The 44,767-nt window shown below is 42.8% G+C and carries 41 protein-coding genes and 1 riboswitch; of the genes, 15 read left to right on the top strand and 26 right to left on the bottom strand.

The genetic code is table 11. The annotated features are described in order from the left end of the window. Positions 1–104 precede the first annotated feature (104 nt). A complete protein-coding gene (locus tag KQI32_RS08785; RefSeq protein WP_216424734.1) occupies positions 105–386 on the bottom strand; it encodes a hypothetical protein in 282 nt (93 codons plus the stop codon). A 265-nt stretch (positions 387–651) separates the two neighbouring features. Here KQI32_RS08785 and KQI32_RS08780 point away from each other — a divergent pair, with 265 nt between their 5' ends. Continuing rightward, entirely contained in the window at positions 652–2,988 is a 2,337-nt protein-coding gene (locus KQI32_RS08780) for a chondroitinase-B domain-containing protein (protein ID WP_216424733.1), read from the top strand. Between the two features lie 89 nt (positions 2,989–3,077). On the opposite strand, the gene hpf is transcribed toward KQI32_RS08780, so the two are convergent. The 19 genes from hpf to lnt form a co-directional block, all read right to left on the bottom strand. Beyond that, positions 3,078–3,602: a ribosome hibernation-promoting factor, HPF/YfiA family gene (gene hpf, locus KQI32_RS08775; protein WP_216424732.1), complete on the bottom strand. Its 525-nt coding sequence runs from the start codon at positions 3,600–3,602 to the stop codon at positions 3,078–3,080. A 21-nt stretch (positions 3,603–3,623) separates the two neighbouring features. Continuing rightward, the gene (locus tag KQI32_RS08770) at positions 3,624–4,463 is read right to left on the bottom strand and encodes a fumarate hydratase (protein ID WP_216424731.1); all 840 of its coding nucleotides are present in this window, start codon (positions 4,461–4,463) and stop codon (positions 3,624–3,626) included. 18 nt (positions 4,464–4,481) lie between these two features. Continuing rightward, on the bottom strand, positions 4,482–4,892 hold the full coding sequence (locus KQI32_RS08765; RefSeq protein ID WP_216424730.1) for a GtrA family protein: 411 nt from the start codon (positions 4,890–4,892) through the stop codon (positions 4,482–4,484). Further along, a complete protein-coding gene (locus KQI32_RS08760; RefSeq protein ID WP_177690563.1) occupies positions 4,873–5,820 on the bottom strand; it encodes a glycosyltransferase family 2 protein in 948 nt (315 codons plus the stop codon). Before KQI32_RS08760 ends, KQI32_RS08765 begins: the two co-directional genes overlap by 20 nt. Before the next feature lie 95 nt (positions 5,821–5,915). Further along, the gene (locus KQI32_RS08755) at positions 5,916–8,984 is read right to left on the bottom strand and encodes a phospholipid carrier-dependent glycosyltransferase (protein ID WP_216424729.1); all 3,069 of its coding nucleotides are present in this window, start codon (positions 8,982–8,984) and stop codon (positions 5,916–5,918) included. Positions 8,985–8,993: 9 nt separating this feature from the next. Then, positions 8,994–10,220 (bottom strand): U32 family peptidase, encoded by a 1,227-nt coding sequence (locus tag KQI32_RS08750; protein ID WP_216424728.1) that lies wholly within the window; start codon positions 10,218–10,220, stop codon positions 8,994–8,996. Beyond that, a complete protein-coding gene (locus KQI32_RS08745; protein ID WP_216424727.1) occupies positions 10,214–10,873 on the bottom strand; it encodes an O-methyltransferase in 660 nt (219 codons plus the stop codon). The genes KQI32_RS08750 and KQI32_RS08745 overlap by 7 nt, the downstream gene beginning before the upstream one ends. A gap of 1 nt (position 10,874) precedes the next feature. Next, positions 10,875–11,879: an endolytic transglycosylase MltG gene (mltG, locus tag KQI32_RS08740; RefSeq protein ID WP_216424726.1), complete on the bottom strand. Its 1,005-nt coding sequence runs from the start codon at positions 11,877–11,879 to the stop codon at positions 10,875–10,877. Then, positions 11,872–12,825, bottom strand: a complete 954-nt coding sequence (locus tag KQI32_RS08735; protein ID WP_216424725.1) for a type II CAAX prenyl endopeptidase Rce1 family protein — start codon at positions 12,823–12,825, stop codon at positions 11,872–11,874. Before KQI32_RS08735 ends, mltG begins: the two co-directional genes overlap by 8 nt. Next, the gene (locus tag KQI32_RS08730; protein WP_216424724.1) at positions 12,822–13,391 is read right to left on the bottom strand and encodes a 5-formyltetrahydrofolate cyclo-ligase; all 570 of its coding nucleotides are present in this window, start codon (positions 13,389–13,391) and stop codon (positions 12,822–12,824) included. Before KQI32_RS08730 ends, KQI32_RS08735 begins: the two co-directional genes overlap by 4 nt. After that, positions 13,384–13,923: a DJ-1 family glyoxalase III gene (locus tag KQI32_RS08725; RefSeq protein ID WP_177690578.1), complete on the bottom strand. Its 540-nt coding sequence runs from the start codon at positions 13,921–13,923 to the stop codon at positions 13,384–13,386. The genes KQI32_RS08730 and KQI32_RS08725 overlap by 8 nt, the downstream gene beginning before the upstream one ends. A gap of 14 nt (positions 13,924–13,937) precedes the next feature. Continuing rightward, entirely contained in the window at positions 13,938–14,780 is an 843-nt protein-coding gene (locus KQI32_RS08720; RefSeq protein WP_177690580.1) for a GNAT family N-acetyltransferase, read from the bottom strand. A 9-nt stretch (positions 14,781–14,789) separates the two neighbouring features. Next, entirely contained in the window at positions 14,790–15,674 is an 885-nt protein-coding gene (locus tag KQI32_RS08715) for a DUF2156 domain-containing protein (protein WP_216424723.1), read from the bottom strand. Positions 15,675–15,679: 5 nt separating this feature from the next. Next, positions 15,680–16,360, bottom strand: a complete 681-nt coding sequence (locus tag KQI32_RS08710; protein WP_216424722.1) for a deoxynucleoside kinase — start codon at positions 16,358–16,360, stop codon at positions 15,680–15,682. Positions 16,361–16,373: 13 nt separating this feature from the next. Further along, the gene (gene thyX / locus KQI32_RS08705) at positions 16,374–17,135 is read right to left on the bottom strand and encodes an FAD-dependent thymidylate synthase (RefSeq protein ID WP_216424721.1); all 762 of its coding nucleotides are present in this window, start codon (positions 17,133–17,135) and stop codon (positions 16,374–16,376) included. Beyond that, positions 17,128–17,868, bottom strand: a complete 741-nt coding sequence (locus tag KQI32_RS08700; RefSeq protein ID WP_216424720.1) for a WecB/TagA/CpsF family glycosyltransferase — start codon at positions 17,866–17,868, stop codon at positions 17,128–17,130. Before KQI32_RS08700 ends, thyX begins: the two co-directional genes overlap by 8 nt. 84 nt (positions 17,869–17,952) lie before the next feature. Beyond that, complete coding sequence (locus tag KQI32_RS08695) at positions 17,953–18,723, bottom strand: YdcF family protein (protein ID WP_216424719.1); 771 nt, start codon at positions 18,721–18,723, stop codon at positions 17,953–17,955. Continuing rightward, positions 18,713–19,300, bottom strand: coding sequence for a class I SAM-dependent methyltransferase (locus tag KQI32_RS08690; RefSeq protein ID WP_216424718.1), 588 nt, complete (start codon positions 19,298–19,300; stop codon positions 18,713–18,715). Before KQI32_RS08690 ends, KQI32_RS08695 begins: the two co-directional genes overlap by 11 nt. After that, positions 19,261–20,829 carry an apolipoprotein N-acyltransferase gene (lnt, locus tag KQI32_RS08685; protein WP_216424717.1) on the bottom strand — a complete coding sequence of 523 codons (1,569 nt, stop codon included), beginning with the start codon at positions 20,827–20,829 and terminating at the stop codon, positions 19,261–19,263. Before lnt ends, KQI32_RS08690 begins: the two co-directional genes overlap by 40 nt. 330 nt (positions 20,830–21,159) lie before the next feature. Here lnt and KQI32_RS08680 point away from each other — a divergent pair, with 330 nt between their 5' ends. From KQI32_RS08680 to KQI32_RS08655, 6 genes are all read left to right on the top strand, one after another. After that, positions 21,160–21,522, top strand: coding sequence for a metalloregulator ArsR/SmtB family transcription factor (locus KQI32_RS08680; RefSeq protein WP_177690596.1), 363 nt, complete (start codon positions 21,160–21,162; stop codon positions 21,520–21,522). Positions 21,523–21,535: 13 nt separating this feature from the next. Beyond that, positions 21,536–23,602: a heavy metal translocating P-type ATPase gene (locus KQI32_RS08675; protein WP_216424716.1), complete on the top strand. Its 2,067-nt coding sequence runs from the start codon at positions 21,536–21,538 to the stop codon at positions 23,600–23,602. An 882-nt stretch (positions 23,603–24,484) separates the two neighbouring features. Further along, entirely contained in the window at positions 24,485–25,567 is a 1,083-nt protein-coding gene (serC, locus tag KQI32_RS08670; RefSeq protein ID WP_216424715.1) for a 3-phosphoserine/phosphohydroxythreonine transaminase, read from the top strand. A gap of 14 nt (positions 25,568–25,581) precedes the next feature. Further along, a complete protein-coding gene (locus KQI32_RS08665; protein WP_216424714.1) occupies positions 25,582–26,745 on the top strand; it encodes a phosphoglycerate dehydrogenase in 1,164 nt (387 codons plus the stop codon). A 17-nt stretch (positions 26,746–26,762) separates the two neighbouring features. Beyond that, positions 26,763–27,296: a CYTH domain-containing protein gene (locus KQI32_RS08660; protein ID WP_216424713.1), complete on the top strand. Its 534-nt coding sequence runs from the start codon at positions 26,763–26,765 to the stop codon at positions 27,294–27,296. Positions 27,297–27,563: 267 nt separating this feature from the next. Further along, complete coding sequence (locus tag KQI32_RS08655; protein ID WP_177690604.1) at positions 27,564–28,487, top strand: alpha/beta hydrolase; 924 nt, start codon at positions 27,564–27,566, stop codon at positions 28,485–28,487. A gap of 211 nt (positions 28,488–28,698) precedes the next feature. Here KQI32_RS08655 and KQI32_RS08650 read toward each other — a convergent pair whose 3' ends face one another. After that, complete coding sequence (locus KQI32_RS08650) at positions 28,699–30,195, bottom strand: family 10 glycosylhydrolase (RefSeq protein ID WP_216424712.1); 1,497 nt, start codon at positions 30,193–30,195, stop codon at positions 28,699–28,701. Between the two features lie 262 nt (positions 30,196–30,457). Then, positions 30,458–31,171, bottom strand: coding sequence for an NAD-dependent protein deacylase (locus KQI32_RS08645; RefSeq protein WP_216424711.1), 714 nt, complete (start codon positions 31,169–31,171; stop codon positions 30,458–30,460). A 289-nt stretch (positions 31,172–31,460) separates the two neighbouring features. Here KQI32_RS08645 and KQI32_RS08640 point away from each other — a divergent pair, with 289 nt between their 5' ends. Continuing rightward, on the top strand, positions 31,461–32,045 hold the full coding sequence (locus tag KQI32_RS08640) for a hydrolase (protein WP_177690610.1): 585 nt from the start codon (positions 31,461–31,463) through the stop codon (positions 32,043–32,045). 143 nt (positions 32,046–32,188) lie between these two features. Here the strand turns inward: KQI32_RS08640 and KQI32_RS08635 are convergent, their stop codons facing one another. The 4 genes from KQI32_RS08635 to asd form a co-directional block, all read right to left on the bottom strand. Next, the gene (locus KQI32_RS08635) at positions 32,189–32,644 is read right to left on the bottom strand and encodes an ACT domain-containing protein (RefSeq protein ID WP_177690612.1); all 456 of its coding nucleotides are present in this window, start codon (positions 32,642–32,644) and stop codon (positions 32,189–32,191) included. 33 nt (positions 32,645–32,677) lie between these two features. After that, positions 32,678–33,436: a 4-hydroxy-tetrahydrodipicolinate reductase gene (dapB, locus tag KQI32_RS08630; protein ID WP_177690614.1), complete on the bottom strand. Its 759-nt coding sequence runs from the start codon at positions 33,434–33,436 to the stop codon at positions 32,678–32,680. Between the two features lie 17 nt (positions 33,437–33,453). Then, positions 33,454–34,341, bottom strand: a complete 888-nt coding sequence (dapA, locus tag KQI32_RS08625; RefSeq protein ID WP_216424710.1) for a 4-hydroxy-tetrahydrodipicolinate synthase — start codon at positions 34,339–34,341, stop codon at positions 33,454–33,456. A gap of 179 nt (positions 34,342–34,520) precedes the next feature. Further along, entirely contained in the window at positions 34,521–35,600 is a 1,080-nt protein-coding gene (asd, locus tag KQI32_RS08620; RefSeq protein WP_177690618.1) for an aspartate-semialdehyde dehydrogenase, read from the bottom strand. A gap of 206 nt (positions 35,601–35,806) precedes the next feature. Continuing rightward, positions 35,807–35,994: riboswitch (Lysine riboswitch) on the bottom strand. A gap of 190 nt (positions 35,995–36,184) precedes the next feature. Here asd and KQI32_RS08615 point away from each other — a divergent pair. From KQI32_RS08615 to topA, 7 genes are all read left to right on the top strand, one after another. Further along, positions 36,185–36,913, top strand: coding sequence for a YebC/PmpR family DNA-binding transcriptional regulator (locus tag KQI32_RS08615; protein WP_177690620.1), 729 nt, complete (start codon positions 36,185–36,187; stop codon positions 36,911–36,913). A gap of 344 nt (positions 36,914–37,257) precedes the next feature. Further along, positions 37,258–38,517 carry an EF-P 5-aminopentanol modification-associated protein YfmF gene (gene yfmF, locus KQI32_RS08610; RefSeq protein ID WP_216424709.1) on the top strand — a complete coding sequence of 420 codons (1,260 nt, stop codon included), beginning with the start codon at positions 37,258–37,260 and terminating at the stop codon, positions 38,515–38,517. Between the two features lie 3 nt (positions 38,518–38,520). Further along, positions 38,521–39,807, top strand: a complete 1,287-nt coding sequence (yfmH, locus tag KQI32_RS08605) for an EF-P 5-aminopentanol modification-associated protein YfmH (protein ID WP_216424708.1) — start codon at positions 38,521–38,523, stop codon at positions 39,805–39,807. Between the two features lie 53 nt (positions 39,808–39,860). Continuing rightward, entirely contained in the window at positions 39,861–40,670 is an 810-nt protein-coding gene (lgt, locus tag KQI32_RS08600; protein ID WP_216424707.1) for a prolipoprotein diacylglyceryl transferase, read from the top strand. 116 nt (positions 40,671–40,786) lie between these two features. After that, positions 40,787–40,948, top strand: coding sequence for a hypothetical protein (locus KQI32_RS08595; RefSeq protein WP_177690627.1), 162 nt, complete (start codon positions 40,787–40,789; stop codon positions 40,946–40,948). 198 nt (positions 40,949–41,146) lie between these two features. Next, on the top strand, positions 41,147–42,274 hold the full coding sequence (gene dprA / locus KQI32_RS08590) for a DNA-processing protein DprA (RefSeq protein WP_177690630.1): 1,128 nt from the start codon (positions 41,147–41,149) through the stop codon (positions 42,272–42,274). A 10-nt stretch (positions 42,275–42,284) separates the two neighbouring features. Next, positions 42,285–44,477, top strand: a complete 2,193-nt coding sequence (gene topA, locus KQI32_RS08585) for a type I DNA topoisomerase (protein WP_216424706.1) — start codon at positions 42,285–42,287, stop codon at positions 44,475–44,477. The last annotated feature ends 290 nt before the right edge of the window (positions 44,478–44,767 follow it).

The raw sequence follows: 44,767 nt of genomic DNA, 5'->3' as shown, positions 1-44,767 counted from the left end.
TCCACAGTGCTTGTCTTTATTATATCGCAGGTAGCTACTCCTGCAAATATAATCAAAAACTTTAAGAAAGGAGATATAATTAAAACCACCCCTTTCGAGATGGTTTAATTATACGTGATAATATGCGTCTGTCCTTCCTCATTGAGCAGCGTCAGATAGTAATCCCAGCTTTTGATTGCTTTTTGGAGAACGGTTTTGTCATGATAATAGGGATTGAGGGGATTGTTTTTCGTATACAGGGCGGCATAGTAAACGCCGGTGCACTGTCCGTAAATGACAAATGTGCCGTCACCGAACAGTGATTTTCCATTTTCTTTTTGCTGGGCGGATACCTTGCCATAAATTTTTACCATCGTTTGGAGCATCGTTTCCTTGATTGTTTTCATTGTGCGTAACCTCTCGTTTTTCTTTTATTATTTCTTTTATTATATAATAGGAGATGCTGTTTGCAATATAATTTTTACATTTGGTCAAAATTGTATAAATTGTGGTCGCAATTGGCAGATAGATATCAAAAATAGACAATAAATTGGGAACGATTGATTCCATCACATCAATTTTGTGCAAATTATTTTCAAAATTGTCTAAATACAGACTGTATGAAAAAAGTTATAATAAAAGGGAAAGAAAGAAGAAAGGAAGACAGGAAAAATGAAAAAATATCTGGCGATGCTGTTGAGTATGGTTCTTTTTCTTAGTGTGGTACCGGTAAACGGATTGGCTGTAGAAATGGACGGCGGGTTAATCGCTGAAATTTCAGCGGAAGATGAAGCGGCTTTTTCACTGAGCAGAAAAACGGGCGAAGTGATGGTGAATAATGGACTGATTGAAGCCGTATCCTCAGAGAATATCGGTTTTGTAATCAATTTTAATGAGCCGGTTGTGGTAGAGGATCTGAATATGCTCCTGCGCTATTCGTTTAAAGTGGAAAGCAAGGGAACCTTGAAATATGTTTCCATGCGTGTTTATGGTGAGAATTCCTCTCTGTGTCAGACCGGTTATATGGGCAAGGAGCCGGAAAGCGGAAAATGGTATGACGGCGAAGCGGTTTTGGAGGATATTCAGTACCGTCTTGGGTCAGCACCGCTGATGCCGGGTGACAAGATCAAACGGATCCGGATAGATGCTATCAATGAAACCGGTGAGGAGGCAAAGGTTTTCATAAAATCTTTCTCTTTCTATCATCCGCAGCAAGAATCCATACTGTCCGAAGGACAGAAAGAGATGGATAGGGCGGAAGCGGCGGTGCAGTCGGCGAAACCGGGAGATGTAATTACCTTGAAAAACGGAACATATCGTAACGTTAGCATGATATTCCGCGGAAAAGGGACAGCGGATAAACCGATTACGTTAAAAGCCCAAACGCCGGGTGGCGTCAAAATCACCGGATCTTCCCGAATGATTATAGGCGGAGAATATGTCACGGTGGATGGCTTGTTGTTTGAGGGCGGCGATAAGAACAAGGCAATTATTTTTGCGCCCCTTTCTATCGGCTGCCGGCTGACAAACACCGCAATGGTAAATTGGAATAAACCCAATAAGGAAGATGTCACCAAATGGATTCAGATCTATGGAACCTATAACCGTGTGGATCACTGCTTTTTCAGAGGGAAAAATACACAGGGTCAGCTTTTGGAAGTGATGCGCTCTCTTAATGAAGAACAGCATAACCTGATTGATAACAATTATTTCGGCTATTACGAACAGGGAATAAAAAACGGATGCGAAACGGTTCGCCTTTGTAACACTACGGATACCTCGGCAAACTGTTTTTCGGTTGTGCAGAATAATTTCTTTGATAACTGCTCCGGAGAAAATGAGATCATCTCAAACAAATCCAATGACAATCGTTTTATCAATAATACCTTTTTTGACTCAAAGGGAGGCTTAAGCCTGAGAATCGGCAAGCGCTGCTTGGTGGAAGGAAACATTTTTGCCGGCGGAAAGAATGATTACAGCGGTGTCACTGGGGTGGGAATTATGGACGAGGATCATACTGTAAAAAATAATTATTTCTATAATATTACCCCGTCCTCCTATGCGATTGCTCTTACCAACGGCACGGATCCCAATCCGGCGGCCTATGAGCTTGTGAAGAATGCAAAGGTGGAACATAATACTCTTATCAACTGCGGCACCGGTATATCAGTCGGTACCTTCAGCTACCGAACAGACGCGGAATTTCCGCGGATTTATCCGCCGGAAGGAAACGTGACCGACAATTATCTGTTTAACAATTATGAAACCTACCAGGCTTTTTCTCTGGATGATCCAAAAACAACAAAAGTCACCTACAGCAACAATATTGTCACAGGAAACACGGCATATCAAACTGCCGGGATTCTTCAAAGGGAAATGGAACTGGAAAAGAAGGAAAACGGACTGTATTTTCCGAAAGAAAACATTGGCGCTGATTATGAGGTGGTATCCAAGGCTTACACCTCTCCAATGCAATTTCTTCCAGAATGGATCCAATCAAAGATCCTGTCAGGCGATCCGGATTATGCGGTGAATGAGCTTTCCATGGAGATCGAAAAAAAGGATGAAATTGTTCTTCTGGAACTGAATAACAATAAAGCTTATAATTATCTATGCGGCACCGAAGTGATTGATGAAAACTGTGAAATAACGCCGATTGAACAGGATGGCAGAACCTTAGTGCCGCTTCGTTTTATTAGCGAAACCTTTGGCTTCGAAGTCGTTTGGTTTGAAACAGAGCAAAAGGTAAAACTGAAAAAGGATCAGGGTGTCAATTACGTGGAGTTCTTCATCGGCAGTGATAAAATGACAAAAAATGGCGTTGAAAGCCAGCTGGACGTTCCCGCAATGCTTCTTTATGACAGAACCTATATCCCGCTTCGGGCTGCTGTTGAAGCGATCTCGAAAACCGTTCACTGGGATGACCGGGGATATATTCTAATCACGGCAAATGAGAAATTGCAGGTGGACAAAGCATATTTTGATAAGACGATTGCGCTGCTGCAATAAAAGAAAACGAATCGACGCGAATATTTTGTGTTAATAGGGAAAAAAGAAGAACGGCACAGAACATTTTTGTTCTGTGCCGTAATTTTGTACTATCTTGTTTCAATTAAACCGTATCCGCTGTTCTTTCTTTTATAAACAATATTGACATCATTTGTTTCCGCGTTGGTAAAAACAAAGAACTGATGGCCCAAGAGATTCATTTGTAAAATGGCTTCCTCCACAAACATGGGTTTTACAGAAACGGTTTTGCTGCGGATGATCTGAAAAGCGGATTCCTCCTCTTCCTCATCCGCATCATCTTCTTCAAAATACAGTCCGGAATTTTTAAATTTATTTTCCAGCCTGGTTTTATATTTACGGATCTGTTTTTTCAAATTATCAATACACTCGTCAAAGGAAGCATACATATTTTCAGTCGCTTCCTCCACCCGGAAAATCGTGTCACCTGCATACACCGTAATTTCACAGATGTTGCTGCCTTTTAAGTCGGTTAAAACAACATCGGCATTTGCCCCGTTGTCAAAGATCTTATCAAACTTAGACAGTTTCGCTTCGATCTTTTCCTTCATTCTGTCTGTTGCCTTAAATTTTCTCTCAATGATACGTGTGTTCATACAGTCCACTCCTTTAGTTTATTATATTATTCTTTCAATATGTCTTGTGACATGGCAGCTGATGTTAACTGCAACAGGCAGACCCGCTATATGAGTCGGGTAGTTCAGGATGTTCACTCCAAGGGCAGTTGTGTTGCCGCCAAAACCCTGGGGACCGATACCGAGTTGGTTGATCCGTTCCAGAATTTCACATTGCATATTGTAATAATATTCATTTTCAGGCTTGTGGTCAAGCGGAAGCAGCAGGGCTTGCTTGGCCAGCTTCGCACAGAGTTCAAAATCTCCGCCAATCCCCACGCCGACCACAATTGGCGGGCATGGATTGGAACCGGCATTTTTTGCGGTATCTATCACAAAATCAATAACGCCTTCTTTGCCGTCAGCGGGTTTCAGCATTTTAAGAGCGCTCATATTCTCGCTTCCAAAGCCTTTCGGTGCCACCGTTAGCTTTATCTTATCTCCCTGCGTTATCTGATAGTGGATGACTGCGGGTGTATTATCGTTGGTATTGATACGGTTTAAAGGATCACTGACTACCGATTTTCTGAGATAGCCTTTCGTATATCCTTGACGCACACCTTCATGAATCGCTTCTTCCAGATTTCCGAGAATATGTACCTCCTGACCGATCTCTGCAAATATAACAGCCATCCCGGTATCCTGGCAGATAGGCATTTCGGCGGTTTCGGCATACTGCGCGTTTTCCGCCAGCTTTTGCAAAGTATCCTGTCCCAACGGATTGATTTCCGTCTGAGCAGTCTGCTTCAAACGGTTCATCACATCACAGGGCAGATGAATATTTGCCCGGATACACATTTCCTTGATTGCTGCTGTGATTTCGTCACTGTTTATTGTACGCAAGAATGACACTCCTTAAACTTATTTATGATAAAAAACAAAGGCTTTTGAACCGATAAAATTCAAAATCATAGTAATAGCAATAACAATCAAATTTGCAAGATTGTTGGATAAAAGGGGATAGTCGGTTAAAAAATCCACTCTCGCAAGAAAGGGTGTGAACCCTTTCATCAGTCCAACGCTGACAGCCAGCGTTGCCAAATTCAGCAGAAGAAAGGCAATAAATTGTTTTCTTCCGTTTCCCTTCACCTGGAAGGTCCAGTTTTTGTTGAAAAAGAAACTGTTGACCATCCCCGCGGTATAGGAGAATGCCTTTGATGCAGTTGGCGGACAGCCGAAAAACAAAAACAGGTTAAACACAAGAAAATCAATTGCGGTGTTCAGAATTCCAACCAATCCGAATTTGATAAATTTACTCCACTCCTTCATCATCCAAATTTACCTTCTTATCAATAATGTAAAGAGGACGGTTTCTGACCTCATCGTAAATTCTTCCGATATATTCGCCGATTACACCCAAGAGAATCAGGATAATTCCATTAAATATCAACAGAACTGCAACAATGGATGTCCAGCCGGGCACCAGTCCCGCCGGATAAAACAGCTTCTGAATCAATACAAAAATCAGATAGAGAAAGCTGAGACCGGATATCAGAAATCCGAGGAAACTTGCAATTTTCAGCGGAATATAACTGAAAGAAAGAATTCCATCCATGGCAAACCGCATCATTTTTTTCAGCGGATACTTGGTTTCACCTGCCAGACGCTCCTCCCGCACATATTCCACATAAGTCTGCCGAAAGCCGATCCAACTGACCAGCCCGCGGATAAAACGATTTTTCTCCTGTAAGCGTCTGAAAACATCACAGACCTTTCGATCAATCAGCCGAAAATCCCCTGTATCAACCGGAATGTCAACGCTGGTCAAATGCTTTAACGTGCGGTAAAACAACTTTGCAGTTGCTTTTTTAAAGAGGGTTTCTCCCTTGCGTTTCAGACGCTTTCCGTAGACAACTTCATAGCCTTCCTGCCATTTTTTGATCATTTCTGGGATCAGTTCCGGAGGATCCTGAAGATCTGCATCAATGACAACAACCGCATCACCCGAGGCATAATCCATTCCGGCTGAGATAGCACATTGGTGTCCAAAATTCCGGGAAAAGCTAAGCAGCTTTACCGTTCTGTCTTTTTTTGCATAGCCGGCAATTTTATGCTCGGTATCATCCCGGCTGCCGTCATTGACAAAAATCAGTTCGTATTCCATTTCGATTCCGTCCATGACGGATTTCATTCGCTTATAAGTAACATCAATCACTTCAGTTTCGTTAAAAACCGGAATGATCACCGATATCTTTGGCATGTCCAGAACCTCTTTCTTTGTAGTTTTATTATACAACTTTCCGTCATAAAATTCGATAGTTTTTTGAAAAAAGTCACAAAAAATTCATCTGTCTGTTAAAAGATCCAAGTTGGTAAAATTTTCAGAGCATTGATATACCCTGTACTACATTCCAGACCGGATAGAACCGGATAGTAGACAAAAAACAGCAAAACAGCGGTTGCGGTGAAAGCGCATATGGCAATCACACTTCCTTTGGCGTTTTTATATCTCTTCAGATAGATGTCAAAGACATAGCAGATTCCCATTATCAAAAAGGGAACCGCGGGGAAGTAGTGGTAAATAAAAGTTGTTCTTGCCTCTGCCACTGGAATCCAGGGAAGAATTTGCACGATATATGCGATAAAGAGAAACAGCCCAATCCCGTTTTTCTTGTTTATCGTATCCTTCAGCATATACAGAACTGCGGCGAATCCTCCAATCCAAACAAGAGGATTGCCAAAAGCCGCAATGGTGCCTTTGATGCCCTCCGCATAGGGATTCAGGCTCTGGTAATACCAAATTGGTTTGAGATCCAGAATCCATTCATACCACTTGGAAGCAAAAGGATGGGTATCATTTAGTTTGGAATGATAATTGAACATATGGGTGTTAATCCGCATGAAACTGTCCAGATTAATGGGATCCTTCATACATATAAAATAAGGGATATAAACAATAAAGTAAACCGCTGCAGGGATCAGTACAAAGAAGCCGACGCCGCAGCTGAGCAGAACAGCAAGAATTTTCCCGAAATTTTTGTTTTCTGCCTTTGCCTGTTTCCAAATATTATAAATAGAAATGGCATAAATAAGGGCAAGGCCGACTCCCGCGTATGCGCCTGTCCATTTTGAGGAGATTCCAAGGGCGAACATCAATCCGCTCAGAAACAGGTATAATACATATTTTTTTAGATTGACCGCTTCCTTCGACTGTTCATAGAACCGGTACATAAAGTAATACATCAACAGAATGAAGAATACGATAAATACGTCGATTGTCGCAATTCTTGTCTGTGTAAAGTGCATAAAATCCACTGCGAACAGCAGGGTTCCCACGGTAGAAAGAAACGTGCTTCGAAACATCCGTTTGATGAAGAGATAGAGGATGGGAAGCATCAAAACGCCGAGAAGAGTCCCCATACAGCGGTATCCAAAGGGAGTCATTCCGAAAAGCTTTACCCCCAGCGCCATGATAAGCTTTCCAAGCTGGGGATGGGTGTTCTCATAGATGGTCAAGTCATGATTAAATTCATACGCAGTACGCGCATGGTATATTTCATCAAAATAGGTGCCGTTCTGACAAGTGGGATAGGAGGGAACCAGATTCTGCTCATCACTGAGTTCCGTAACGCTTCTGCCGTTTACCGTAACGGATAAGGGCATCACGGGCTTTCTTGTCCCGGCATCCAGAAAACCGGTTTCCAAAAGCTCAATGAAAGCATTGTCCGTTTTCTCGACTGTCAGCCGTATTTTCTGATAGTCCTGTTCCAGTTCAAATCGTTTCCAGGAAAAAACACTTCTCTTTTCAAAGTCGCTTATTTTTTCATAGTTCACTCCGTCTGTGGAACCATGAATGACAATATCTCCAAGATCCATTCCCTCAAATACCATCATTGCATCATAATTCCCCGGCGAAAGGGTGAAAGTGACGATATCTCCCTGCTTAAGGGCGATGCTTGTCTGAGGAGAAGCGGTATCTCCGAGATTGACAAATGCCAAAACACCGTATATCAGAGTGATGACAGCCATGATGATGTAATCGATTTTTTGAATTTTCTTGGTTTTCTTTTCCTTTAAAAAAGGAGTCGTCTTTTTCATAGAATCCCTCTTTCTAAGCGGATAAATCCGGAAGTATGTCAAATAGGACAAAACCAAAAAGGCGATGTGTACAGCTGAGAGAATCATGCCCCAGCCGCTGTCTTTCGGAATATGATTTACCTGATCAATGTAGGCCAGCACCAAATTCAGAAAATAGGTAACCGAGATTCCGCTGAATAAAATAAAAAGTTCTTTTCTTTTGTGAACCGCGTAAGCAAAGGCAAAAAGCAGAACACAGAAAAAGAAATAGCGCTCATGCATTTTAGCCGTCAGTGTGTAAACCGAGAGCAGGAATATTCCGGAGGTTAGAAAGACGGCTTTTTTTTCTTTGGTTCTTATGAAAAGCCACACGGAAACGATCACAATTGCCGTAAGCAGCAGAGTGCTCCATGTTCCATAGGTTAAAAACAGAAAAGGCGTGTTCAGTTCCGCCCAGTTGCCGCCGGAAAGAAAGTTTAAATTCAGAGCATTCACCGACGCATACGCGTAGGAGGAGAGGGTGCTGTAGTATTTTTCGATCAGTCCCGGCAAACAGTTAAAACCAAAGAAGGGGACGGATAAGATGTAAAAAATGGAACCGCTGAAAAGAAGCGTAATCAGATAATTCCAGAAAACAGTAGATACTTTGGAAAGCTTCTTTTTGCAGAATCCGAACATTACCTTGTCATGGTATGCGAAAAGAATCATGACAAGCGGGGTGAACAGAAAAGCCTGTGGTTTTACCAGTGCTGCCAGCGTAAAGAACAGGGCCGACCATTCCAGCTTTCCCTTTGTTCCGTATAAAAAACAGAGAAGAAGGAGAACACATAAAACCGAGTCCACCTGTCCCCAGACCGCGGAAGTCATGATGAGAGCCGGGGAAAATGCAAGCAGCAGGGCAAGAAGTATACCGCTTGCTTTTTCCCGTTTTGCAAAGCGGCATGCCATGACAATTAATCCAATATCACACAAAACAGCAGGCAGCTTCAACAGAAAATTTGCACCGGCCGACTGATAAGACAGATCAAAGATTCTTGTCAGAAATCCCAGTATGTATAAAATGTACAGATATCCCGGGGGATAATCACAAAAGCTGATGGAATCATAAAATTCCCGAAATCCGTTTTCAAATATATGATAGGACCAGCTGGCAAAACAGGACATATCCGTTCCATAACCCTTGCTGGAAAATCCAAACACAAAGCGAATGCAAAGGCCTGCACCTATGATAATAGCCATATAAGACATTTTATTCGCAGCGGAAAGCTTTCTTTCTTTGCGGTAGGTATACCAGCAAAAGAAAAGAAAGAAAAAGGATAGGATCAAACTGAGATAAAAATAGGACATGACAGCCTCCTAAACAAGCGGTTTCTTTTTTCGGATAAAGGAACCTGGATAAATTTTCTTATCACAGGGGATTTTTACTTTCATCTGAGGATGGGGAGCAACCTCAATGGTTTCGTTCCATTCGTTTTTCATATCGGTTATTTTCATGCAGTAGAACGGCTCGCCGGGCATCAGAATCTCGACTTCATCGCCCAGAAAGAAACGGTTCCGCTGTTCCAGCGTCAGTTCTTTCTTTTCATCGTCGTACGCTATCGACGTTCCAATTAATTCATAATCGCGTATATAGGAACTGGTTGCATAGACCTGTGCAGTATCCTTCGGTTTGTCAAAATAAAAGCCGGAGGTATACTGGCGATGGCTGATTTTCCTCAGCTCTTCTATGTGCCGGGGATCAAACGGTTTTCCCTCGAAATATTCGTCGATGGCGTCCCGGTATGCCTTCACAACCGTTGCCACATAATATTCGCTTTTTACGCGCCCTTCAATTTTAAAGGAGGTGACTCCTGCTTTGACCAGCTCGCCGATGTATTCAATCATGCACAGATCCTTGGAGTTGAAGAGAAAGGTGCCTCGGTCATCCTCATAGACCGGCATGTATTCGCCGGGACGTTTTTCCTCTACCAGACTGTATTTCCAGCGGCAGGGCTGCGCGCAGTCTCCCTTGTTGGAATCCCTTCCCGCCATATAGTTGGAAAGCAGACAGCGTCCGGAGTAAGAAACGCACATTGCGCCGTGCACAAAAGCCTCTATCTCCACATCCGGCACTTTTTGGGTTATCTCGTGAATTTCACGGAAAGAAAGTTCTCTTGCCAGAACAATCCGCTTGGCGCCCAGCTCTTTAAAAAAAGAAACGGAAGCGTAGTTCGTATTGCTTGCCTGCGTCGAGATATGGACAGGGAGAGAAGACGCTTTTTTGCGGACAATATCAAAGATTCCCATGTCCGCAACGATCACTGCGTCAATGCCGCAGTCTTGCAGCTCTTTTAAATAGCTCTCCAGCTCTTTTAAGTCGTCATTGTGTGCAATGATATTAAGAGCTGCATAACACTTTTTCCCCTTGGCGTGGGCATAGCGAATCCCTTCCTCCATTTCTTCTCTGGAAAAATTGTCGGAAGCGGTGCGAAGAGAGAACGCTTTTCCGCCGATGTAGACGGCATCCGCACCATAGTCAATTGCCGTTTTCAGTTTTGTCAGATCACCGGCAGGGGCCAGCAATTCCGGTTTTTTACTCAACATGTTGCACTCCTTTTGATTGATACGATAAGTCCATCGCCGATGGGGACGATGGAGGAAGTAAGATTGGTATGGCGCATCAGATAAGCGATAAAACGCTGCAGTTTATGGACAAGCGCCCTTTTTTTGCGGGGAATCAGTGCTTCGTTTGCCACCATTCCTTTATATAGGATATTGTCACAGATCAACAGGCCGCCCTGTTTCAGGAGGGGAAAGCACAGCCTGAAAAATTCAGGATATTTTCCCTTTGCAGCGTCAATAAAGACGGCATCGTAGCTCTCCTGTTTGAGAACCTTCAGAACCGTCAGTGCATCTCCGTGATAAACGGTTATCTTTTCACTTTTTTCGGCCTTTTGAATGTTTTTCAGCGCAAGTCCGGCCGCTTTGTCATCGATTTCAATGGTGTCGACCAATGCGCCGGTGGCTTCCTCAAAGACAAGGGAAGAATAGCCGATCGCCGTGCCGATTTCCAGAATTCTTTTCGGCTGCTTTAATTTTAATAGCATTTCAAGAAAACGCCGCGTCTCCCTGTTGATAATGGGGATGAAATTTTCTTTTGCATAGATCTCCAATTCAGCGAGAAAGGGGGTGGTATCCGGCGTATTCTGATTGATAAATTCTGTGATATATTGATAATTGATATTCTCTTCCAGCATACTATTTCAGCCCGTACTGTTCCATTAATTTTTGATGCTCCGCATAGGTTGTGGAAAAGTGCAGCTTTCCGTCGCTGTCATTGAGAAAATAGAGATAATCGGTTTGCTTCGGATTTAAAGCGGCGTCGATTGCTGCTTTTCCCGGGGAACAGATCGGACCGGCAGGCAGACCGGGATAGCGGTAAGTGTTGTAGGGGGAGTCGATCTTTGTGTCCTTCTCGCTGAGCACACTTTTTCGCTCTTTTAAGATATATTGCACGGTTGCGCAGGACTGCAGATATTTCAGACTGTCGGTGCGTTTTAATCGATTGTGAAACACACTGGAAACCAGATAAAAATCGTCTGTTGTCCTTGCTTCCCGCTCAATGACGGAAGCAAGGGTAATCACTTCATAATCCGTCATAGAGAGCTGATTGGCTTTTTCTGTCATACTCTTGCTGTAAATCTGTTCAAATCGCTTCAGCATTTTTTCAAGAATTGTGGTCTCATTATCCAGCGTTTTGGAAAAGGTATAGGTATCGGGAAACAGAAAACCCTCCAGCCGATTGTCTCCGAACGGAATCCCCTTCAAAAATTCGTAGTCGAAAGAATGATTCTTTACAGTGTCATAGAATTTGTTTTTATCAATCAGTCCTTCTTTTTCCAGTTTGTCCGCAATTTCACGCAGTTCAAACCCTTCCGGAATCGTGACGGCAACTTCATCAGAATCCGGTTTTGAGATCAATCCAAAAATCTCTTTGTAATCCGCTCCTTTGGGGATCGAAATGATTCCGGGGCGGATGGTTTCGATACTGCCGTGGAATTTGCTGTAAAGCTTAAATAAGAATTTGTTTGTGATAACCTTCTGCTCCTTTAAATCGCTGATGATGGTATTCAGATTATCACCTTGAGCCACTGTAATCTGCACATCGCTTTTTGCACTGAATACGGTGTTGATTTCCAGAATGGAATAACCCAGCACTAAGACTGCGACAAAGACGATTCCGATTATGATTTTTTTAAGCATAAAAGATACTCCCTCCAACAATAATAAACAGTGCAATCAGCAGGTAAAAGGAAGGCTTTGCAAAAAGCGCCTGCAGTGCAAGTTTAAAATTGTTCTCCTTAATATCGTGTTCAATAATACGGATGCTGTTCCGTCCGTCATTGATTTCCGTCACTTTTTCTTTGTAATCCACATAGTATTGAAGTTCCCTTTTCTCACTCCATTTTACAAACAGGGAAGTCAAAGGAAAGATTGCGATCAAAGATGCAAGCATAATGAAGAGGATAAAATCGTTATAAAAGTCATTAAAGACATCAAACTGGGTCGCATAGGTTAATACGGTCGCTGTTGTGTTGACGAAAAAATGGGCGATCATGGGATAGATAAGCCGATTTGTTTTTGCAGCCATCACACCAAACACAATCCCCATAACAAAAGGACCCACAAAATTTGTCACATCCATATGGAGCATGGCAAACATCAGCGCGGAAAAAACAACCGAACATTTTGTGCCGTATTCACGAAATGCATTAAAAATAACACCGCGAAAGAGAATCTCTTCACAGACACCTGGGATTAGCCCCATCACCACTATGCCGAGAAGAAGCCCTCCCGGTGTTGTAATTTCCGGGACTCTGTTTGAAATAGGTCCGATCCATTTGGTGACAGCGCTTATCACAGGCAGATTCAACGCCATTCCGGCGAACTGGCACACAACTCCCAAAAGCACCGTCAGCAGAAGCAGGCGATCCGGCCTGACATCCTTGTATACGTTACAGAAATAGGGTTTATCCTCATTCTTCATATAGAGAAATGTGGGAAGCGCGATGCTGAGAAGGGTAGAGAAGGCCAGGTAAAAAAACAAAAAGCCATTCACCTCAAAAAGGGTTGGAAACAGTAAATCCAGCAGGAAACGGATTGCCAGCTGTAAAAAACTGATCAGTACAAGCAGTGCCGTGATACTCATGATACGTGATGTTCCCCGCTTTCTGTCAGAATGATATCCACTTTTTGATCATGGCCTTCCGACGGAATTTCGTCAATCAGGCTCTGCTCGTAAGCAAAACCAATGGTTACTGCGTTCAGTGATTGAGACAGATATTTATCATAATAACCGCCTCCGTAGCCGACGCGATATCCTTTGCGGTTAAATGCTACCCCGGGAACCACGATTAAATCAATTTTTTCCGGAGGATAAGGTTTTTTTGAGGCAAAATTGGGCTCCAGAATCCCGCAGCATCTTTGACAAAGCTGGGTATTGAAATCCGTAATCTGAACGGCGTCCATTCTCTTTTCCACCTGATCGGTGAGGGGAACCAGCACAGTTTTTCCATCAGAGATAGCTCTTGTGATGATTTCGTTTGTATCTACCTCTGAGCTGTAGGATATGTAGATAAATATATTTTTACATGCCTGATAGACGGAAGAGCAAAGAAATGCTTTCGTGATTGCAGCATTGGCATTCTTCCGATAATTTTCTTCCAGACGGTTTCTTTTTTGAAGCATATGTTTGCGCAGTTCTTTTTTATCCATGACAGATGCTCCTTTTGATATGCTCTGCCAAATCCGGCGATTTTAATCGTGCAACAATGGCGATCCCGAAGTCAATAGCGGCTCCCATAGCTTTCGCAGTGACAAACTGCCCTGATTCCACACATTTTTCCTTCAAGACATCGGCTCCTTCCAGAAAGTCTTCAAATCCGGGGAAGCAAACAGCCTTTTCTCCCTTCAAAAGTCCGCGTTTTCCAAGAATACTCGGTGCGGCGCAGATAGCGGCAATCAAAAGATTGTTTTGACAGCAGTATTCGATCAAGGCGGAAAGCCGTTCGTCCTTTTCCAGATTCAGCGTTCCGGGCATTCCGCCGGGCAGGATGATACCTTCCAAATGCTCGGTGGTGATTTCATCCATTGAAATATCCGCTTTGACAGAAATCCCATGAGAGCCTTTTACCAGCGGTTTATCTATGCTGACGGTTTGAACGGCTATCTCGGCGCGGCGGATCACATCAAGACAGGCAATCGCCTCCGTTTCCTCAAAGCCGTCAGCCAAAAACAGATATAGCATAAATGAATTCCTCCTCAATTTAACATCAGATTCACATAATTTTTTTCTGTATTGAAAATTTTTTTAAAATGATTGTCCAGAATCAGAAGGGAAGCGTAAGGGGTGGCTTTTTCACCGCAGGCCGGAACAGTCAAAAACGCTTTTTTGCAGTTGTTTTCCGCCATATAAAACTGTATCGCCTTTTCGAGTGTATCCTCCGATTCAAAAAAAGATTCCATGACATACAAGATTTGTTTTTCTATATAAAAAATCAGATAACCTTCCTCAAATAGGTGAAATTGACATCCCTCGGGCTGATAGAAGGCAAAAAGTTCTTCAAAATCCTTTTCCTTCTTTTCACAGTAAAACTGGTTGTCCTGGTTGAGCTTAGCATAAAATTCAGAGAACTTTTTTGCGGAAAAAGGAAATTCTTTTTGTTTTTCCGTAGGTGTGTTGTTCCTTTCCATCTCACGTTTTTTTAGATAAAAATAGGGCTGAAAGCCGCCGTTTTTTTGATAGAATGCAAACAGGGATTCCGACGCTGGTATCAGAAAAGCGGCTTTATAACCCCTTTGCCGGATTGCATCAATTGCTTTGAATAGGATTTCTCGGGAGTACCCCTGCCCTCGGTATTCCGGTCTGGTCGCTACACCGCAGATGTAAGCCGCGGGAACAGAGCATTCACAAAAATAAAAATCGGCAGGGAAGAAGTACAGCATGGAGGCGATACATCCATCTATTTTCACCAGAAAGGTGTTTTCTGGTACATATTTTTTTTGGAAAAATAGATCGATGTAGAAATCGGTATCCTGAAAAATATTCTTCCATAAAGCTTTTAATTCGGCGGTATCATCCAAATTCGGATGTATAATCTGCATAATTACCTCCTAAAGCGGTTTTGCGTGAAACATTTCCAAAAGAAATTCCGGACGGTAACTCAGCTTCGCCTTTCGCAATCCTTCAATCCCCATATCCTCTTCCCGATTGATATATTTGGTGTCCGCCCATTCATTTTTTACAAATTCGTTGTTAATTATGGTGTAGGCGCCCTGATAATCGGTATTCGCCTTCTCAATATGGATCAACGCGGTTTCCTCGTTTAGACGCTCCCCAAGACTGAAAGCGACAATGGTGCCGTCCACACGGATTGCTCCGCCTTTCAGATTCAATTCCTCCATATGATTTAACGCTTCAATACAGCCTTTGACTTCATTGCGCAGAACAGCGTCTTTTTCACAATTCTTTTGTTTGCACCAGTCCTTGGCAATATCGACACATTCCATTGCCGCCTCATGGTCAAGATGAATGTATTCCCACTGATAAAGGGATTTAAATTTATTGATATGATTCCGTTTTCCATGAAGCTTTTTTCCGGCAAGGGTGGCGAGCGCTTCGGTAGAATAATAGTAGTTGTCGGAATTCCGGTCATAGGAAAAATCAAATTTTTCAGGATAGAGCTCTTCCAGCAATTCTTTTTGCTCTTTTGTCAGGCAGGAGAGGCGAAATTTCTTTCCATATTCCTGAAAAAGGTGTTCCGTCACAGCTTGCATTCCCGCTTTCTCCGTTTGGGGGAGCAAGAAATAGGTATGGTTTCCGGGGGTAAGCTCTCCGGTGATGACAATGTGCCCGTCTACAAGCCCATAGCGGATATCCTCAAAATTCCGCCAGATAAACAGATTGGCAAAGCTTTTGTAGGATGCATACTGCGGATTCGATTTATAATAATTTAGGAAAAGTTCCCTGTCATCCAATGTTATTTTTTTGAATTCCAAAATGATTACACCTCTTTTAATTTACGGTTCACATGCGTCAGAATTTCCTGTTGGATTTCTTCGATTGTCCGCATTTGGTTATCCTCTGTGACGCAGTCTATTTCAATAAACGGATAACGCTGGATCACAAAAAGCGCATTTTGATATGTTTTTTCCAGATAGCGGCTGTCCTTTTCATGGATATCCTTTTCTTCCTGCTTGGTAAATTTGTTGGAACGGCTTTCCATCAGTTTCCGGCTGACTCCGGGAGGAACGTTTAGAAAAAAGGCCAGATCCGGTTGAGGGAGTCCATACAGACGGTATTCAAAATCGGCAAGCCAGTTTAAAAAGACTTCCTTTTCCTCTGGTTTCTCCAGTTTGGAAGCCTGATGCAGCATGTTTGCCGTCACATAACGATCCGCCAAAATGATACAGCCATCCCGGTAATCTTTCTCCCAGTCCTTTTTGAAGCTGGCATAGCGATCCGCCGCAAAAAAGGTGGAAGCGATATAAGGACTCACATCATCTGCGCTTTTGCCGAAGTCACCGTTTAAATACATCTTGACCAAAGCGGAAGAATCACTTTTGTAGTCGGGAAACGAAACTTTTCTAACATTATCATGCACCGTTTTCAAATTTTTATATAATAGATTGGTCTGTGTTTCCTTTCCGCTGGCATCCAGACCTTCAATCACAATCAGCATCATTTCACCTGTTCCATCATAAATTCCGGAAATAATCCATCATTTCCTGTTTTTTTCCGCAGCTCATTTTTCCCTCGGGACAAGGAGCGTTGACACAGCCAGGACCAGCATAGCGGAAGATAGTAGGGGCCGCCTGCTTGACAAGCGCCAGCATTTTGGTAGCCAGCTCACGAATCTCCCACTGTGCACGGCTGCAGCAGCGCAGACGGAAGAAATTCAGAAGGCTGCGCGCGTTCATGGTTACCACCATGGAGGTATCGCAGGCATTGGGCAGAACAAACCGCGCATCCTCAATTGCCATTTTTTCCGCCTTTGATTTTGCGGTTTTCTCGGGAATTCCCTGTGCGGTCAGTTCTTTCAAATGTTTTTCAAACAGAATTTCGGAAAGCTGATCATAAGCTTTCTGATCCGCTTCCATTGTTTTTAAGAATAATGCTTTCGTCTCTTCGTTTTTTTCGATTTCCGGAGGCACCACAAAGCTGAAACTGCCTTCCTTCACATAGCGCTGAGATTTGACCGAAAAGGAGGCAATGCGATGGCGGGTGATTTGGGCAAGCAGAGTTCTGGAAACTCCTTCGATGCCGAACGTGAAGCAAATATGCTCAATGGGACTTTCATGTCCCAGATCCACTAGCATATTTAAGAACTTGTCCACCTTTTCGGGTGTCAGGTTTGCGCCGATTTGCTCAATGGAGGCGTTGGAGTAGCAGAGCTTTGCGGCGGAAGCCACAAGTTTTTCCGGTTCCGGCGTGTGGGACAGCAATGTCACTTTAATCATTTTGATTCCCTCCGTTTTTTCTGGATTGCAATACAGCGAAAGCAAACTTGGGCAGCGCCATCATACGTCCTATCCGGGTGGGATTTGTCGCAATCCGGTAGAACCATTCCAGATGGGTTTTGATGAAAAAGTCCGGGGCGCGTTTTGCCTCGCCGGCAAAAACATTGATGCTTCCACCCAACCCCATCAGAATTTTAGCATGAAATTGATTCCGATATTTCGCAATGAATTTTTCCTGTTTTGGTGCACCGAGACAGACGAATACCACATCGGGTTCTGTTCGGTTAATCTCTTCAATCACTGCAGTCTCATCTTCGAAAAAGCCGTTGCGCGTTCCGACAATCTGCAGATTGGGATACTGTTTCAGAAGGTTATCTCGTGCCTTTTGCGCAACTCCCTCCACACTGCCGAATAAAAATAGCTTGAGCCCTTCCTGCTCCATCACGGGGAGAAAGGCGGAGGCCAGGTCGTATCCGGCGACTCTTTCCTTGATGGGATCCTTTAAAATTTTTCCTGCGTATACAACACCGATGCCATCCGCGGTATTTAAATCGGATGCGTTCAGAATCCCACGGAATTCCGGATCGTTTTTTGCAACATAGAGAATTTCGGAATTAGGGGTGAAAACGGTATGTACCTTGTCCTCCTTTGCCATAGAAGCAAGTTTGCTTACCGCTTCATCCATTGTGAGATTATCGATTCTGACTCCTAAAATTTTCACGTTGTCATTCATTTGCTTTTCCTCCGACGTTATTGCCTTTTATTAAATAGTATATCACAACTGACAGCTCTTTTTCTACCTCTTTCGCTGTTTTTTTCAAATTCCTTCCGCAAACAGATAAAATACGCCTAAAACCTCCCGCATCCAATAGCATGGAACAATTCCCCATGGACCGTCGGAAGAAAGGTGAGCAGCGGTTTTGGAAAAGTCTCTCTTGAGATATACTGCTGCACGGTACTGGTGATAGTTGTCGCTGACAATAACAAAATGGGTGGAAAGCTGATTTTGTTGTGCAACCGACATGGCAAAATTTAAATTTTCCCTTGTCCCTGTCGATCGATCTTCCAGATAAATGCGGGATGGTTCGATTCCTTTTTCCATCAGATAGCGTTTCATGATTTCCGCCTCTGAATACTGTTTTCCCTTTCCGATTCCTCCGGTTACAATACAGTTTGCCTCTGGGCAGCTGCTTAAATATTCCGTCGCTTTATCCAATCGTTTTTGCAGAGACAGGGAAGGTCGGTCACCAATAATCTGGCATCCCAAAACGACAACCGTGTCCCTTGCATTTTCTGAAGAAGGCTGTTTTCCGTAAGCGTACTGAAATAAAATGCCGTTTGCAAAACAGAAAGCGCCAAAAGCCAGAAAGAATAGAATTACAGCAGACACACCTATTTTTCTGTGTTTTTTCAAAAAAAGTGAGATTTGCGCATAAAACCGAAGAAGGAGAAGAAAAGCAATTCCCACTGCATACAGAAACAAAACACCGATATTCCAGATGCCGTAAATGCAGGATGGAACCAAGGCGAAAGACAGACAGAAAAGGCAGAGGAATACTAGGATGCCATGAACTATTTTATGCTTCAACGTCAGAACCCTCCTTTTTCTTCGTGATAAACAAAACAGACGGCGCCGTCTGAGACTGATTTATCATCTCCGTGTGAACGCAGTGAAAACAGCCGGCGTTCAAACCGGAAGCCCAGGGCAGCAGCTGAGATTTTTCCTCCGCCCCTGCCGGATGACCGGGATAGAATACAATGGCAAGGACACCGTCCTTGTTCAGGAGTTTCAAACAGGAGAGAATTGCTTTTTTTGTTTCATCCGTGCAGGTTGTCACACTATGATCGCCGCCTGGAAGATAGCCTAGATTGAAGACGGCTGCCTGTATCTTTTCCTTTATAAATTCCGATATCGCGGAATGGGATACATGCAGGAGAACAGCGTTGTTCCATCCGTTTTTCTGTAACAGGGAAGCCGTGTTTTTAAGAGCTTTTTCCTGAATGTCAAACCCATACACTTTTCCTGTTTCGCCAACCAGTTGACACAACTTTAATGTATCGTTTCCGTTTCCGATCGTGGCATCCACGACACAGTCGCCGGGACGGATATAATGCGCTAATACGCTCAATGCAAACGACGCCGTTTTGACGAGAATATTTTCCATTTTTTCTCCTTTCTGATAAGCAATAGATAAAAAATTCCTGCATAAAGCAGCAGATCGCCTGTTTTTGTATAAAAGGTTTCCCCGGAACAGAGGGATACCTCAGAAACCGTATAGCCTGTGGTGAGCGGATCCAGCGGTTCTGTGACTTCTCCTGCAGGGCTGATAAAGCAGGAGATTCCCGTGTTGGCGGTTCTGGTGATCCAACGACGGTTTTCCACAGCCCGCAATACCGCATGAGCATTGTGCTGGTATACCCCCGCAGAATCTTTAAACCAGGAATCGTTTGTGACAACATTTAAGAGCTGGGCGCCATTTTTCACACTTTCCCGGGCGATATGCGGAAATATAGAATCGAAGCAGACAAGGGATCCAAAGGTTCCGAGCGAAGTAAGGGGGGGTGTGACGCTTTCTCTGCCGGGTTCCAAATCGCTGCCGGCCGCATTGATATCCTTTAACACAGGAAAAAGTTTTCCCAGAACATTACGGAAAGGAAGAAATTCGCCGAAAGGAACCAGCTTTCTTTTTGCATACATGGGAAAGCTTACCATGCCATCGCTTTGAATATAGTAAACACCGTTATAGTCCTTTTTTTCTTGACTGTCATAGTAAAATCCCCCCACGATCAGAGGCGTTTGAAAATCGGCTGCAGTGTTTTGCAGTTTTTCCAGATAGGAGGTATCGTTTAAATCAAGAGGCAGAACGGTTTCCGGCCAAATGACAAGATCCGGCTGTTCCGCCTCCAATACCTGTTTTGTCAATGCTTCGTAGGTTTGGAAAATGGCGGATGCAGTATTGTCAGCCCATTTTTGATTGGAGGATATATTTCCTTGAATCAATGCAATTCTCAGCGTACCGGCCGGTTCGGAAGCCTTGTTGATTTGTATGATACCATAGCAATTATTTAACAGGCACAGCGCAAGAGCCCCAGCCAGTATTTTTTTCTTTCCTTTCCGGAGATTCGTCAGAAAGAAGGCGGCGGAAGCGCTGCAAAAGACGAGAAGGAAAGAGAGGAAAAAAGCGCTGAACAGGGAAGCGGATTGAATGAACGGAAGATTCTGATACTGTGTTAAAGAAAGGCGGCAGAAGGGAAAGCCCAGGATGCCAAGTCCCTGTGCCCACTCCATGAGAATCCAGAGAAAGGAAAGCGTAAAGATGTCACGCCAATCTCCCAAAGACAGCCTGCGGAACAGGAGAAAAAAGAAACCGTGGAACAATCCTTCAAACAGGCTGATCAAAATCCAGCCGGTGAATACAATAAGAAAGCTCACAGGCTTGGAAAAGTCTAAAAAATCAAGAGGATGCAGTTGTAAAAGCCAGTGAAGGACGGCAAGATAAAGCAGAGTACCAAACAGCCATCCATAAAAAAACAGCGTTTTATTTTTCTTTTTGCTCCAAAAGAGCAGCAGAAAAACCGGTACAAGGGAGATATAAGCAAGCCAGGAAAGAGCAGGGAAAAGGAAAGAAAGTGCTGTTAAGACAGCCGAAGCTGTAATCAGCGATATTTCCTTCCAGTTCTGCTTTGCTTTCACGATATATGTCTCCTTTTATTTCGTATTGAGTCTATATTCTTCCGTATTCGCACTCCAGATATATTTCTTTTTTACATTGGGGGCAAAAATATTATGAAATCGGCGCAAGGTATAAATGAGAATTCGTGGTTACAATAATTACATTTTATCATTTGTATATTCATGTTTAAATTATTTCCTCACTGTCTATCTTTAATCATATCACACTCGACAATAAAAAAAAAGCAAAAAAATATATGAATATTTGTTCAAGTGTTGACAATTAAAAAGAGCCGTGGTAAACTATAAACAAATGAACGGTTGTTCATATATTAAAATAGGAGGGATACGATGAAAAAAGAAATTGAGAAATGTACAAATACCGTCATTCACCAGGAAGTAATTGATGAAGTGAGTAAAAAAATGCCGGAGGAAGAAGATTTATATGATTTGGCAGAGCTGTTTAAAGTCTTCGGGGATAGTACGCGGATGCGGATTATTGCGGCACTGCTGGAAGAGCAAATGTGTGTCTGTGATATTTCCTGCCTGCTTAACATGACGCAGTCTGCGATATCCCATCAGCTCCGAATTTTAAAAAATACCAATCTAGTGAAAGCCACTAAGGTTGGAAAGGTAGTATACTATTCCTTAAAGGATTCCCATGTGGGACAGATTTTCCATATCGGTCTGGAGCATATCAAAGAAAAACAGTGAGGAGGCTTGACCTATGAAAAAGAAGTATTATATCAGAAATCTGGACTGCGGCCATTGTGCCGGGAAGATTGAAGAGCGGCTGAACCAGATGGAGGAGTTAAGCAGCGTAAAACTCGATTTTATTCAAAAGACGCTTACGGTGGAGACCGAGAAAAGCGAAAAATATATATTGCCCCGCATAAACAGGGAGGCAAAGAAGTTGGAAGCGGATGTGGAAATTTACGCACGGGAGAAACCGGAGGAAGAGAAATCCGGATGGCTTGCATATCTGCCGTTTGGATTAGGGATTCTTCTTTTTGCAGCCACCTTCTTTCTGCCGGAGGATATCCAGTTGGCCGGCTTTCTTGTCAGTTTTTTGATGATTGGATATAAAGTGCTTTTGAAATCTTTAAAAAACATTCGCCGCGGACAGATTTTTGACGAAAATTTTCTGATGAGTATCGCTACGGTTGGCGCATTCGTGATCGGAGAATACGCCGAAGGCGTCGCAGTCATGATTTTTTATAACATAGGTGAATTTTTTCAGGATTTGGCGGTGGAACGTTCCAGAAAATCCATCACGGATTTGATGGATATCAAGCCGGATTATGCAAATCTGATAACAGAGGGCGGAGAAAAAAAGACGGATCCTGGGCAGGTGCACATCGGCGACAGGATACTCGTAAAACCCGGAGAAAAGATTCCGCTGGACGGTATTGTGCTGGAGGGACAGTCAACACTGGATAAAAAGGCACTGACCGGGGAGAGCGTGCCGGAGGAAACGGCAAAAGGAAGCGAAGTATTGTCCGGTTCGATCAATCTAAACGGACTTTTGAAAATAGAAGTCACCAAGGAATTCAAGGATTCCACTGTATCCAAAATTTTAAATTTGGTGGAGAACGCATCAGGAAACAAGTCCAGAACAGAACACTTTATCACGAAGTTTGCAAAGGTTTATACACCTTTCGTGATTCTCGCTGCAGCCTTGCTATCGTTGGTACCCCCACTGTTCAGCGGTTTTGGAAATTTTGATTCCTGGCTGTACCGCGGGCTTACCTTTCTAGTTATCTCGTGCCCTTGTGCCCTTGTCATTTCCATTCCGCTTGGTTTTTTTGGAGGGATCGGCGGGGCATCGCGTAACGGTATTTTGATCAAAGGAAGCAATTATCTGGAAGGCTTGAATGATGTGAACACCATTGTATTCGATAAGACGGGTACTCTGACAAAGGGTAGCTTTGAAGTGAGACAGATTCAAAGTGAAAGTGGTTTCAGCGAGAAAGAAGTACTCCGCTATGCGGCATACTGTGAAAGTTTTTCCAATCATCCGATTGCACTTTCCATTCAGAAGGCATACGGTGCGGAGGTGGATAAAGATACAGTCAACTCTTATGAAGAAATAGCAGGACACGGAACGCGTATTGAATGGAACGGAGAAAAAGTCCTGGCGGGAAATCGTAAATTGATGGAAAAAGAAAAGATCTGTTTCCCACAGACAGACACTGCGGATACCGTAGTCTATGTTGCTGTAGACGGTAAGTTGGCGGGAAGGCTCTTGATTGCAGATAAAATAAAAGCGGATACCAAACAGGCAATTGAAAAACTGAAGAAGAGCGGAATTCGAAAAACCGTTATGTTAACCGGTGACAGCCGGAAAGTAGCCGAGACAGTGGGAAGAGAAGTGGGAATCGATGAGATCAAAAGCGAACTTCTCCCTCAGGATAAAGTACGGTTTCTTCAGGAAATTATGCAGAAAAATACTACTGGAAAAACCGCTTTTGTGGGGGATGGTATCAACGATGCGCCGGTGCTGAAGATAGCCGATATCGGGTTTGCTATGGGCGGCGTAGGAAGCGACGCGGCGATCGAAGCGAGCGATATCGTTCTGATGACGGATGAACTTTCTAAAATAGCGGTTGCAAAGCGCATTGCAGCAAAAACCAGAAAGGTAGTCACTCAAAATATCTCCTTTGCCCTTGGAATTAAGGCACTTATCCTGATTCTTACCGTTTTTGGATTGGGAAACATGTGGGAGGCTGTCTTCGCAGATGTGGGGGTGTCCCTGCTGGCCGTCTTGAATGCGCTGAGATGTTTGCGGGTTTGAATTAAATAAAAACAGATAGCCATTTGAATAAGTATAGGCATCCCCGGCTTTATTGATTGGATGAAGCCGGGGTTTTTATGTTCCGAAACTCATTATTCAGTAAAGTGAAATATCGTTCTTATAACTGCGGGCAAGATGTCCCACGCCTCTTAAGGCGGCGGGGTCCATATCCGCAATCAGCGGGAGTGCAATCTCTCGCTGATCGCGGCACGGCTATGCAGTGCCCTTGTCCTCGTTGAATGACGGGGCAAGCCCTTATTGAAGGTGAATAACAATCTATGCAAAGAAAATATCGGTTCAACGGGATGAGAGAATTCCTTTGAAGGAGAATTTATGAGTGTTGTCAGTGACAGATAAACCATATTGCAGGGCAGCAGACGGCTCCAGCCGCATATTTTTTGATGTTTATTTTGTGAATTTTTTACCACAACGCACAGGCGTAAGAGATGGAATACAAACATTGAAGTATTTCGAAGCGTTTAAGTTTTAAGAAGAAAAAAGATTTGAAATTATCCCCAGACAGGGGAAAAGGAAGCCATGTTGGCTTCCTTTTTTGTGGGATTTATTTGTATGCACCGGAGCTCCCGCTCCGGAAAGGGGGGATAAGAAATAAAAGGGGTTATTTCTTATAAAAGGGTTTTATTAAGGGATTTTTATAAAAGCTCTTGTAAGAACCTTTACACTTCGTATTATAGTGTTCATATATGAGGAATTCATGAATGGATTATGAATATTTTATTAACATAAACAAGAATCTCGTCGAAATCCCGGAATGCTGGGAAAAGCTGATTTTTCCGAATCAATCATTGACGAAAGGGGAAATGTGTAGTATAATTAATAGTAAATTTTTCTTTCAAAAATAATATAAAGGGGATTTGTTCTATGCAAAGAGTATTTAATTTTTCAGCAGGACCGTCCATGCTTCCCGAGGAAGTTCTGAAAACTGCGGCGGGTGAAATGACCTGTTATGGTCAAACCGGCATGTCCGTTATGGAAATGAGTCACCGCTCCAAAGATTATCAGGCTATCATTGACCGGGCGTCCGAGCTTTTTTATGAGTTGATGGATATCCCCAGTAACTATAAAGTGCTTTTTTTACAGGGTGGCGCTTCCACGCAGTTTGCGATGATTCCGCTGAATCTATATTCTGAAAAGAAAAAAGCAGACTTTGTAATCACCGGGCAGTGGGCAAAAAAAGCATATCAGGAAGCAAAACGCTATGGAAACGCAAGAATTGTTGCCTCCAGTGATGACAAGACGTTTTCCTATATCCCGAAGCTTACAAAGGATATGTTTGATCCGGATGCGGACTATGTACATATCACATTGAATAACACGATTTACGGTACAAAGTATAACCAATTGCCGGATGTCGGTGATGTCCCGCTGGTTGCAGATATCTCCTCCTGTATTCTCTCTGAGAAGCTGGATGTCAGCAAATTTGGACTACTCTATGCCGGAGCACAGAAAAATATTGGCCCTGCCGGATTAACGGTCGTAATAATCCGTGAGGATTTGATCGGCAAAGCATTGGATATCACTCCTACCATGCTGAACTATCAGACACATGCAGACAACGGCTCTATGTACAACACCCCTCCGACCTACTCTATCTATATCTGTAAGCTGGTTCTGGAATGGCTCAAAGGCATCGGCGGTGTGGAAGCAATTGAAAAAATCAACCGGGAAAAAGCAGCGGTACTGTATGATTATCTGGACGCTTCCGCTATGTTCAAAGGAACCGTTGTAAAAGAAGACCGCTCCTTGATGAATGTACCTTTCATTACGGGGAATGATGACTTAAATGCGAAATTTATCAAAGAGGCAACCGAAAACGGCTTTGTCAACTTGAAAGGACACCGGACAGTGGGCGGTATGCGCGCCAGCATTTATAATGCAATGCCTGCAGAAGGCGTAGAAGCTTTGGTTGCATTTATGAAAAAATTTGAAAATGAAAATAAATAGGAAGGTGATTTACCTTGTATAATATTTTGACATTAAACAAAATCTCTCATGTTGGATTATCAAAATTAGATCAGACAAAATATGCGATTTCTGACAACACGGAAACGCCGGATGGTATTTTATTAAGAAGCTTTAACATGCATGACTACGATATGCCCGAATCTCTCTTGGCAATCGGCCGTGCAGGCGCAGGTGTAAACAATATTCCTCTCGATAAATGTACGGAAAAGGGAATCGTGGTTTTCAATACACCTGGAGCGAATGCAAATGCGGTGAAAGAATTGGTCATTGCGGCTCTTTTGCTTTCCTCCCGTAATATTGTCGGCGGAATCGACTGGGCTAAGGAATTGGTTTCTTCTGATACGGTCGAAAAAGATGTTGAGAAGGGGAAAAGCGCTTTTGTCGGTCCTGAAATCGCGGGAAAAACTTTGGGGGTTGTCGGCTTAGGGGCAATTGGTGTTCTGGTCGCAAATGCAGCGGAGGCGCTTGGTATGAATGTGATTGGGTATGATCCATATATTTCAATTGACGCTGCATGGGGGCTTTCCACAAATGTCAAACGTGCGATCAACCGCAATGAGATCTTTGAAAACTGTGATTATATTACATTGCATGTTCCGCTGACAAAAGAAACAGAAAAGATGGTTAGCTCCGTCGCTTTGGAAACCATGAAAGACGGCGTACGGATTATCAACTGTTCGCGGGCGGATCTGGTGGATGCGGATGCAATGAAATCCGCGCTTGACAGTGAAAAGGTTGCCTGCTACGTCACAGATTTTCCGAATAAAGCGCTTTTGAATTATAAGAATGTGATTTCTATTCCGCATTTAGGAGCTTCTACACCGGAATCGGAAGAGAACTGTGCTGTGATGGCGGTTCGTGAAATCAAAGAGTACATTGAACGCGGCAATATCACCAATTCCGTCAATTTCCCATCCGTTCAGCTTCCAAAGACCTCTCAATCCAGAATCACGATCATGCATAAAAATATTCCTAATATGTTAAGCCAGATTTCCAATGAATTTGCAAAGAATGATTTGAATATTGACAACATGATGAATAAGAGCAAAAATGATGTGGCTTACACCATTGTGGATGTCGATTCAGAAGTAAATGGCAATGTCATTGAATCCCTGTCAAAAATAGATGGAATCATCCGGGTGCGGCTGATTCAATAATGATAGAAGATCATTCTATGAAAAGACACTTTCGGGTGTCTTTTTTCATCTCATTCAGGCAATACTATGAAAAAGAAAGCGGTGAAAAAATGGCTCTTGAAATTGAAAGGAAGTTTATCGTAAATACGTTTGATGAATCTCTGGCAACCGGGGAAATTCATATTATCCAGGGCTATATTAAAACGGCCTTTAAAGGGGTTGTGAGAGTGCGAACCTGGAATGAAAAAGCCTATCTGACAATCAAATACCGCTTAAACAGGCTGACGCGGGAAGAATTTGAATATGAGATTCCTTTTAAGGACGCGTTAAAGCTTTTAAAAAACGCCTGTTACTGCACATTGGATAAAACAAGATTTCTTTATCCTTACCAGAATAAAATTTGGGAGATCGATCGGTTTAACGACAGGGATTTGATTTTAGCGGAGGTTGAAATGGTCAGTGAGGAGGAGAAAGTTGCGATTCCGTCTTTCATCGAGAGGGAAGTGACAGACGACCCTCGCTATTCCAATAACGCCCTTTGCAGTAACGGAGGAGTACCGGAAATACGATAAACGGAAATTCCAAAAAGGTAAATTTCCGTATAAGAGGAATTTAATTGACATTTTTTAGAGAGAGTGCTATACTACCCTTATACCCTGATATTGAAATAGTCACAGTTTCAATGGAAGGATTTTTGTTTCTCAATCAATTATTTTCGGGAAGGAGCTGCTTATAAAAGGCGGCTCCTTTCATTTTGCTGTTCTGCAGAAAGATGTTGTGAAGCAAGCAGAAGTATGGTATACTGATTTTAATTTCAGAAAGAAAAGAGGCGGTGGTATATGGCATTGAACAAGGCGATGCTGACAGTTTTAAAAGCCGTATCCTATGCGGATATCAATGTAAAGAAAAATTACAAGTTGGAACGGCAGTTGGTCAATCTTACCCACCGCCGTTATATTAAACAGTTGGCTTATCAATTCTGGGATCACAAAGTAAAGGTTGACGATCATGAAGTGCCGGTGCGTCTTTATCCGGCCCCCCAATCGGTGAATGATTCTCTTCTTATCTTTTATCATGGTGGAGGATGGGTGACGGGTAATATTGATAGCTATGATAAAGTTTGCGCAAACCTTGCGAAAGCTACCAATAGTACCGTGATATCTGTGGATTATAGACTTGCGCCGGAATACAAATTTCCCTGTGCATTGGAGGACTGCTATGCGATTGCCAGAGATGTTTTTTTAGATGACGCATTGTTTGATATACCAAAAGAAAGAATTGCTTTGATCGGCGACAGCGCAGGGGGAAATCTCGCTGCAGCCGTCAGCCTGATGGCTCGGGATAGGGGGGAGTTTCTGCCCCAAAAGCAAATTTTGCTTTATCCTTCCACCTACAATGACCATACAGAGCATTCTCCCTATGAATCTATACGGACAAACGGAAAAGACTATTTTTTGACGTCCAAGCGCATACGAGATTATATGGAGCTGTATATCAGTAAGCCCGAGGATTTTTATAATCCTTATTTTGCTCCCCTTTTATCCAAGGATCTCTCAAATCAGCCTAATACTTTGATTATAACAGCGGAATATGACCCGCTTCGCGATGAAGGCGAGGACTATGGGGAGAGGCTGAAGGAATTCGGGAATCGAGTAAAAAACATAAGAATGAAGGATTCTCTCCACGGATTTATCACATTGCCTCCGGTTTTCCAGCAGGTGAGAACCGCTTATGAGCAGATTGCAGATTTTTTGAAAAAATAGGCTTGGCGATGAGAGAAAAGCAGATTTTTCAGATCCGGTTACCAAAAGAGATGCCAGCCTTACCCCGCCAATTACAAATCAATTGATTGGGGAAGGCTGGCATTTTCTCAGTTATACCATAGAAAATTGCACGGAATCGTGCACAATTGTATGTTTCAAAAACAGCATGTGGAGCAAACTTGTTGCTTTTCGGAAAGAAAATCTTTTTTTGTTATTGAAAAATATGAACGGCATTATTTTCTCCATCCCACTCTACCCGCGCCTGCAAAGCTTCAGACACAGCCCGAACAGGAACCAAAGTTCGGTCATTTTTCAGAATAGCGGGCACGTCCAAAAAGATTTCTTTCCCATTGACCGTCATAACAGAACTTCCGATTGTCAAGATGATGGTCTGGTTCCTCTTTACGGCAGTAACCTTCTGCCGTGCATCATCCCATTCAATTTCAGCGCCTAGAGCCTCAAATATCCCGCGGACGGGTACTAAAACGCGATCATTTTGTTTGACAGGCATCACGTCGTATCTTTGTTTCATGTTGTTAATATAAATTTGAATGCCGTTTAATTCACTCTTAAAATTCTGTAATTCAATATTCATAATATCAGCGGCTTCCGCGGAGGGATAAAATAAGGAATTGAAGCTGAAAAGCATAAAGCCCTTATAGCGGGAAACGCTGCGTGCATCGCTTAACTGACGGGCCAGCAGATTACTGTTTTGCTGCCATTCCAACTTTCCAGTACCAGCATAATGATCCGATAAGCCTACTTTATAAGCGGCAAGACCAACATATAAATCCACGTGAGAAGTGATTTCGTTCCATTCTTTCAAAACCTTGTCATATGGGACGTAAGGGTTTTCATATCCAAAATAAATTTGAGGACAGAGATAATCCACATATCCTTTTTGCGTGCCCCATTTTCTTACATCTGCATAGATAGAATCATAGTTGTCTTTTATAATTCCGGAGGGACTGATTCCAAATAAAAGATTGGAATTAAAGGACTTAATCGCCTGATAAACCCCCTGAATAAGTTGGTTTACATTTTCCATACGCCATTCTGCCAGACTGAGCCCAGCCTGCGCTTTCTGATAAGTAATGCTGTCAAAACCGGGATCTGTAGTGGGATAGAAATAATCGTCAAAGTGAATTCCGTCCACGGGATAGCTTTCAATGATTTCTTTTACACCGTCGATAACTAACTGCTGGACTTGCGGAACTGCCGGATTCAAGTACCAGTTTCCGCCGGATGTCAGAATATAATCCTCTTTTTCCTGGGCCCATTGGTGAATAATGGAACCTTCCGGCACATTAGCGGGGGAACCGATACGGTAAGGATTGATCCAGGCGTGTAGCTTCAAGTCTTTTGCATGGGCTTGCTTTAAGAGAATAGCCAGGGGATCGTAACCAGGATTTTTGCCTGGTGTCCCTGAGATATACTTTGACCATGGAAAGTATTTTGAGGGGTACATGGCGTCGGCAAAGGGACGAACATGAATGATAACGGTATTTAATCCCAGGGATTTTACCTTGTCAAACATCCTGTCAACCGATGAAGTGAAGTCCATCTCATTTTTTCCGGAAAGTAAGCTTTGATATTCGATATAGGAGATCCATACCGCTTTCATTTCCGCTTCCGCGGGATAAGCGCCGGATCCGGCCGTAAAAAGAATAGAGAGAAGCAAAAGAACGCTAAGAAGTTTTCGTGTCACTTGTTTTCTCCTTTCGATCGTTTTGTATAAGCGTAGAACGCAGTACCCGAACCCGCCGCAACCAACCAAAAACGGGTTCGTATTCTATGTTCCATGCATAAGCATTAGGGAGTTGAACGCCATATGGTTTTCACAGGCCAGTTTTCCGCAATCCTGCGTCAAAATTCTCGCGCATACGTCAGTATTCCCTGCGCATTTTCCTTTGTGCAGGGAATATGGGGTTCGACTCTCTAATGCTTAAATCATATCATAAGATTTCAATTTATTCGATGGTAATATTTCCAAGAATTTTGCCGATACTGTCCTGTATCATTAAATCCGCTCGTCTGTCGTAAGGGGTAGCGGTTTTATTAATCAGGACAAGACGGTTGCCGCTGTAATAATCAATCAGGCTTGCCGCTGGATAGACATTTAGGGAAGTACCGCCTACGATGAGCATGTCCGCTTTTTTGACGGCTTTCACCGAATCCATCAGCGTTTTGGAATCCAAACTTTCCTCATAGAGAACAACATCTGGCTTTATCATCCCACCGCAGCTGCAAAAGGGGATATCAGGTGTTTCTATCACAGCTTCAACCGGATATAATCTATGGCATTTCATGCAATAATTCCGAAGCACGGAACCGTGAAGTTCCAATACTTTTTGTGAGCCGGAAGCCTGATGAAGACCATCAATATTTTGTGTGATAACACAGTCCAGTTTTCCCTTCCGTTCCATCTCGGCCAGCTTTAAGTGCGCAGCATTGGGTTTGGCGGAAAGATAAATCATCTTGTTTTTATAAAAACGATAAAATTCCTTCGGATTTTTTATAAAAAAATTATGGCTGATGATGGTTTCAGGCGGATAGTCGTATTTCTGATGATATAGACCGTCTGTGCCGCGAAAATCAGGAATTCCGCTTTCAGTGGAAACGCCGGCACCGCCGAAAAAAACGATCCGGTTGCTTTGATTGATCATTTCCTGTAAGGTATCCATAAAGTCATCTCCTTCTGTTTCAAAAACGAGAGAGTTCCGCTCTCTAATAAATAAGCAAGCACCTTGACGGAACCATAACGGTAAATGGTTCAAGAAACAGGTTACATATTGTGCTCCAATGTTTATGATAATCTTGATTTTGATTGCTGTCAATCTATTTGCAATCTTTTTTCAGAGTGTATAACCGTACGTCTATGTTCCAGGCTCTGTGATTTTGAAATGTTTTTGCCTTGCAAAAGCGTTTTCATCTTGTTATAATAAAAGCATATCGGAAGGAGAGAATGAGCCAATGGAACATATCAAAGAAACCTTTATCGAGATTTATAAAAAACATATCACAAGGGAAGGCTCGGATAAGCTTCTGGAATATCTCTGTTCTCCTGCAAGTGATTTCTTTACCGCACCTGCCAGCACCCGATTTCATGGTTCCTATGAAGGGGGACTTGCAGAGCACAGCCTAAATGTATACCGCTGCCTGAAAGACTATTTAAGCCGGGATAAAATCAAGCTGGAATGCGGACTTACATTTGACGATGAAACCGTTGCAATTGTTTCACTTCTGCATGATATCTGCAAAATCAATTGCTATAAAAAGGGGTTCCGCAATGTGAAGGATGAGAATGGCAAGTGGCAGCAAATGCCGACTTATGACTATGCCGATCAGCTTCCTTATGGCCATGGGGAAAAGTCAGTCTATATTATCACCGGTTTTATGCGGCTTTCCCGGGAGGAGGCTTTTGCCATCCGATACCATATGGGGCATGCCGGAACAGAGGACGCACGGAATGTCAGTGCGGCTTTCGAGATGTTTCCCCTTGCATTTGCAGTGCATTTGGCGGATATGGAGGCAACCTATCTGATGGAGAGCAGGTAGCATTTTGAAGAGCCATCCCATGAAAATCAGATTCTTTGAATAACTTTCATTACAGCCACTCTATGAAATGAAAATGCCCCATAGCTTTTGCAGGCTATGGGGCTGATTTTCGATAAGGGGCAAATCTCCGATTGAAACTTTCGTTAAAATTCGGATTCTAATTTTTCCAATACAGCATTCACTTTGCTTTCATCCACTAAAAAGGAAATCTCGGTTTCTGAAGTGGTGATAGAGATGAGATCCGTGTCAAGCTCATTGAGAGCTAAAAATACTTTCGCGGCGATACCGCTGGCGGTTTTCATCTCTTCGCCCTGAATAACTACTTTGGAGAGATTACTGACAATATCCGTTTTCAATTCAGGTGCCTTTTCCTTCAGAAGACTGAGAATTTCGATGATATGGGAAACGGCGCTCTCCTCAATGGAAAAGGAGATGCTCACTGTTTCCATATAAGGGGCTGTCTGGCTTATCATATCTACGTTGATCTTTTTTTGGGAAACCAATGCAAACACTTCTGAGATGACTTTGATTTGATTCGGAATTTTGTGAAGGGTAACCAGAGTCACGTTATCTTGATACGACAGGGAATAGCTACTCATAAAAACCTCCGTTCTGCCGGAAATCTCCGGCGGTTACAGGGAAGCCAGCAGAGAATTCATATCATACATGCCAGGCTCTTTTCCCGCCAGAAATTTTGCGGCCTTGATGGAGCCCTGAGCAAAAATTTCCTTGCTGGTTGCCGTGTGGGATATGGTGACAATTTCATCTGTGCCGGCAAAGATAACCTCGTGATCGCCAACAATGGTTCCGCCCCGTACAGCGTGAATCCCAATTTCCTTTTTATCTCTTTTTTTTCGTACACTGTGCCGATCATAAACATATTGATAGGGCTGACTCAGCGCTTCGTTAATGCCATCTGCGATGGCTAAGGCAGTACCGCTGGGGGCGTCAATTTTCTGATTATGATGCTTTTCGATGATTTCAATATCAAAAGAATCCTCCAACAATTTTGTCGCACGCTTTACCAGATCGATCAGCAGGTTAATCCCCAGAGACATATTAGCGGAGAAAAAGATTGGAACCTGTCTGGAAACCTCATGCAGTTGTTCGATCTGTTCGGCGGAAAGACCGGTAGTCGCAACAACAGCGGGAATTTTCCGGTCCAAAGCGAAGTGGAGAAGACCATCAAGAGCTGCCGGATGGGAAAAGTCAATGATAACGTCGGCCGTTCCGGCATATTCAGCCGGATTTTTAAAGATCTCATAGTCGAAAGTTTGGACGGTGTTGAGATCAAAGCCAGCTACTATTTTTACATTTTCATCTGCTTCCGCCAAACGGGATATCACATGCCCCATTTTGCCATTGCATCCGCTTAAAATTATATTTATCATTTGTCAAACATCCTTCTTTAGACTACTTTAATACCGCAGTTGATCATTGCTGTGCGCAGTTTATCGAGATTGCGCTCATCCATTTTTCCAAGCGGAAGCCTCAGGTCTCCGGCGGCAAATCCCATCAAGTTCAAAGCGGTCTTGACGGGCACCGGGTTTACTTCGATAAACAGCTTCTGAATCAGATCCATGAGTTTTATCTGAAGGGATGCGCTCTCTTTTATTTTGCCATCAAAAAACAGCTGACAAATGTCATGGGTTTCTTTTGGCATCACGTTAGACAATACAGAGATTACACCCTTTCCGCCCAGTGAGAGAATCGGAACAATCATATCATCGTTGCCGGAATAGATGTCAATATTCGGGCAACGGTATGCGATATCAGCTACATGGGAAATATTTCCGCTCGCTTCTTTGATTCCGACAATATTGTCAGCTTTCGAAACCTCCTTCAATACTTCCGTGGTAATATTCACACCGGTTCTGGAAGGAACATTATACAGAATAATCGGAATATCTACCGCGTCTGCATAGGCGTTAAAATGCTGAATCAGTCCATTCGTATTTGCTTTATTGTAATAGGGGGTGACAATCAGCAGACCATCTGCTCCCAGTTTTTGAGATTCTCGGCTAAGTTCCAGACCGTGAGCGGTATCGTTGCTTCCCGCACCGGCAATCACCGGCACTCTTTTATTTGCTTTTTTTACAGCGTATTCAATAACGTCCAGATGCTCTCTGTCCGGCATGGTGGAAGCTTCCCCTGTTGTGCCGCAGATGATGATGGCATCCGTGGAATGTTCAATCTGAAAATCGATCAGCCTACCCAATTCTTCATAGTTGATTTTTCCGTTTGCGAAAGGAGTTACAATGGCGACACCTGCACCGGTAAAAATTGTTTTTTTCATAATACACACCTCGTTATACAAGATAAAACGCTTTTGCGCATCGTGTGCGTCAAAAGCCGCATACAAGCGTTTCAACCTTGCAAAGCGGGGAATTTGCGCCCCGTCCGCTTCTGAGTCCGAGCCCGCTGCTTACAGAAGCAGTGGGCATATGAGCAAGGTTATAACGCGCTATAAATTGATTAGTCCAGATATCCTTTCGCAGCCAGCAGTTCCGCCATTAAAACAGCGCCGCCTGCTGCTCCTCGAAGTGTATTGTGGGAAAGACAAACAAATTTGTAATCATATTGAGAATCTTCCCTTAATCTTCCGATGGAAACCGCCATACCGTTTTCCAGATTCCGATCCAATTTTGTCTGGGGACGGTTGTCTTCTTCAAAATAGTTTAAGAATTGCTTTGGCGCGGATGGCAGTTTTAAATCCTGCGGTTCTCCTTTAAATTCTTTCCAGCATTTTTTAATTTCTTCGACGGTTGGTTTGTTTTCAAAAGACATAAAGACAGCGGCCAGATGTCCGTCACTGACTGGGACGCGAATACATTGGGTTGTAATGGCTGGAGCGGAGGACGGAACAATTTTCCCATCCTTTAACTCACCCCAGATTTTTAAAGGTTCCTGTTCACTTTTTTCCTCTTCACCGCCGATGAAGGGAATGACGTTGTCAATAATATCAGGGAACGTCTCGAATGTTTTTCCCGCGCCGGAGATTGCCTGATAGGTGCACGCAAGAGCATTCTTCACACCATATTTCATCAGAGGGTGAAGCGCTGGGACATAACTCTGCAGAGAACAGTTAGACTTTACTGCGATAAAGCCTCTTTTGGTGCCGAGGCGTTTTCTTTGTGCTTCAATGACCTGTGCGTGGTCAGCGTTGATTTCCGGGATAATCATAGGAACATCCTCGGTACCTCGGTGCGCGGAATTGTTGGAAATGACAGGGCATTCCGCTTTCGCATAAGTTTCTTCCAATGCGCGGATCTCATCCTTTTTCATATCTACGGCACAGAAGATAAAGTCCACGCTGGATGCAATTTTTTTCACGTCTGCGGTTGCATCCAAAACAGTTATCTTTTTTATGTCTTCGGGTATAGGTGTTTTCATAGCCCATCTGTTACCCACAGCTTCTTCATAGGTTTTACCGGCGCTTCTTGCAGAGGCTGCAAGAGCCTTCACATGGAACCAAGGGTGATTTTCAAGCAAGGTGATAAATCTTTGACCCACCATGCCGGTTGCGCCTACAACGGCGACGTTGAACGTTTTCATAATAAATCCTCCAAACAATAAAGAATGAAATAACCTCGCTTCGCAAGGCTGAAACGCTTTTTAAGGTGGCTTTTGCCGCACACTGTTCGCAAAAGCGTTTCATCTTGTTATAAAATGATATCAAGATATGTCAAGATTCGTCTTGACATGAAAAAATCGGCTTTGAAAGCCGATTTCGAAGACAAGTAATGAAAGGGTTACTTTATCTTTGAAATAGCTCTCCACTAGCTCTCCATCAGAACTGATGACAATTATAAAGCTCTTAACTTTATAACCAGGACAGCGGTCTTCACAAACCTGCCTCCTTCGGCGTGAATCCCCTTTCGGTATAATTCCCGGAACTGTGAAATTCTCCTTATACTTACTCTTGAACCACGCGGCCTCTATCTCAAATATACATTTTATTTTTTATTATAATACCATTTTTTTCGGTCAATGTCAAATAAAAACTTGAAAAAGTACGCCGGTTTGTGATAGAATATCAAACGTATGAAAAAGAATAGCGAAAGCATTCGTGAATTGGATCATGACCGTTCCATTTGCTGACGCTGAGAATAGATTGCAAAAGATGGAGGTTATCAACAATGTCAGGACATTCCAAATGGGCGAATATCAAACGAAAAAAGGAAAAGACAGACGGGCAGAAAGCGAAGATTTATACAAAGCTCGGAAGAGAGCTGGCTGTTGCTGTAAAAGAGGGCGGGCCGGATCCGGCAATCAATGGAAAACTGCGTGATGTGATTGCGAAAGCGAAATCCAACAACATGCCGAATGATAATATTAACCGCTGTATCAAAAAAGCTGCAGGCGAAGGAGAGGCGGACAACTATGAAGAGATTACCTATGAAGGTTATGGTCCCAATGGTGTTGCGGTTATTGTAGAAACTTTGACAGACAATCGGAACAGGACAGCGGCGGATCTTCGACACTATTTTGATAAATTCGGAGGAAATCTGGGCTCCACCGGCTGTGTTACTTTTATGTTTGATAAATACGGTGTTTTAATTGTAGAGGATGACGGAAGTCTGGAAGAAGACAATGTTATGATGGATGCTTTGGATTCCGGTGCCGCGGATTTCAGCGCGGAGGATGGGATTTTCGAGATTTTGACAGCACCTGAAGATTTTTCAAAAGTCAGGGAAGCGCTGGAAGCGAAAAACTATCATTTTATCAAAGCGGAGATTTCCATGATTCCTCAAACCTATACGAAATTAACAGATGAAGACCATCTTAAAAAAATGGGGCTTCTGATTGATGCGCTGGAGGACAATGACGACGTTCAGAATATCTGGCACAATTGGGATGAAGAATAAAATAAAAACTGCGCCGCTCTTATACTTCTTATAGGATGCGGCGCTGTTTTTATTACATGAGAATCTGCAGGGAATTGTACACGGTTGCATGTTTCAAAAAACATCGTGTGGAGTGTGATTGCATTTCTTAGAATAAAAATGATTGTAACCGTAAACATCTTTCAGGCTATCTCCCCGCAAAAGACGAAAATTTAACAAATATACGCATAGTTAGACTTGATTTATAAATGTTCAAACAAGTTTTTATCAGACATTTCCAAAAATATCTGATAATTTATTGATAAAAAGTGAAATATATAATATGATATAATAAATGAAATCATTTAAGAAAAGTAGGTGTCAATATGCAAGATAGAAAGATAAAGGATGGAATTAGTCTGCACAGTCTACAAACAAACAAGTTTAAGACATTTACCCTGAGTTTTTATATTCACCGGCCTTTGAAAGAGGAAGAGGTGACACTGAACGCGTTGCTTCCTTTTATCATGAAGCGGGGAAGCGGGCTGTATCCCAACCTTGCCGCAATCAGCAAAAAGCTGGAAGAGCTTTACGGTGGATTTTTCGACTGCGGTATCCGCAAAAAGGGAGAAGACCAGGTTATTTGCTTCAATTTTGAGTTTGTCTCTCCGAAATATGTGAAAAACGATCCGCAGTATTTAAATGAAATTTACCGTTTTGTTTTTGATATTGTATTAAACCCACTAATCTATGACGGGGGATTCAAAGAAGAATATGTTATCCGTGAGAAAGAAAATTTAAAAGATCATATTGAAGGCTTGATCAATGACAAAAAAGAATATGCTTCCCTGCGCTGCCTTTCTCAAATGTGTACAGGAGAAAATTATGCATTGTATGAGTATGGAAGAATAGAGGATATGGAGCGCATTGACGGAAAAGTGCTTTACAATCATTATCAGGATATTTTGCGCTCCAGTGTCATTGATGTGTTCGCGGTAGGGGAGGTTGATTTGAAGCCTCTGGAACAAAAGCTTTCCGGAGTGGAGAGAAGCTTGGTTTCCTATGAGTATCCCAAAACATCTGTGCTAAAGAAATCATCTGATATCCAAGTGGCGGAAGACAAATTTGAAGTGGCACAAGGAAAACTGGCAATGGGATTCCGCACAAACACCGGATTCTGTGACGAGGATGCCTTTGCTTTAACCCTGTTTAACAGTATTTTTGGCTCCGGCGCTCACTCCAAGCTGTTTAACAATGTTCGGGAAAAATTAAGTCTCTGCTATTACGCATATTCCAGGCTGGAAAAGCAAAAAGGGATTATGCTGGTCAGCTCGGGGGTTGAGTTTGAAAATTTCAAAAAGGCACATGACGAAATTCTTGCTCAGCTTCAGGATATCCGAGAAGGAAAAGTGAGTGATGCGGAATTGAATGCTTCCAAAAAAGCGATCGTCAATATTTTGATGTCCTTAAATGACAGTGCGTTTTCTATGGAGGATTTCTATTTAAGCGGGTTGATTGCGGGCAAGGTGACTGACATAGAGGAATATATCCGGAAAATAGAAGAGACGACTCTGGAGGAAGTTGTTAAGGTGGCTGGTAAAATACAGCTGGATACGGTTTATTATCTGACAGGCAAGGAGGCGTAACGGATGAAATTTGAGAAAATTGCTAATCCAGTCATAGAAGAGACTTTTTATAAAGGTGTCCATGAAAGCGGACTGCCGGTATATGTTTTAAAAAAAGAAAACTATTCCAAATATTATTCGATCCTGTCAACCCGCTATGGTTCGGTTGACAGTGCGTTTCAATTCCCGGGGGACAGAGAATATACGATAGTACCGGATGGAATCGCACATTTTTTGGAGCACAAGCTGTTTGAACAGGAGGATGGCACGAATGCTTTTGACAAGTATGCTGCTTTGGGAGCCAGTGCCAATGCATTTACTTCTTTCAACAATACAGCATACTTATTTTCCTGTACCTCGCATTTTAACGAAAACTTTGATCATTTGCTGAATTTTGTTTCCCACCCGTATTTTACCCGCGAAAATGTCGAAAAGGAACAGGGAATTATTGCGCAGGAAATAAGGATGTATGATGACGATGCAAACTGGCGCGTCTTTTTCAATCTGATAGACTGTTTGTATATCAATCATCCGGTAAAAAAGGATATTGCGGGAACGGTGGAGAGTATCTCGAAAATCACGAAGGATATTTTATTTGACACATATCATACCTTCTACCATCCGGAAAATATGGTGCTGTATATTGCAGGTGATGTTAACCTGGAAGAGATTTCAGACATCATTGACCGTAATATCGTTAAGAGAGAAGTACCGTTTAATGCGGAAGTAAAACCGATTGAGGAACCGGGCGGAATTAACCGGAAAGAAAAAGTACAGAAGCTTTCTGTATCCACTCCTATTTTTAACTGCGGCTATAAGGATAAAAACGTGAATCTGAGGGGAAAAGATTTATTGAAGCGCAATCTGATGACCTCTATTCTGCTGAAGATGTTTGCCTCCGAAAGCTCTGAACTTTATGAGAAGCTTTATTCACAAGGGCTTATCAATGATTCCTTTGGTACTGATATGACTTGTTTTTATGATTATTCTTTTGTTCAGTTTGAAGGGGAATCCAAAGAGCCGAAGAGAGTTGCGGCCATGATTTTAGAGCAGGCGGCAAAACTCAAGGAATATGGTCTGAACCAGGATGATTTCGAACGGACGAAAAAGCTGATGTATGGGAAGTATGTAAAAAGTTTCAACAGTATAGAGGCGATCGGTAATTCTTTTTGCTCCGACTATTTCCTGGGCATTGAACCTTTTGCATTTTTTGAAGTATATGAAGACATTCATTTTTCTGAAGTACAGAATCGGTTTCATGAACTTTTCGACGAGAACATGTTTGCCGTTTCCATTATTGAACCAGTATAACATTGTAAAATAAGAAGTATTTGTGATTTGGTCATTACAAAAGAGGTGTTTTGATGAGCAATTCAGTTGGATTTCCCGGACTGGGGCTTTCCTTTACACTAAACCGGGTAGCATTTTCTATCTTCGGACAGAATATCTATTGGTATGCATTGATTATCTGTTTCGGCATTCTTCTGGCTTTTTTATATGCGGTTTGGGAAGGAAAACGGGAAAATATAAAATCGGATATTTTCTTTGATATTTTAATCATTTGTCTTCCGTCTGCTATTATAGGTGCAAGACTGTACTATGTATTTTCCAAATGGGATTATTACAGTCAGAATTTATTGCAGATATTTAATATTCGCGGCGGTGGTTTAGCAATCTATGGCGGAATTATCGCTGCGGTTATCGCTGCGGTTATCTATTGTAGGGTAAAAAAAGTAAATATGATGCAGCTATTTGATATTTGTTCCATTGGTTTGCTGATTGGTCAGGGAGTGGGCCGGTGGGGAAATTTTGTCAATGTGGAAGCCTACGGTTATGAAACCTCTGTACCATGGGGAATGCAGATATATTCGGATTTTTATGGAAAAGTGACAACCGTTCATCCAACTTTTTTCTATGAATCGGTATGGAATTTGGTCGGAGCTGTCTTGCTGGCAGTTCTGATTCGCCATAAAAAACAGGATGGTCAGATTTTCTGGCTCTATTTTATTTGGTATGGAATCGGACGTTTCGTTATAGAGGGATTGCGGACAGACAGCTTGATGTTTTATCATTTGCGAATCTCACAGATAGTAGCAGTGCTATCCGTTATTCTTGGAATAATTATGAGTATTTATCTGTTTTTAAGAGAAAATAAGCCGAAAAACGAGAAATAGGCTTGTCGAAAGGTGTCTGTTTGCTTCGCATTACGTCTAGTTTCCGTGAAAGCATTTACAAAGAATGTTAAATAATGTACGATTAAGTTGAAAATAACGTAGAGGGGTGCAAAGCTATGACAAAGAGAGAAGAGATTCGGAAACGAATCGACGTATTGAAACTCGTTTTAAATGCATTGATTGAGGAGGAAGCGGAATACAAAAAAATTTACTTTGTGAGTCTGATGATTGACAAACTGAGTAACAAACTGTATTTCCCTGCAGAAAAAAACGCATAATGCGTATGAAAGAAAAAGTGTTTCGCTTATAACGGCGGGCACTTTTCTTTTGTGCTTTTTTGGCTCATTTATCGTCTGATAAGTGAAGTACCGGATCATGCAAAAATTGAAAAATTTGAAAAAAAACTTTACAGGAACGAAAAAATGTAGTAGTTTAAATAGGTAGATTCATTTTATAGGAATGGGATGAAGCGGAAGATGGCAGATCAGAAATATTGGATTTGGTTTTCTCAGCTTTTTACTTTTCAGGATCTTCTGGCACGAAAAATCCTTGAGATTTATAAGACGCCAGAAGCTATCTATCACATTGCTCCGGAAGATCTAAAGCTGTTTCCGGAGGATTTTAAGAAAAAAATACAAAATAAGGATCTTGCCCAAGCGGAACAAATTATTGCGGAGTGTCATAAAAAACATATAAATATCGTAACCTATGAAGATGAAGAATATCCGCAGAGACTGAAAAATATTCCTGATTTTCCCTATGTAATCTATCATTTCGGAAAGTGGTATGATTTTGATCATCTGCCGGCTCTCGCGGTTGTTGGAACAAGAAAATGTACCCCATACGGCAAGGCGGTTGCGGAAGGTTTCTCGAAAGAACTTTCCAGACGCGGAATGCTGATTGTAAGCGGTTTGGCCCTCGGTGTTGACGCCCATGCCCATTTAGGTGCGCTGAAAGCGGGCGGCGAAACAGTGGCAGTATTGGGAAGCGGAGTTGACGTGATATATCCAAAAACCAATAAGGATATTTTTGATTTGGTATATGCACACGGAGCGGTTATTTCCGAGTACCCTCCCGGCACTTCAGTAAAAAAGTACTATTTTCCGGCGAGAAACCGTCTGATTAGCGCTCTGAGTCTTGGTGTTTTGGTGGTGGAGGCAGGGAGAGGTAGCGGTTCTTTGATCACTGCCAATTGTGCGTTGGAGCAGGGAAAAGATGTTTTCGCTGTTCCGGATAGTATTCTGTCACAAAACAGCGAGGGCTCCCTCGGGTTAATTCAGCAAGGGGCGAAATGTGTGGCGCGGGTGGAAGATATTCTTGTCGAGTATGAGGGGCAATATGCTTTTCGCAAAACCGAAAAGAAGCCGGAAAATGAAACAAATGAAATGAAACGAGACGAATATATCGCTTCCTTTCAAAATTTAAACGAGACGGAAAAGCTGATACTTGAAACGCTGTCCTCAAAGCCGCTTCTGGCGGATGATGTTGTAAGCTTAACAGGTCTTACTGCGGCACAGGTGATCTCGACGATGACAATGCTGGAGATCAAAGGAGCCGTTCAAGCATTGGCGGGAAGAAGATACAGACTTAATTTAAATGAATGAGGTGTAGTAATTGGCAAAAAATTTGGTTATTGTGGAGTCGCCGGCAAAAGCCAAGACAATCATGAAATATCTTGGAAAGGATTATAAAGTGCTGGCTTCCATGGGGCATTTGCGGGATCTGCCGGAAAAAAATATCGGTGTGGATATTGAAAATCACTTTACGCCAAAGTATCAGCCGATCAAAGGAAAAAAAGAATTGATCAAAGAGCTTTCAGACACAGCGAAAAAATCGGAAAAAGTTTATCTGGCAACTGACCCTGACCGAGAAGGCGAGGCAATCTCCTGGCATATTGCCCAGATGCTTAAAATAGATGAGGCATCCGACTGCCGGATTACGTTTAATGAGATTACAAAATCGGCGGTTACCAATGCGATAGAACATCCGCGCTCCATTGATATGGATTTAGTGGACGCCCAGCAGGCAAGAAGAATTCTCGACCGTATTGTGGGTTATAAACTGAGCCCTTTGCTGTGGAAAAAAGTGAAAAAAGGGCTGAGTGCCGGACGCGTACAGTCGGTTGCAACCAGAATCGTGTGCGACCGGGAGTTGGAAATACAGAATTTTAAATCAGAGGAATTTTGGACGGTCACTGCAGATTTAAATAAAGAAGCGGAACGCTTTCTTGCAAAGCTGGCCTTGAAAAATGGGAAAAAATTTGATCTCCACAACGAGGAGGAAACTTCCGCCGCGGTAGAGCAGATTAAAAATCAGGACTTTGCTGTAGAAAAGGTGAAAAAAAGCAAGAAGACCAGAAGGCCTTATCCGCCCTTTATCACCTCTACACTGCAGCAGGAGGCATCCAGGAAACTTGGCTTTACAGCGAAGAGAACAATGATGGCTGCGCAGCAGCTGTATGAGGGAATTGATCTGAAAGAACGGGGATTAGTCGGGCTAATTACCTATATGAGAACCGATAGTCTGCGGGTTGCACAGGAGGCGATGGAAGAGGCAAAAAAATACATCGTCAGCCGTTTTTCCGGGGAATACGCGCCAAAAAGCTATAACGTATATAAATCCAAAAAGGGAAATGTGCAGGATGCACATGAAGCGATCCGTCCTTCCATCGTGGATTTGGCACCGGATGACATCAAAGCGTATCTTTCCAACGATCAATACAAGCTGTATAAATTGATATGGGAACGTTTTATTGCAAGCCAGATGAGCAGCGCCATGCTCAATGTGGTATCGGTAGATATCAAAGCAGGGGACTATACGTTTAAAACAGGTGGATCGACGGTTCTGTTCGATGGCTTTATGAAGTTGTATGTGGAAAGCACGGATGAGGAAAAAGAAGAGGATAACCAGAAGATGCCGGCTCTCAATGAGGGCGATAAATTAACCCTCAATAAACTGGATCCAAAGCAGAATTTCACGAAGCCGCCGGCGAGATATACGGAGGCAAGCCTCATCAAAGCGATGGAGGAGAATGGAATTGGGCGTCCAAGTACCTATGCGCCTACTATTACCACCATTTTGAACCGGGAGTATGTGGAGAAGGAAGGCAAAACATTAAAGCCTACAGAACTGGGAATGATTATCACGGATTTGATGAAAAATCATTTTAAAGATATCGTAGATGTTAAATTCACAGCAAATATGGAAGAAGAGCTGGATAAGATTGAGGAGGGAAACATCGATTGGGTTTCTGTTCTCGATGATTTTTACGGAGGATTTGAGAAGGTATTAAAAGCTGCTGAGTCGATTGAAAAGGTAAAGTTGAAGGAAGAGGTAACTGATGTCATCTGTGAGAAATGCGGAAGGAATATGGTTATCAAAAGCGGCAGATACGGAAAATTTCTTGCATGTCCCGGGTTTCCTGAATGTAAAAACGCCAAGCCGATTACGGTGGAAGTGTCCGGTGTTTTATGTCCGCTCTGCGGCGGAAAGGTATTGCAGAAAAAAAGCAAGCGCGGCAAAGTTTACTATGGCTGTGAACATAACCCTACCTGTGGATTTATGACCTGGGATGAACCCACCAATGAAAAATGTGAACTTTGCGGCAGTGTTATGGCGAAAAAGCGATATGGTAAAGGCTCCAAGCTATACTGTATTAACCAGGAATGTCCCAATACCTTAAAAACCAGAAAAAAAGCGGATGGGGAAGAGGAAAAGACAGCGGCAAAGAAAACGACAGCAAAAAAAGCAGCTCCGAAAAAGACAACAGCGAAAAAATCTCCGGCAAAGAAGAAAACAGTCGAATAAGACATTCGTTATTTCAAAATGAAAAGCAATACCAAGAAGATTTACAACGAATCCTCTTGGTATTTTTGTATCATAGAACAGCATTGGCTGGAAACTCGGAATACAACTTTACTTTTATGTCCGCGTAAATGATTTTAAGATAGCTTTTGCCTTGCAAAAGCGCAGCCTGTCGAAAAACGCATGGATTCCATCAAGCGAATCCACGCGTTTTTGTGTCTATTGGGAATAAAAACATGAGTATCCGATGCAGCGTGCCATGGTTCCCATCCCGCCACTTCCACATGGCCAGC

It is taken from the genome of Acetivibrio sp. MSJd-27, from assembly GCF_018918095.1.
GTDB lineage: Bacteria > Bacillota > Clostridia > UMGS1840 > HGM11507 > HGM11507.
Note: the sequence above shows the minus strand (reverse complement) of the source record. Positions and strands in the feature narration are given on the sequence as shown.

Excerpts from the sequence above, each read along its gene's own strand:
- KQI32_RS08785 (WP_216424734.1), bottom strand. The coding sequence starts at position 386 with ATGAAAACAATCAAGGAAACGATGCTCCAAACGATGGTAAAAATTTAT.
- KQI32_RS08780 (WP_216424733.1), top strand. The coding sequence starts at position 652 with ATGAAAAAATATCTGGCGATGCTGTTGAGTATGGTTCTTTTTCTTAGT.
- hpf (WP_216424732.1), bottom strand. The coding sequence starts at position 3,602 with ATGAACACACGTATCATTGAGAGAAAATTTAAGGCAACAGACAGAATG.
- KQI32_RS08765 (WP_216424730.1), bottom strand. The coding sequence starts at position 4,892 with ATGATGAAGGAGTGGAGTAAATTTATCAAATTCGGATTGGTTGGAATT.
- KQI32_RS08760 (WP_177690563.1), bottom strand. The coding sequence starts at position 5,820 with ATGCCAAAGATATCGGTGATCATTCCGGTTTTTAACGAAACTGAAGTG.
- KQI32_RS08755 (WP_216424729.1), bottom strand. The coding sequence starts at position 8,984 with ATGTCCTATTTTTATCTCAGTTTGATCCTATCCTTTTTCTTTCTTTTC.
- KQI32_RS08750 (WP_216424728.1), bottom strand. The coding sequence starts at position 10,220 with ATGTTGAGTAAAAAACCGGAATTGCTGGCCCCTGCCGGTGATCTGACA.
- KQI32_RS08745 (WP_216424727.1), bottom strand. The coding sequence starts at position 10,873 with ATGCTGGAAGAGAATATCAATTATCAATATATCACAGAATTTATCAAT.
- mltG (WP_216424726.1), bottom strand. The coding sequence starts at position 11,879 with ATGCTTAAAAAAATCATAATCGGAATCGTCTTTGTCGCAGTCTTAGTG.
- KQI32_RS08735 (WP_216424725.1), bottom strand. The coding sequence starts at position 12,825 with ATGAGTATCACGGCACTGCTTGTACTGATCAGTTTTTTACAGCTGGCA.
- KQI32_RS08730 (WP_216424724.1), bottom strand. The coding sequence starts at position 13,391 with ATGGATAAAAAAGAACTGCGCAAACATATGCTTCAAAAAAGAAACCGT.
- KQI32_RS08725 (WP_177690578.1), bottom strand. The coding sequence starts at position 13,923 with ATGCTATATCTGTTTTTGGCTGACGGCTTTGAGGAAACGGAGGCGATT.
- KQI32_RS08720 (WP_177690580.1), bottom strand. The coding sequence starts at position 14,780 with ATGCAGATTATACATCCGAATTTGGATGATACCGCCGAATTAAAAGCT.
- KQI32_RS08710 (WP_216424722.1), bottom strand. The coding sequence starts at position 16,360 with ATGATGCTGATTGTGATTGAAGGTCTGGATGCCAGCGGAAAGGAAACA.
- thyX (WP_216424721.1), bottom strand. The coding sequence starts at position 17,135 with ATGATTAAAGTGACATTGCTGTCCCACACGCCGGAACCGGAAAAACTT.
- KQI32_RS08700 (WP_216424720.1), bottom strand. The coding sequence starts at position 17,868 with ATGAATGACAACGTGAAAATTTTAGGAGTCAGAATCGATAATCTCACA.
- KQI32_RS08690 (WP_216424718.1), bottom strand. The coding sequence starts at position 19,300 with ATGGAAAATATTCTCGTCAAAACGGCGTCGTTTGCATTGAGCGTATTA.
- KQI32_RS08680 (WP_177690596.1), top strand. The coding sequence starts at position 21,160 with ATGAAAAAAGAAATTGAGAAATGTACAAATACCGTCATTCACCAGGAA.
- KQI32_RS08675 (WP_216424716.1), top strand. The coding sequence starts at position 21,536 with ATGAAAAAGAAGTATTATATCAGAAATCTGGACTGCGGCCATTGTGCC.
- serC (WP_216424715.1), top strand. The coding sequence starts at position 24,485 with ATGCAAAGAGTATTTAATTTTTCAGCAGGACCGTCCATGCTTCCCGAG.
- KQI32_RS08660 (WP_216424713.1), top strand. The coding sequence starts at position 26,763 with ATGAAAAGACACTTTCGGGTGTCTTTTTTCATCTCATTCAGGCAATAC.
- KQI32_RS08655 (WP_177690604.1), top strand. The coding sequence starts at position 27,564 with ATGGCATTGAACAAGGCGATGCTGACAGTTTTAAAAGCCGTATCCTAT.
- KQI32_RS08645 (WP_216424711.1), bottom strand. The coding sequence starts at position 31,171 with ATGGATACCTTACAGGAAATGATCAATCAAAGCAACCGGATCGTTTTT.
- KQI32_RS08640 (WP_177690610.1), top strand. The coding sequence starts at position 31,461 with ATGGAACATATCAAAGAAACCTTTATCGAGATTTATAAAAAACATATC.
- KQI32_RS08635 (WP_177690612.1), bottom strand. The coding sequence starts at position 32,644 with ATGAGTAGCTATTCCCTGTCGTATCAAGATAACGTGACTCTGGTTACC.
- dapB (WP_177690614.1), bottom strand. The coding sequence starts at position 33,436 with ATGATAAATATAATTTTAAGCGGATGCAATGGCAAAATGGGGCATGTG.
- dapA (WP_216424710.1), bottom strand. The coding sequence starts at position 34,341 with ATGAAAAAAACAATTTTTACCGGTGCAGGTGTCGCCATTGTAACTCCT.
- asd (WP_177690618.1), bottom strand. The coding sequence starts at position 35,600 with ATGAAAACGTTCAACGTCGCCGTTGTAGGCGCAACCGGCATGGTGGGT.
- KQI32_RS08615 (WP_177690620.1), top strand. The coding sequence starts at position 36,185 with ATGTCAGGACATTCCAAATGGGCGAATATCAAACGAAAAAAGGAAAAG.
- yfmF (WP_216424709.1), top strand. The coding sequence starts at position 37,258 with ATGCAAGATAGAAAGATAAAGGATGGAATTAGTCTGCACAGTCTACAA.
- yfmH (WP_216424708.1), top strand. The coding sequence starts at position 38,521 with ATGAAATTTGAGAAAATTGCTAATCCAGTCATAGAAGAGACTTTTTAT.
- lgt (WP_216424707.1), top strand. The coding sequence starts at position 39,861 with ATGAGCAATTCAGTTGGATTTCCCGGACTGGGGCTTTCCTTTACACTA.
- KQI32_RS08595 (WP_177690627.1), top strand. The coding sequence starts at position 40,787 with ATGACAAAGAGAGAAGAGATTCGGAAACGAATCGACGTATTGAAACTC.
- dprA (WP_177690630.1), top strand. The coding sequence starts at position 41,147 with ATGGCAGATCAGAAATATTGGATTTGGTTTTCTCAGCTTTTTACTTTT.